Annotated in this window: 45 protein-coding genes, 10 tRNA genes, 3 rRNA genes and 2 pseudogenes; 50 read left to right on the top strand and 10 right to left on the bottom strand. The window is 39.6% G+C overall.

Translation table 11 applies throughout. From position 1 onward, the window contains the following. Positions 1-184: 184 nt before the first annotated feature. The 4 genes from pth to glmU all read right to left on the bottom strand — a co-directional run bounded on the left by pth (position 185) and on the right by glmU (position 4,017). Positions 185-748: an aminoacyl-tRNA hydrolase gene (gene pth / locus AB1498_01315; GenBank protein ID MEW6086927.1), complete on the bottom strand. Its 564-nt coding sequence runs from the start codon at positions 746-748 to the stop codon at positions 185-187. Between the two features lie 135 nt (positions 749-883). Further along, entirely contained in the window at positions 884-1,627 is a 744-nt protein-coding gene (locus AB1498_01310; protein ID MEW6086926.1) for a 50S ribosomal protein L25, read from the bottom strand. Between the two features lie 48 nt (positions 1,628-1,675). Continuing rightward, positions 1,676-2,623: a ribose-phosphate pyrophosphokinase gene (locus AB1498_01305; GenBank protein ID MEW6086925.1), complete on the bottom strand. Its 948-nt coding sequence runs from the start codon at positions 2,621-2,623 to the stop codon at positions 1,676-1,678. Beyond that, a complete protein-coding gene (gene glmU, locus AB1498_01300) occupies positions 2,620-4,017 on the bottom strand; it encodes a bifunctional UDP-N-acetylglucosamine diphosphorylase/glucosamine-1-phosphate N-acetyltransferase GlmU (GenBank protein MEW6086924.1) in 1,398 nt (465 codons plus the stop codon). The genes AB1498_01305 and glmU overlap by 4 nt, the downstream gene beginning before the upstream one ends. Positions 4,018-4,155: 138 nt before the next feature. Between glmU and glmS the strand changes: the two genes are divergently transcribed. From glmS to AB1498_01265, 7 genes are all read left to right on the top strand, one after another. Then, entirely contained in the window at positions 4,156-5,991 is a 1,836-nt protein-coding gene (gene glmS, locus AB1498_01295) for a glutamine--fructose-6-phosphate transaminase (isomerizing) (protein ID MEW6086923.1), read from the top strand. Positions 5,992-6,071: 80 nt separating this feature from the next. After that, positions 6,072-6,989 (top strand): hypothetical protein, encoded by a 918-nt coding sequence (locus tag AB1498_01290; GenBank protein MEW6086922.1) that lies wholly within the window; start codon positions 6,072-6,074, stop codon positions 6,987-6,989. Between the two features lie 22 nt (positions 6,990-7,011). After that, complete coding sequence (gene rfbD / locus AB1498_01285) at positions 7,012-7,941, top strand: dTDP-4-dehydrorhamnose reductase (GenBank protein ID MEW6086921.1); 930 nt, start codon at positions 7,012-7,014, stop codon at positions 7,939-7,941. Further along, a complete protein-coding gene (locus tag AB1498_01280; GenBank protein ID MEW6086920.1) occupies positions 7,938-9,077 on the top strand; it encodes a DegT/DnrJ/EryC1/StrS family aminotransferase in 1,140 nt (379 codons plus the stop codon). The genes rfbD and AB1498_01280 overlap by 4 nt, the downstream gene beginning before the upstream one ends. Before the next feature lie 122 nt (positions 9,078-9,199). Next, a tRNA-Val gene (locus AB1498_01275) sits at positions 9,200-9,276 on the top strand. Between the two features lie 110 nt (positions 9,277-9,386). Continuing rightward, a tRNA-Asp gene (locus AB1498_01270) sits at positions 9,387-9,463 on the top strand. Between the two features lie 187 nt (positions 9,464-9,650). After that, positions 9,651-10,967, top strand: coding sequence for an outer membrane protein transport protein (locus AB1498_01265; protein ID MEW6086919.1), 1,317 nt, complete (start codon positions 9,651-9,653; stop codon positions 10,965-10,967). Here the strand turns inward: AB1498_01265 and AB1498_01260 are convergent. After that, entirely contained in the window at positions 10,953-11,537 is a 585-nt protein-coding gene (locus AB1498_01260) for a Maf family protein (protein ID MEW6086918.1), read from the bottom strand. The two genes, AB1498_01265 and AB1498_01260, sit on opposite strands and share 15 nt — an antisense overlap. Positions 11,538-11,619: 82 nt before the next feature. Between AB1498_01260 and truA the strand changes: the two genes are divergently transcribed. The 32 genes and pseudogenes from truA (at position 11,620) to rrf (ending at position 40,898) form a co-directional block, all read left to right on the top strand. After that, on the top strand, positions 11,620-12,357 hold the full coding sequence (gene truA, locus AB1498_01255) for a tRNA pseudouridine(38-40) synthase TruA (protein ID MEW6086917.1): 738 nt from the start codon (positions 11,620-11,622) through the stop codon (positions 12,355-12,357). A gap of 80 nt (positions 12,358-12,437) precedes the next feature. Next, positions 12,438-14,204: a DNA primase gene (gene dnaG / locus AB1498_01250; protein MEW6086916.1), complete on the top strand. Its 1,767-nt coding sequence runs from the start codon at positions 12,438-12,440 to the stop codon at positions 14,202-14,204. Positions 14,205-14,219: 15 nt separating this feature from the next. Then, positions 14,220-15,959, top strand: coding sequence for an RNA polymerase sigma factor RpoD (gene rpoD, locus AB1498_01245; GenBank protein ID MEW6086915.1), 1,740 nt, complete (start codon positions 14,220-14,222; stop codon positions 15,957-15,959). 165 nt (positions 15,960-16,124) lie between these two features. Continuing rightward, positions 16,125-16,201 (top strand) — tRNA-Ile (locus tag AB1498_01240). A gap of 122 nt (positions 16,202-16,323) precedes the next feature. Next, entirely contained in the window at positions 16,324-16,737 is a 414-nt protein-coding gene (ndk, locus tag AB1498_01235; GenBank protein ID MEW6086914.1) for a nucleoside-diphosphate kinase, read from the top strand. Positions 16,738-16,817: 80 nt separating this feature from the next. After that, a complete protein-coding gene (locus AB1498_01230) occupies positions 16,818-17,684 on the top strand; it encodes a sulfide/dihydroorotate dehydrogenase-like FAD/NAD-binding protein (GenBank protein ID MEW6086913.1) in 867 nt (288 codons plus the stop codon). Between the two features lie 76 nt (positions 17,685-17,760). Further along, entirely contained in the window at positions 17,761-19,146 is a 1,386-nt protein-coding gene (gltA, locus tag AB1498_01225) for an NADPH-dependent glutamate synthase (protein MEW6086912.1), read from the top strand. A 13-nt stretch (positions 19,147-19,159) separates the two neighbouring features. Further along, positions 19,160-19,684, top strand: a complete 525-nt coding sequence (locus AB1498_01220; GenBank protein ID MEW6086911.1) for a DUF177 domain-containing protein — start codon at positions 19,160-19,162, stop codon at positions 19,682-19,684. Positions 19,685-19,726: 42 nt separating this feature from the next. Continuing rightward, positions 19,727-19,906: a 50S ribosomal protein L32 gene (gene rpmF, locus AB1498_01215; protein MEW6086910.1), complete on the top strand. Its 180-nt coding sequence runs from the start codon at positions 19,727-19,729 to the stop codon at positions 19,904-19,906. Between the two features lie 75 nt (positions 19,907-19,981). Next, positions 19,982-20,977, top strand: a pseudogene (plsX, locus tag AB1498_01210) (phosphate acyltransferase PlsX). 1 nt (position 20,978) lies between these two features. Further along, positions 20,979-21,971: a beta-ketoacyl-ACP synthase III gene (locus tag AB1498_01205; protein MEW6086909.1), complete on the top strand. Its 993-nt coding sequence runs from the start codon at positions 20,979-20,981 to the stop codon at positions 21,969-21,971. 76 nt (positions 21,972-22,047) lie between these two features. Further along, complete coding sequence (fabK, locus tag AB1498_01200; protein ID MEW6086908.1) at positions 22,048-22,995, top strand: enoyl-[acyl-carrier-protein] reductase FabK; 948 nt, start codon at positions 22,048-22,050, stop codon at positions 22,993-22,995. Then, positions 22,988-23,923, top strand: a complete 936-nt coding sequence (gene fabD / locus AB1498_01195) for an ACP S-malonyltransferase (protein ID MEW6086907.1) — start codon at positions 22,988-22,990, stop codon at positions 23,921-23,923. Before fabK ends, fabD begins: the two co-directional genes overlap by 8 nt. Then, positions 23,914-24,654, top strand: coding sequence for a 3-oxoacyl-[acyl-carrier-protein] reductase (gene fabG, locus AB1498_01190; GenBank protein MEW6086906.1), 741 nt, complete (start codon positions 23,914-23,916; stop codon positions 24,652-24,654). Before fabD ends, fabG begins: the two co-directional genes overlap by 10 nt. A 240-nt stretch (positions 24,655-24,894) precedes the next feature. After that, positions 24,895-25,128, top strand: a complete 234-nt coding sequence (gene acpP / locus AB1498_01185; GenBank protein MEW6086905.1) for an acyl carrier protein — start codon at positions 24,895-24,897, stop codon at positions 25,126-25,128. A gap of 247 nt (positions 25,129-25,375) precedes the next feature. Next, complete coding sequence (gene fabF / locus AB1498_01180) at positions 25,376-26,620, top strand: beta-ketoacyl-ACP synthase II (protein ID MEW6086904.1); 1,245 nt, start codon at positions 25,376-25,378, stop codon at positions 26,618-26,620. A 128-nt stretch (positions 26,621-26,748) separates the two neighbouring features. Then, the gene (gene rnc, locus AB1498_01175; GenBank protein ID MEW6086903.1) at positions 26,749-27,441 is read left to right on the top strand and encodes a ribonuclease III; all 693 of its coding nucleotides are present in this window, start codon (positions 26,749-26,751) and stop codon (positions 27,439-27,441) included. Positions 27,442-27,521: 80 nt separating this feature from the next. Further along, positions 27,522-27,597 (top strand) — tRNA-Gly (locus AB1498_01170). A 110-nt stretch (positions 27,598-27,707) separates the two neighbouring features. After that, positions 27,708-27,784: transfer RNA gene (locus AB1498_01165), tRNA-Arg, on the top strand. A gap of 110 nt (positions 27,785-27,894) precedes the next feature. Then, positions 27,895-27,971 (top strand) — tRNA-Arg (locus AB1498_01160). A 104-nt stretch (positions 27,972-28,075) separates the two neighbouring features. Next, a tRNA-Lys gene (locus AB1498_01155) sits at positions 28,076-28,151 on the top strand. 147 nt (positions 28,152-28,298) lie between these two features. Continuing rightward, positions 28,299-28,934 carry a signal peptidase I gene (lepB, locus tag AB1498_01150; GenBank protein ID MEW6086902.1) on the top strand — a complete coding sequence of 212 codons (636 nt, stop codon included), beginning with the start codon at positions 28,299-28,301 and terminating at the stop codon, positions 28,932-28,934. 122 nt (positions 28,935-29,056) lie between these two features. Continuing rightward, a tRNA-Leu gene (locus AB1498_01145) sits at positions 29,057-29,144 on the top strand. 117 nt (positions 29,145-29,261) lie between these two features. Next, positions 29,262-30,545, top strand: a complete 1,284-nt coding sequence (tig, locus tag AB1498_01140; protein ID MEW6086901.1) for a trigger factor — start codon at positions 29,262-29,264, stop codon at positions 30,543-30,545. After that, the gene (gene clpP, locus AB1498_01135) at positions 30,542-31,126 is read left to right on the top strand and encodes an ATP-dependent Clp endopeptidase proteolytic subunit ClpP (protein ID MEW6086900.1); all 585 of its coding nucleotides are present in this window, start codon (positions 30,542-30,544) and stop codon (positions 31,124-31,126) included. Before tig ends, clpP begins: the two co-directional genes overlap by 4 nt. Positions 31,127-31,166: 40 nt before the next feature. Continuing rightward, positions 31,167-32,423, top strand: coding sequence for an ATP-dependent Clp protease ATP-binding subunit ClpX (clpX, locus tag AB1498_01130; GenBank protein ID MEW6086899.1), 1,257 nt, complete (start codon positions 31,167-31,169; stop codon positions 32,421-32,423). A 27-nt stretch (positions 32,424-32,450) separates the two neighbouring features. Continuing rightward, on the top strand, positions 32,451-34,769 hold the full coding sequence (gene lon / locus AB1498_01125; GenBank protein MEW6086898.1) for an endopeptidase La: 2,319 nt from the start codon (positions 32,451-32,453) through the stop codon (positions 34,767-34,769). A gap of 280 nt (positions 34,770-35,049) precedes the next feature. Then, a 16S ribosomal RNA gene (locus tag AB1498_01120) occupies positions 35,050-36,612 on the top strand. A 291-nt stretch (positions 36,613-36,903) separates the two neighbouring features. Then, a tRNA-Ile gene (locus AB1498_01115) sits at positions 36,904-36,980 on the top strand. 114 nt (positions 36,981-37,094) lie between these two features. Next, positions 37,095-37,170: transfer RNA gene (locus tag AB1498_01110), tRNA-Ala, on the top strand. A 227-nt stretch (positions 37,171-37,397) separates the two neighbouring features. Beyond that, positions 37,398-40,688, top strand: a 23S ribosomal RNA gene (locus AB1498_01105). Positions 40,689-40,781: 93 nt separating this feature from the next. Next, a 5S ribosomal RNA gene (gene rrf / locus AB1498_01100) occupies positions 40,782-40,898 on the top strand. The 16S, 23S and 5S rRNA genes sit together here with 2 tRNA genes alongside, the layout of an rRNA operon. 139 nt (positions 40,899-41,037) lie before the next feature. Here rrf and AB1498_01095 read toward each other — a convergent pair. Together AB1498_01095 and AB1498_01090 are read right to left on the bottom strand one after the other, a co-directional pair. Then, on the bottom strand, positions 41,038-41,487 hold the full coding sequence (locus tag AB1498_01095) for a hypothetical protein (GenBank protein MEW6086897.1): 450 nt from the start codon (positions 41,485-41,487) through the stop codon (positions 41,038-41,040). 110 nt (positions 41,488-41,597) lie between these two features. Further along, positions 41,598-42,035, bottom strand: a pseudogene (locus AB1498_01090) (galactose-1-phosphate uridylyltransferase). Between the two features lie 120 nt (positions 42,036-42,155). Between AB1498_01090 and AB1498_01085 the strand changes: the two are divergent. From AB1498_01085 to AB1498_01040, 10 genes are all read left to right on the top strand, one after another. Then, entirely contained in the window at positions 42,156-42,464 is a 309-nt protein-coding gene (locus AB1498_01085) for a hypothetical protein (GenBank protein ID MEW6086896.1), read from the top strand. A gap of 220 nt (positions 42,465-42,684) precedes the next feature. Continuing rightward, positions 42,685-42,975, top strand: a complete 291-nt coding sequence (locus tag AB1498_01080; GenBank protein MEW6086895.1) for a DUF1540 domain-containing protein — start codon at positions 42,685-42,687, stop codon at positions 42,973-42,975. A gap of 21 nt (positions 42,976-42,996) precedes the next feature. Further along, positions 42,997-43,770, top strand: coding sequence for a dienelactone hydrolase family protein (locus AB1498_01075; protein MEW6086894.1), 774 nt, complete (start codon positions 42,997-42,999; stop codon positions 43,768-43,770). A gap of 41 nt (positions 43,771-43,811) precedes the next feature. Further along, on the top strand, positions 43,812-44,912 hold the full coding sequence (locus AB1498_01070) for a PQQ-dependent sugar dehydrogenase (protein ID MEW6086893.1): 1,101 nt from the start codon (positions 43,812-43,814) through the stop codon (positions 44,910-44,912). Positions 44,913-44,931: 19 nt separating this feature from the next. After that, positions 44,932-45,468 (top strand): radical SAM protein, encoded by a 537-nt coding sequence (locus AB1498_01065; GenBank protein ID MEW6086892.1) that lies wholly within the window; start codon positions 44,932-44,934, stop codon positions 45,466-45,468. Beyond that, entirely contained in the window at positions 45,440-45,901 is a 462-nt protein-coding gene (locus AB1498_01060; protein ID MEW6086891.1) for a DUF3641 domain-containing protein, read from the top strand. Before AB1498_01065 ends, AB1498_01060 begins: the two co-directional genes overlap by 29 nt. A gap of 12 nt (positions 45,902-45,913) precedes the next feature. Next, entirely contained in the window at positions 45,914-46,612 is a 699-nt protein-coding gene (locus AB1498_01055; protein ID MEW6086890.1) for a TIGR04282 family arsenosugar biosynthesis glycosyltransferase, read from the top strand. A gap of 43 nt (positions 46,613-46,655) precedes the next feature. Beyond that, positions 46,656-48,092, top strand: coding sequence for an FAD-dependent oxidoreductase (locus tag AB1498_01050; protein ID MEW6086889.1), 1,437 nt, complete (start codon positions 46,656-46,658; stop codon positions 48,090-48,092). After that, positions 48,089-48,787 (top strand): TVP38/TMEM64 family protein, encoded by a 699-nt coding sequence (locus tag AB1498_01045; protein MEW6086888.1) that lies wholly within the window; start codon positions 48,089-48,091, stop codon positions 48,785-48,787. The genes AB1498_01050 and AB1498_01045 overlap by 4 nt, the downstream gene beginning before the upstream one ends. A 194-nt stretch (positions 48,788-48,981) precedes the next feature. Continuing rightward, positions 48,982-49,173, top strand: coding sequence for a hypothetical protein (locus AB1498_01040; protein MEW6086887.1), 192 nt, complete (start codon positions 48,982-48,984; stop codon positions 49,171-49,173). A 91-nt stretch (positions 49,174-49,264) separates the two neighbouring features. On the opposite strand, the gene AB1498_01035 is transcribed toward AB1498_01040, so the two are convergent. Continuing rightward, entirely contained in the window at positions 49,265-49,465 is a 201-nt protein-coding gene (locus AB1498_01035) for a hypothetical protein (protein MEW6086886.1), read from the bottom strand. Between the two features lie 4 nt (positions 49,466-49,469). Beyond that, positions 49,470-49,766, bottom strand: a complete 297-nt coding sequence (locus tag AB1498_01030; GenBank protein ID MEW6086885.1) for a BrnT family toxin — start codon at positions 49,764-49,766, stop codon at positions 49,470-49,472. A gap of 247 nt (positions 49,767-50,013) precedes the next feature. Here AB1498_01030 and AB1498_01025 point away from each other — a divergent pair, with 247 nt between their 5' ends. Then, positions 50,014-50,181: a hypothetical protein gene (locus AB1498_01025; protein MEW6086884.1), complete on the top strand. Its 168-nt coding sequence runs from the start codon at positions 50,014-50,016 to the stop codon at positions 50,179-50,181. 54 nt (positions 50,182-50,235) lie between these two features. Here AB1498_01025 and AB1498_01020 read toward each other — a convergent pair whose 3' ends face one another. After that, positions 50,236-50,508, bottom strand: a complete 273-nt coding sequence (locus tag AB1498_01020) for a HigA family addiction module antitoxin (protein ID MEW6086883.1) — start codon at positions 50,506-50,508, stop codon at positions 50,236-50,238. Positions 50,509-50,720 lie beyond the last annotated feature (212 nt).

Below are 50,720 nucleotides of genomic sequence, written 5' to 3'. Positions count from 1 at the left end.
GCTGCGCAATCCCGCCCAAAATTATTTCTTCCCTAAAAGAAAACGTAGTGCCTACGTCTGCCTGAAATCAGCTAATTACTTATCAAATAAAGAAATTTATTTTCGAGGTGTCAAAGTTCTGTGAAAAATATGTCCAGTTTTCAAAGGTCCGGTAAGATTGAAACAAAGGGTCAAGCCCCCTTGTTTATTTGATTCTGCCTATATACTCCATTGCCGCGGCAATGTCTTTTTGAATAAAAACTTCAACAACTTCCGGTATTTTTTCTAATGAATTCCGGATTGTTTTTTCTTCCTGTGAAGAGAAATTCTGAAGGACATATTTTTCCCATGGGATATTATCCGGAGAACCGATCCCGATTCTTAATCTCGGGAAATCCTTTGAACCAAGGCTTTCAATAACGGATGTCATTCCGTTATGCCCGCCGGCGCTGCCTTTCGGGCGGATGCGGAATTTTCCTAAAGGCAAGTTTAAATCATCATAAATAAGCAGTATTTTTGCAAAATCGATAGCTTTTTTTTGGGCAAGATATGAAACAGCCTCTCCGCTTTTATTCATAAAAGTAAGAGGTTTTAATAAAATTACCTTTTCATTTTGAATTTCGTCTTTGCCAATTTCGTAAAAATCCTCGTGTTTCCGAAGTAAAATATCATATTTGGCGGATAATTCATCAATTGCCATAAAACCAAGGTTGTGTCTTGTTTTTTCGTATTTTTTACCCGGATTGCCGAGGCCAACCAGAAGATACATGATAAATTCCTTATGAAATATTATCGCAATTTATAACCTTGGATTGAATATCGCGAAATAAAAAAGGGTCAAGCAGCAAGGGTCAAGAGAGTTATTTTACCCTTGCCCCTCAACCCATGACCCTTATCACTCTGTTTATTTTTTCCCTTTCTCTTCTTTCTTTTCTTCTTTCTTCGCCGGTTCTTTCTTTCCTGCCTCTTTCTTTTCGCCTTCAGCAGCTTCTTCGCCTTCTTTCTTTTCTTTACCTATTACTTCAGGTTCAGCCTTTGCTGCCGCTGCTTCAGCTTCAACTTCAGCAGGTGTCTTTACCTCTTCTTTAGAAGGCGCTAAAACGGTTGCCGCGGTTTTATCTTTAGAGGTTAAAATTGTTATTCCTTCTATCGAGGCTATACTGTTTACTGTTAAAGAATGTCCTATAGTAAGGCTTGATACATCCAGCGTGAATTTTTCGGGTATTTTCATCGGAAGCGCTTTAATTTCTAAATGCCGCAAGACCTGTTCCAGAACGCCGCCGTCTTTGACCCCGGCCGGAATTCCGACCAATTCAATGGGAACGGTAGTTATGAGTTCTTTATCCAGAGATATTTCCTGGAAATCAACATGAATGATATCATCACTGACTATATCATATTGTATATCTTTAAGGAGAGTTGTTTTTTTTGTTTCTCCCTCTTTCTCTTTTATGGCTAAATTAATTATTGCATGCCCGCCGTGTACTTTTTTAGCTATTTTCTTGAATTCTTTTAAATCAAATTCAAGAGGCAGGGATTTCCCGCTTCCATACAGGACGCCGGGGATTATTTCCTGTTTTCTGATCCGGCGGGACGCATTAGTGCCTTTTTGGATTCTTGTTTTTGCTTCAAATTGAAATACTTCCATAAATTTTCCCTTTCTAAGTGTGATTACACTGATAAAAAACAATGAACGTTATACAAAAAGCGAGCTTACAGAATTATTTTTGTAAATCCGGATAATAGCCTCGCCTAATAAATTAGATACAGATAAAACTTTTATTTTTGGGGAATATTTGTTTTCAGGCAACGGGATAGTGTCAGTAATTACTATTTGTTCTATTGGAGATCCGTTTATCCTTTCAATTGCCGGTCCCGATAAAATACCATGTGTGCCCGCGGCGAATATTTTATTCGCTCCCTGTTCTTTTAAAGCCTGGGCAGCTTTGGTCAAAGTCCCCGCAGTATCTATTATATCATCAAGAATTATGATATTTCTATTTCTAATTTCACCTATGATATGGCATACCGCTGCTTCATTTTTGGCTATCCTTCGTTTGTCAATTATGGCCAAAGAGGAATCATGCAGCCTTTTTGCGAAAGCCCTCGCTCTTTCAACACCCCCGGCATCGGGAGATACGACCACAGGTTCTTTTATTAGATTTGTAAAATGGCTAAGAAGGACCGGTGTTGCGAAAAGATTATCCACGGGAATGTCAAAAAAGCCTTGTATCTGTCCCGCATGGAGATCCATGGTCAGTAACCTGTCGATTCCAGCCTCGGTCATTAAATTAGCGACAAGTTTGGCGGTTATCGGGACCCTCGGCTCGGTTTTTCTGTCCTGCCTGGCGTAGGAAAAGTATGGAATTACAGCCGTGATTTTACTGGCAGATGACCTTCTTAATGCATCCACCATGATTAACAGCTCCATCAGGTTGTTATTTACCGGGCTGCAAAGAGATTGAATAATAAACACTTCAGCCCCGCGGACATTTTCAGTGATTTTCACAAGTATTTCGCCGTCGCTGAAAACTGAAGTTTCAGAATTTCCCAGTGGAAGTTTCAGATATTTACAAATATTTTCGGCAAGATTTATATTTGCGGTCCCGCTGAATATTTTTATTTCGTGATTAACAGATGTCATATTTTCTCCTGTTTTTTACTTTTAAATTTTCTTTTTGCACCGTCCGCAATATTAACTTGTTTTATTCTTGATAGAGATAGAGCGTTTGAAGGCACATCTTTGGTAATAGTGGAACCAGCTCCTATTAATGATCCTTTTCCGATTTTTACGGGAGCGATCAACTGGGAATCACTTCCAATAAAAGCGTTATCCCCCACAGTTGTTTGATATTTTTTAATACCGTCATAGTTACAGGTTATTGTTCCCGCTCCAATATTGACATTATTTCCTATTATACTGTCACCCAGGTAAGATAAATGCCCGATCTTTGTTTTTTTGCCTACAGAAGTTTTTTTGACTTCCACGAAACTGCCTATGTGTGAGTCATTATCAATTATGCTTCTGGGCCTGATATGCGTAAATGGCCCAATAGTGGTTTTGTCTTTTATAGTGCTTTCTTTTAGAACTGAAAAAAATATTTCACTTCTATTTCCGATGATACAATTTTTTATTTTCACCTGGGGACCTAAAGAACAGTTTTTTCCTATGATGTTTTTCCCTTCAATTATAGAAAAAGGATAAATTATGGTGTCCGTCCCGATTTTAGTATTTTCAGAAATAAAAGTGGTACCCGGGTCAGTGATGGTTATTCCCGAGAGCATGAGACGGTCAAGTATTTTCTTCCGTTTATAATTTTCCGCCCATGCGAGGTCAATTTTTGTGTTTATACCCCGGATTTCATTCTCATTATTTATAAGGAATGTAGATATATTATGTCCTCTGGAATTTAGAATTTCGATAACATCCGTGAGATAATATTCTTTTTTATTGTTGTCCGCCCGTATATTTTTTAAAGCCCTGAATAGAGCGTTTGTTTCAAAACAATAAATGCCCGTATTAATTTCGTCTATGTTTTTTTCGCCAGGCAAAGCATCAAGCTCTTCAACAATCTTTTTGATTTTTCCGTTTTCTTTAACGATTCTTCCATAACCAAACGGATTTTTTAGCCGGCAGGTAAGCACAGTTACTGACGCTTGGGAATTTTGATGTTGTTTTAAAAGGTTTTTTAGCGTATCCGCTGAAATAAAGGGGGTGTCAGCGCATAAGACCGTTAATGTGCCGTTTTTGTTTTTGAAATAACTGCCTAACTGGCTTATGGCATGCCCGGTACCTAATTGTTTATCTTGAATTACAGGGATTACCCGCTCAGGCAGATTTTCCAAAAATATCTCTTTTTGATGGCCGATAATCGCAAATATATTTTTTACGGCAAGGGTATCTATTGTATCAAAAACATACTGGATCATTGGTTTCCCGCAAATAGGATGCAAAACTTTTGGGTAATTGCTTTTCATCCTTGTTCCTTTGCCGGCCGCTAAAACGGCGGCATAATTATCAGCGTTTTTTCTGTTCATAAGGCATATAACATATCATATAACCTTGGAATTGTCAAGATTACTCTTGAATTTTGTCAAATTGATGCCTAAATTCGCCTTTTTTCTTGACTGGCTGACGTTATTAAAGTAGAATTACTAAAAATAAGGAGTCATTGTATGTGCGGGATAATAGGTTACATAGGCAATAAACAGGTTGTTCCTATATTGCTGGATGGTTTGCAGAGGCTGGAATATCGCGGGTATGATTCCGCGGGTGTGGCAGTTTTTAGCAATGGAAAGATTGAACGCCGCAGAATAGAAGGGAAAATTGCCGGGTTAAAAGAAAAACTCTCGAAAGAAACAATTGACGGTTTTGCCGGCATAGGTCATACCCGGTGGGCTACACACGGAAGGCCTACAGAGGAAAACGCACATCCTCATATTGATTGTAAAAATGAAATGGTTTTGGTGCATAACGGGATAATTGAAAATTATTTTACTCTTAAACAAGAATTGAAAGAACTGGGACATAAATTTGTGTCTGATACCGATACCGAGGTTTTAGCCCATTTAATTGAAGAAAACAGTAAAAGTGAAAATTTATTGGAATCAATAGTTAAATCACTAAAAGAAGTTGAAGGGTCATACGCGTTGGCAATATTTTCGTTCAAAACGCCTGATAAATTATATGCCGCCCGTTTGGGCAGCCCTTTAATTATTGGTGTCGGGGAGGGAGAATATTTTATAGCGTCGGATGTTTTGGCAATACTTAGTTATACAAAAAAGGTAATTTTTCTTGAAGACGGGGAAATCGCGGAAATTTCAAAAAAGGGCCTGCAGATATATAATATTGACTCTTTGGAACGGTCAGACAAAAAGGTCCAGTTAATTTTATGGGATCCGATCACTGCGGAAAAAAGCGGTTACCGGCATTTCATGTTAAAAGAGATTTACGAACAGCCGCGTGTCATTGAAGAAAATATAAAAAGCAGGCTTTCAAAAGATAAAGAAGAGATATACCTGGATCTGCCGAATCTGCCCGGCAAGGATTTGGAAGGTATAAAAAAGATAATAATTATCGCGTGCGGGACTTCATATCATGCAGGGCTGGTCGGCAAGTTTATCCTCGAAAAGATTCTAAGGATCCCGGTTGAAGTGGATATCGGTTCGGAATTTCGTTACAGGGACCCTATAATTGATAAAAATACAATGTTTGTAGCTATCAGCCAGTCGGGAGAAACTGCTGATACAATTGCCGCCGTAAAAGAGGCGCAAAAAAGCGGTGCTAAAATAATTTCGATATGCAATGTCTTAGACAGCAGTATTACAAGGCTATCGCATGGAGTAGTTTATACGCACGCCGGCCCCGAAGTGGGGGTCGCTTCAACTAAAGCATTTACCGCGCAGCTGACTGCTTTATATCTTTTGGCCTTATACCTTGGAAAATTACGAAGCAGTATTTCAAAAATAGAATTAATAGAGGTGATTGATGAATTATTAAAGCTTCCTAAGAAGGTTGAAGTAATATTAAATAATGATAAAGATATTATTAAATGCAGCAAAACATATTTCAAATACAAAAACTTTTTGTATCTTGGAAGGGGGGTAAATTATCCTATTGCGCTTGAAGGCGCTTTAAAATTAAAGGAAATCTCTTACCTCCACGCTGAAGGGTATCCCGCGGGAGAGATGAAACACGGTCCGATTGCTTTAATTGACGAAAACATGCCTGTAGTGGCCGTGGTCCCGCATGGCCAGGTTTATGATAAAATGATCAGTAATTTAAGAGAAGTTCAGGCAAGGCAGGGTATTATTGCTGCGGTTGGCTATAAAGATGATAAGATAGTGAAAGAAATGTCAGATTGTTTTTTTACTATTCCTGAAACAATAGAAATATTAACTCCTGTTCTTTCAATTATCCCTTTGCAGCTTTTGGCGTATCATATAGCCTTGCGTTTAGGAGTTGATATCGACCAGCCAAGAAATTTGGCAAAGAGTGTAACGGTGGAATGATGGGGAAAAATTCAAGATTCAAGATTGAAAATTCAAAATTTTTGTTATGTTTATTATTTGTTTTCTTATCCGGAAGGATAGTGTCAGCGGCATTTTACGACAATGCCTTTGCCTATTGTAGGATTAATCTCGAAAAAAGCGCCAATCAGGATATACTGGGTCTTGTAAATGAAATTTTGGAAAAGAACTCAAAGAATTCTTTAAAAAATGAAGCTGTTTTGAAAGCTGTTTCTTTAATTTCTATCAGGGATATTAAAGGATATGCATTCCCTGAAAATAAAAACGGGCAAATGGATTACCTGGTGGTTATTGATTTGGCAGATAAATTTTCCATGGAGGTCGCGGGGAAAACAATTGAGATTGAGGTGAAGGATAAAGACAGCCTTGCAAGGGCGAGAATGGCAGCTTTAGAGAAATTATTGAAAGAATCTCTGGGCGGAAATGACAGGCTGAAATCAATAGAAATTCTTCAAAATAAAATATTTTTTAACGGGGAGAAAGAAAACAGGGGAAAGCTGTCTTCCTTTGTTATTATGCCCGGTAAAATAATATTAGCCAGTAATAAAATTTTAATCAGGAGGTTTTTAAAAGAAAAACTGAAAAGCGGGGAAAAAATCGAAAGGTTTGGTGAAATTGCCAAAAATATTTCATTACAAAAGGGGGGTGTGGTATTTTTTGACAATAAGAACAGCGATTTTACTAAATTTGTTCAAAAAATAGCCGCAAAAAAGGACGTTCAGGTCCCTGATTTTTGGACACAGATAGCGAAGGCGGGTTTTTCTTTTGAACAGGTAAGTCCTGAAAAAATAAAAGCTAATTTAGCGGTTTATGTCCCAAAAAAATCAAGCGAAGCCCTTGAGAAAGAGATACGATCTTTAGAATCATATGGGGACCTAAAAATAAAAAAAGAGAATAATCCAGGTAACGATTATTTGTATATATTGGCTGATTTTATATTAAATAAAGATTCTATAGATAAATTTATCGATATTAATTGATTTTCGGGGTTTTTATTAAATTATGGAAATATTTAAGAGAAAAAACATATTAAAAATAGCTGTAATTGGTGCAAATGGGATGTTGGGCTCCGATTTATGCGATATACTTCTCAAAAAAAAAGAATTTGAAGTAATTCCTTTTTACGGCCCGGTCACAGGTAACCGGTTTTCTGAAATTGAGTTTAAAGAAGAGGAAAAGATAGATATTACATCAATGTCCGATACGGAATTGAAAATTTTTGAGGTTAAACCTGATGTTATCATCCATACAGCGGCTTATACAGATGTCGATGGATGTGAATTAAATAAAGAAAAGGCTTATTTGATAAACGGTACGGGGACACAAAATGTTGCGCAGGCCGCAAAAAAAAGCGGAGCATTTTTGATTTATATAAGTACCGATTATGTTTTTGATGGTGAGAATAAAAATGCTTATCTGGAAAATGATGCGCCTAATCCGATGAGTATTTATGGAAAATCAAAATTGGATGGTGAGAAGTTTGTGCAGGGTATTTTGGATAAGTGGGCCATTGTCCGTATATCATGGTTATTTGGTATTAACGGCAGGAATTTTGTTAAAACTATTTTAAAGCAAATAGAATCCGGCAAAAATTTAAAGGTTGTTAATGACCAGGTTGGATCGCCTACTTACACCAGGGATTTATCAAAGGGTATAAATGAGTTTTTGGAAAAAGGCTGTAAAACAGGCATATATCATTTAACTAATCAGGGATTTTGCAGCTGGTTTGAATTTGCTGAAAAAATTGTTGAATTATCAGGCAATATTAATAAGATTATAGTTGAACCAATAGATTCTTCACAACTGGCACGTCCGGCTAAAAGGCCGCGTAATTCTGTTTTGGAAAATTATGCCTGGAAGACAAAAGGTTATGCTCTTCTCCAAAATTGGGAAGAAGCATTGAAAGATTATTTAGGAGAGGAGAAAAAATGAACGTTCCGTTAGTAGATATGAGAAGGCAGTACAACTTAATAAAGGAAGAAATTGATGCAGCTGTCAAAAGAGTTATGGAGAGCGGCAGGTATATTATGGGAGAAGAAGTAGAGTCGTTTGAGGATGAATTGGCCCGTTATTGCGGCACTAAATATGCAATAGGTGTTTCGTCGGGTACTGATGCCCTGTATTTGGCCCTGAGGGTATTCGATATCGGACATGGAGATGAAGTTATCAGTGTTCCTTTCACGTTTATGGCAACAACTGAAGCGATTTGTCTGGCCGGCGCCAGGCCCGTATTTGTTGATATTGATCCAAGGACATTTAATATGGATACAAGTAAAATAGAGAAAGCAATAACCAGAAAAACCAGGGCAATCATGCCTGTCCATTTATACGGGTATCCGGCAGATATGGACCCTATAATTAAACTCGCAAAAAAGTATAAATTGGTTGTTATTGAAGATGCCGCGCAGGCTATCGGCGCGGAATATAAAGGAAAACAAGCCGGTACTATTGGTGATATCGGCACTTTGAGTTTTTTCCCTTCAAAAAATCTGGGGGCCTGCGGAGACGCCGGGGCGGTATTAACTAATAGAAAAGATTTGGTGCGCAAACTTAAGATGCTTCGGGAACACGGTTCTCTGAAAAAGTATTTTCATGATTTTATAGGGACAAACAGCCGTCTGGATGCTTTACAGGCAGCTGTATTGAAGGTTAAAATAAAGCATCTTGACAGATGGACGGAGAAAAGAAGAGAATTTGCAAAGATTTATAATAATATGCTTAAACCCACTGAAAATATGGTCCTCCCTGTCGAATTTCCCGGGAATAAACACGTCTATAATCAGTATACACTATGTATAAAAAAGAGAGAAAATTTAAAAAATTACCTGGAAAATAATGAAATCCAGAGTGTTTCTTATTATCCTCTTCCCATGCATTTACAAAAGGCCTTTAAGTTTCTGAACTATAAAAAAGGTGATTTTTTAGAAAGTGAAAGAGCTGCCAGGACGGTCTTATCGATTCCAATCTGGCCTGAATTAGGTAATGAAAAAATAATTTATGTTGCAGAAAAGATAAATGAATATTACAGAAAAAGCAGGAAGATTGCCTTGACAAGACAAAAAAAATGAGTATAATTATGAAATCTTAAATTCGGCAAATTTTTAATTTCAAAATCTCTTTTTGCTTGGCCCGTCCGCCTGAGGCGGAGGGTTACAGGTTCAAATAGTGAAGTAAATTGTTTGAAATATAAGGGCGATTAGCTCAGTTGGTTAGAGCACCTGCCTTACACGCAGGGGGCCACAGGTTCGAGTCCTGTATTGCCCACCAGTTTTTTGCGCTAAGCGCAAAAAACGGAGAATTGAAAATCGAAAATAAAAAATTGAATGAGGAGAAATTTTGTTCTATTTTCGAATTTCGAATCTCGATTTTCTATTTGCGGGGTCGTAGTTCAGTTGGTTAGAACGCTGGCCTGTCAAGTCAGAGGTCACCGGTTCAAGTCCGGCCGGCCCCGCCATCAAATTTTCGATACATTTGTATCGAAAATTTGCAGTAGTTAGTAATTAGTAGTTTGTAATTTGGGTGCGGAATATTTTAAAATTTAAAATAGAAAATTTGATCCCAAATTACAAACTACACACACAAATTGCATTTTTTAATCAGATATAAAGAGTTTTTTGCAGCAAATAGGAGGATAAATAAAAATGAGTAAAAAAAATATTTTCTTGTTTTTATGTTTTTTTATCTTGTTTGCATACCCGATATCCGCGGATGAATATCATAATCAGCAGGTTTTGGTGGGGGAAAAAGCCGCGGGACTTGGCGGAACATTTGTCGGCATAGGAGATGGTGCAGAGGCCTGTTATTATAACCCGGCAGGCTTGACTCAGTTAAAAATATCCTATCTTTCAGTTTCTTCACAAATATTTGAGTATAAAGCAATTAAAGGAAAATTTCTTGCTGATTCCAAAGAAAAACTTACCTCTTTGTCTTTTGTCCCTTCCTTCTGGGGGATGGCAAAAGACGCAGGAGAATACAAATTTGGTTTTTCTATTGTTGTACCCGAATATGATGCGTATAAAATGCATGAACAATATAGTGATTTGCAGATGGGAAGTATTATTTTTAATAATATCAGGGTTGATCAGGTAAGTAACGATCAGACTTATTTGATAGGGCCAAGTATCGCAAAAATATTAAACCCGAGATTTTCCCTGGGATTTACAGTGTATTTTCGTTATTTGGATATTGCAAATCGTGATACTTATTATTATAAGGCAAGTGATTCAGTATCGGAATTGAGAGCGGAAAATAATTCTGAAAACAGCGGAAAAGGTTTAGGAGGAATGGGAGTAGTTGGATTTTTATATAAACCAGCAGATAAAATTAACATTGGGTTGACCTTCAAAACAGGCAGTCAAATATCAAACACAATAGACATAATTGAAAGAAATTATACTTATACCGCCTCATTAGGCAGTACGAGCGGCAAATTCAATAATTATTATCTTGAAAAACAGGTAAGTTACACATCTATTGTTCCGCCAAGTTTTATACTTGGATTAAAATGGGAGGCAGATAAAAAATTATGTTTTGCGACAGATATCACTTATATGTTTCCCGTGGGTTATGATAAAGAAATTTATCAATTGAATTTATCGTTAAAGGATTACGAAAAGAAAATATCGAGGGTTGAAATTAATGAAGTAATAAACCTCAATTTTGGGTCTGAATATATGCTTGATAACAATGTGCCTTTTAGATTCGGTTTTTTTACAGACAGGTCCACCGCGCCAAAAGTTAAAGATAACGGCACATCCCAGCCAATGCATATTGATAATTATGGTATATCAGTTAGTTCAGGTATTCTTTCCCAGAATTCAAGCATGATATTTGGAATAAAATATGGCTGGGGAAGCGGACGAATGACAAATTTGGATTTTTCATCAGGGAACATTGTTGTGGATAAAGTAAAAAGCGTAAATTATGCCTTTAATTTATCAGGCTCATACAATTTTTAGTTTTTCTAACATATTTTTAAGTTTTGTTCTTGGAAGGCCTATAATATTATCTTCCGGACCTGAAAATTTGGAAATTAAATATTTTCCTCTTCCTTGTAAAGCATAGGCTCCTGCTTTATCCATGGGTTCGGATGTTTTGATATATTCATTAATTATTTGAGGGGAGAGCGTTTTAAACCAAACTGTGCTTTTTGCGAAGCCAGAAATAAATTTAGATGATTTTGTATCAATAACGGCCAGACCAGTAATAACAAGATGTTTTTTTCCGGATAAAAGTGAGAGTATCCGGAAGGCATCTTTTTTGTTTTTTGGCTTACCTATAATTTTATCCCCTAGAACAATAACAGTATCTGCCCCGATAATGATGTTATTTTTATTTTTTTGAGAAATATATTTTGTTTTTTTCAACGCGAGATTTTCAGCAATTCTGGAAGGTGAAAGTTTTGGAAAAGATATATTCTCCTTAATATTGGCGGGAATAGCTTTAAATTTAATCCCGAGGCTTTTTAACAATTTTTTCCGCCTGACAGAAGCGGAAGCCAAAATTATACCTTTGTTGTCTTTGAGCATGCTCATAATCTAAAACAAGGGGTCTTGCCCCCTTGTTACAGAGTGTTATTTTACTTGTTAATTTTATTTAGTCAATATAAAAATGCGTAATATCAAAATGACCCTGGAATATTGCGGTATTAATTACCGCGGTTGGGCAAAACAACCGGGATTTTTAACAATAGAAGGTGTTTTATCGGATAGATTGGAAGAAATACTTAAAGAAAAGCCCGGTTTAATAGCAGCTGGACGGACAGACGCGGGAGTTCATGCAAAAGCACAGGTGGTTAATTTTTTTACAAAAAGATCGATTCCAAACGAAGGGCTAAAAAAGGCTTTAAATGCTTTATTACCGGGTGACATCCGGGTGTTAAAAGTAAAAGATGCACCTTTTGAGTTTCACAGCCGGTTTTCAGCAAAAAAAAAGGACTACCAGTATGTTATTTCTAAAAAATATTCGGTTTTTGAAAAAGGATTAGTTTTTTATTGTCCTTATAATCTGGATATAAATATTATGCGGGAAGCAGCGCGCCTTTTTACCGGGAGCCGCAATTTTAAAAAATTTTCATTAACTGACAAGAGAAGGGAAAAAATAAATACAGTCAGAAATTTATATAAATTGGGTATTATTGCCAAACAGGATAAGATTATTTTAAATTTTTCAGGAGAGAGTTTTTTAAGAGGAATGATTAGGCAAATTGGCGGGATATTGCTTGAGGTGGGAAGAGGGAGATTTAACCCTGATATTATAAAAAAGGCGCTAAAATCAAATATTCCAATGAAAGAAAAATGGACTTTACTCCCTGCGGATGGACTGTATCTTGTAAAAGTCTATTATTGATATATACGGAATTCGATTGACGTGTTTAAAAATTTGGCATATATAACAATTTTATCATGTCATTTATGGAGTTTTTTATTATGCCTTTTGTGTCAGAAGAGATAATTGATAAAATCAGGGAACGGAATGATATTGCCGATGTCATTTCAGAATATGTCTCATTGAAGCACAGCGGTGCTAATTTTAAGGCACTATGTCCTTTTCATGCAGAAAAGACCCCGTCATTCATTGTAAATACACAGAAGCAGATATTCCATTGTTTTGGATGCGGTATGGGAGGGAACGTTTTTAGCTTTTTGATGAAAATAGAAAACATTGAATTTCCGGATGCTTTAAAACTACTTGCAGAACGGTCAGGAATTGAAATTTCTTATAAAGAAGGACAAGATACCGCGGAAAAGGAAAGAAAAAGGTTGTTGAAATTAATGAATGAGGCAAGTGAATATTATCATAAAAATCTGCTTCATTCAGAAGAGGCGGCTGATGCGAGGCGATATTTAAAAGGCAGGGAAATAAATGGGAGGATCGCTTCCAGATACAAACTGGGATATTCTTCCTTAAAAATAAAAGACGATTTTTTGAGCAGGGGATTTTCGCCCGGTGAAATGTTGTCGGCAGGCCTTTTGGTAAAAGGTGAAAGCGGTGATTATCCCAAGTTTAGAAACAGGATTATTTTTCCGATATTTGATACCAAAAACAGGGTCGTAGGTTTTGGCGGGCGCGTTCTGGATGCCAGCCTTCCTAAGTATCTGAATTCACCAGATACTAGAATATATCATAAAGGTGAAATTTTATACGGACTAAATTTTGCAAAGGAAAATATCCGCAGTGAAGGTAGTGTGTTTATAGTCGAAGGATATTTTGATCTTATCCGGATGCAGATTGCAGGGATGGAAAATACTGTTGCAACGCTTGGAACGGCTTTGACCGCCGGCCAAATTCGCCAGTTAAGCCGGTTGTGCGAGCGGATATATTTTGTATATGACCCGGATACAGCCGGACAGTCAGCGGCATTGAGAGGAATGGAATTAGTAAAAAAAGAGGGTATTGATGTAAAAGTTCTTTGCCTGCCGGACAACAAGGACCCTGACATTTTTCTTCTTTCAAAGAAGAAGGATGCCTTTTTAAAACTGCGGGATTCAGCGTTTGATTTTTTCGATTTTTATTTTAATCAATCTTTGAAGAAAAATGATATCAGGACAATTTCCGGTAAGACCAGGGTCATAGAGGCATTGGCAGATATTATTTATAACTCATCAAATCCAATTGAAAAAGATAATTATATTAAAAAAATTGCCGATAAGCTCTACCTTAAAGAGGATATTGTCCTTTTAACCTTGCGGGAATTAAGGGAAGGAAAACGGGGAAATAACACTTTATCAAAAAAAATACATATTGAAAATAAGAATAAAAATATTGAGAAGAGATTAATACAGCTTTTAATAAAAAAACCAAATCTTATTTCGATGACAAAAGAAGAGTTGTCCGGTGAAAATTTTAAAGATATAATATGCGGGCGTCTTTATAAAACACTTGTGAATTCTTATTCTGACGGTAAAGATATTGATATAAACCATATTTTGAATCAATACCAGGGCGAGAAAGAGATACAAAGTGTTTTTTCCGAATTGGTCTGTGAAGAAGTTGATTATCATGAAGATGAGAAAAAGTTTCTTATGGATTATATAAAAAAAATTAAAATTAACACGGTGCAGGACAAACTTAAAATGCTGTCGTCCGAAATAAAATTTTATCAGGAAAAAAATGATGATAGCTGTGTAAAAGATTTATTGAAAAAATACCAGGAATTAAAGAATACAATTCGTCAGAAATTGATTACTTCGTAAAAGGAGGGAAGAAAAGTGAAAAAAGACCTAATGGAATTGGAAGTTACAAAAGAATTGATAAATTTAGGCAAAGAAAGAGGTTATATTACATATAATGAATTAAATGATTTTTTACCGGAAGAAGTAATTCATCCTGACCAGATTGATGAATTTCTTATTAAACTCAAAAAAATGAATATAAATGTGGTTTCCGGTGTCGGGATTGAACATGCGGAAGAAAAAATGCCGCATGAAGAGGTCCTGATTGATTTGTCCATCCCTAAAGGTGTGAAGATAGATGACCCTGTGAGGATGTATCTACGCGCTATGGGGAGGGTCCCGCTTTTGACAAGAGAGGGAGAAGTTAAACTGGCAAAAGCAATTGAATCTGGAGAAAAACATGTAGAGAATCTTGTTATCGGGACTAATTTTATGCTTGATGAAGCGGTTAATTTATATAAAAAATTATCTGAAAAACAAATTAAAATAGAAGATGTGATAAATATCGGGGTCCGGGAAACCCTGACCCCGAATGAGGAAAAAGAGGAATTAAAACGTGTAAAAAAACTTTTACTGGAAATAATAAAGGAAAGAAAAATATTTTTATCTTTAAATAATAAATTAAAAAAGAGCAAGTTAAAGGTAAAGAAAAAAAAGTCAATTCAGACCGATAAGGATAAATCTTATCAAAAATTGATAGAGCTTGTTAAAAAAATTAACTTCAGCCACCGGGAATTTAAAAAGATTGTTTCAAGAATAAAAGGCCAGGTTGCAAGAATCAGAAAAGCAGAAGATGAGATCCATAAAGTAGAACAGTCAACAGGATTAAATGTTTTGGAACTGTTTGATGTTAAAAAACGCGGTTTCAAAAAATTAAGTAGTAGTATAAAAGCCAGGATGAATTCGAATTTAACATTAGATGAAGTTGAGAAGAGAGTCAGAGATATCCATGCTAATTCAAAAAAGATAAAACTAATTGAAGAAGAAACAGGTTATCCAAAAGAACTTCTCAAAGAATTAGTTTTAAAAATAAAGGAAGGCGAGAAAGAAGCTTATAACGCAAAGATGAAACTTGTTGAATCAAATCTAAGATTAGTTATAAGCATTGCAAAGAAATATACTAACCGCGGCCTGCAATTTCTCGATCTTATACAGGAAGGCAATATTGGGTTAATGAGGGCAGTGGATAAATTTGAATATCAGCGGGGTTACAAATTCAGCACTTATGCAACGTGGTGGATCAGGCAGGCGATTACGAGGGCGATTGCCGACCAGGCAAGGACCATTCGCATCCCGGTCCATATGATTGAGGCGATCAATAAACTCGTCCGTGTATCAAGGCAGTTAGTCCAGGAATACGGGCGTGAACCAAGGCCCGAGGAGATAGCGGAGATAATGAAACTCCCGCTGGATCGTGTCAGGAAAATTTTGCGTATAGCGCAGGAACCAATTTCTCTTGAGACACCGATTGGAGAAGAAGATGACAGCCACCTTGGGGATTTTATAGAAGATAAATCAGCCGTTTCACCAGCGCGAGCGGCAACATTTTTAATGCTCCAGGAACAAATGAAAGGTGTATTATCCACCTTAACGGAAAAAGAGGAAAGAGTCCTCAGGCTGCGTTTTGGTATTGGAGACGGATACCCGAGAACTTTGGAAGAAGTAGGAGCAGCTTTCAATGTAACCCGCGAACGGGTAAGACAGATAGAAACAAAGGCATTGCGTAAACTGCGCCATCCAAGCAGGAGTAAAAAACTCCGGGCATTTTTAGAATAATTGTTGCTTTCAATAAAAAAAATTAGTATAATAAAGATTTTGAGATCAGAAAAGGCCGTGTATTTTGTGATAAATTAGTTTTTTGGTATAACAAACAGTTTATATTTATGCTGATTGACAATTGAAAATTGATAATTGTCAATTGTTAATTGTTAATTGTGAAAAGGGCCCATAGCTCAGTTGGTTAGAGCAGCTGACTCATAATCAGCGGGTCGTAGGTTCAAGTCCTACTGGGCCCACCAGTCCCGATGTTACATCGGGACAGAGAATCGAAAATCGACAGTTGAGAAGTGATTAATACAGATTTTCGATTCGGTCAATTTTCGATTATCGAATTTCAAAATTAAAGAAAGGAACCCGTCTTATGGAACGCACGTTAATTATCGTTAAACCGGATGCTGTCGGGAAAAAATTTACGGGAGAAATTATCAAAAGATTCGAAAATAATGGCTTTGAAATAAGCGGCGCGAGATTTATTAAAATGGACAGAAAAAAAGCCGAAGGTTTTTATTATGTCCATGAAGAGAAACCCTTTTTTAAAAGCCTTGTGGAGTTTATGATTTCCGGTCCGGTTTTAGTGTTGTCGGTGAAAAAGGACAATGCGGTAAAAGACGCGCGGAAATTAATAGGGGCTACGAATCCGGTAAACGCGGAAGCCGGGACCATTAGAAAAGATTTTGCCGAGAGTATTGAACGTAACGCTATTCATGGTTCTGATTCACCGGAAACGGCTGAGTTTGAAGTGGGATATTTTTTTAAAGAAGAAGAATTGTTTTAATACGGCGCATTAATTTAATAATTCAATAGTGGCCCACAGGTTGTTGTGGGTTTTTTAATGTATTTTTAAAAGGTGAAAGAATGTATAAAATTTTAGAAAAAAAGAATTTGGGACCAAAACAGCACTTACTTGTTATAGAAGCCGAAGCAGTAAGCAAAAAGGCCAAAGCAGGGCAGTTTTTTATTCTCCGTATTGATAAATACGGGGAAAGGATTCCTTTAACCATAGCTGATTTTGACACGAAAAAAGGCACCATAACCTCAATTTTTCAGGAGGTAGGAAAAACCACGGAAAAATTGGCAGGCTTAAAAGAAGGGGATTTTGTCCTTGATTTCGCAGGCCCGCTGGGTGTCCCTGTTCATGTTGAGAAATATGGTACAGTTGTTTGTGTGGGCGGCGGGATAGGCACGGCCCCTGTTTATCCGCAGGCAAGGGCATTGAAAGAGGCGGGAAACAAGGTTATTTCTATTATCGGGTCAAGGAGCAGTAACCTTCTTTTCTGGCGGGATAAAATGAAAGCGGTAAGTGATGAACTGCACATTGTTACAGATGACGGGACTGAAGGGGTGCATGGATTTGTCACAGATGTTTTGAGCAATTTGTTAAAAGAGAATGTCCATATTGATAAAGTAATCGCAATAGGCCCGCTGCCTATGATGAAAGCTGTCTGCAAGGTGACAAAACCGTGTAATATTCCAACGACAGTGAGTTTAAACGCGATAATGGTGGATGGAACAGGAATGTGCGGATGTTGCCGTGTTACAGTCGGCGGCAAGGTGAAATTTGCGTGTGTTGATGGCCCTGATTTTGACGGGCTGGCGGTTGATTTTGATGAACTTTCTTTAAGGCAGAGGAGGTTTTTAAAAGAAGAAAGAGAATCTCTTTTATTATACAGGGACATGTTAAATAAAGAAGCTACATGCGGAGAATGTGTAAAAGACAAATGAAAAATGAAAATTGCAAACTGGAAAATTTAAATTTACATTTTTCGTTTTGTGATTTGTAATGGAGCGGAGCGACAGGATGCCGGAAATAAAAACAAAAAGAACAAAAGTTGCGGAACAGGAACCCAAAGTCAGGGCAAAAAATTTTGATGAGGTGTCCTTGGGATATTCTGAAATGGAAGCAAAGGAAGAAGCATCGAGATGCCTTCAATGTAAAAAACCCACATGCATGACGGGATGTCCCGTAGAGGTTGATATCCCTGCGTTTATCAGGTTTATCCAGGATGGAGATTTTGGATCCGCTATCAGCAAGATAAAAGAAAAGAATAATTTACCTGCTATTTGCGGCAGGGTCTGTCCGCAGGAATCACAATGTGAAAAATATTGTGTGCTGGGCAAAAAACATGAACCTGTGGCTATCGGCAGGCTGGAACGGTTTGCCGCTGACCATGAAATATCAAACGGGCAGGCCAATGATATTAAAATATCGAAATCCAGAAGAATAAAAGTGGCTGTAATTGGTTCGGGGCCCGCCGGGTTAACAGCGGCCGCGGACCTTATACGAATGGGTTATACCGTGCATGTGTTTGAATCATTGCATGATACCGGAGGGGTTTTAAGATACGGGATACCCGAGTTTCGGCTTCCGAAAAGGATTTTGGATATAGAAGTTGAAAATATTAAGAAAATGGGTGTGGAATTCAGGTTGAATATGGTTGTCGGGAAAATTTTAACCATTGATGAATTGTTTAAAGATAATTATAAATCGGTTTTTCTTGGGACAGGCGCCGGATTGCCCCATTTCCTTCATGTGCCGGGAGAGAATCTTAATGGTGTTTACTCGGCGAATGAATTTTTAACAAGGGTGAATTTGATGAAGGCTTATCGTTTCCCGGAATATGATACCCCGGTTTCCATAGGGGAAAATGTTTCTGTGATCGGCGCGGGAAATGTAGCTATGGATTCGGCGAGAGTGGCATTGAGGCTTGGAGCAAAAAAAGTTTCTATCGTTTACCGCAGAGGTGAAAAAGAGATGCCGGCAAGGCACGAGGAAATTGAACATGCCAGGGAAGAAGGTGTTGAATTTGAAATTTTAACTTACCCGACTAAAATTTTGGGAAACATCAGCGGGTGGGTTGAGGGAATGGAATGTATCAGGATGGAATTAGGGGAACCCGACACGTCGGGAAGAAGGAGCCCCATCCCTGTAAAGGGTTCGGAATTTATAATGAAGATGGACACAGTTGTTTCGGCTATAGGGCAAAGCCCCAATCCTTTGCTTTTCCAGGCTACACCGTCACTGAAAATTACCGGCAAAGGGACCGTTGTCGCTGATGAAAAAGGGGCCACCGCTATCCAGGGTGTATTCGCCGGCGGTGATGTCGTGACAGGCGCGGCAACGGTTATCAAGGCAATGGGTGCGGGAAAAGTTGCTGCCCGGGCCATTGATGAATTTTTAAGATAGGGGATGGTATCAAGTGAAAATAAAAATTAGCGATATTCCTGATGAGGGGCTGGATATCGAGTTTAAAGAAAACCCGTCAGAATTAAATTTAGAACATGTACAATTGCAAAAACTGGAAGAAGTTAAAGTAAATGTCCGTTTTAAAAAAGAAGATTTTGGTTTTTTGGCTTTTGGGGAAATTAATGTGAAGTGGGACCTGATTTGCAACCGGTGTTTAACTTTTTTCCCTCAGAAAGCAAAAATTGAATTTAATAGGGAGTACCGGTTGAAAGATGAAGAAATAGCAGGAGATGAAATTGAAGAAGAGGAATTAAGCACGGTTTTTATAAAAAATGAAGAGATCAACCTGGAAAAAGATATCAGGGAAGATTTACTTCTGGCAATTCCGATACAAACGTTATGCAAAACAGAATGTAAAGGCATTTGCTCTCATTGCGGCGAAAATTTAAATATAAAAAAATGTAATTGTATTAAGGGGGAAATTGACAGCAGGTGGGAAGCGCTGGCAGAGATAAAGAAAAAGTTTAAAAAAATATAAATTATAAAGTTGTAAAAATTTTTTTTAAGGAGGAAAACCAAAATGGCTTTACCAACAAGAAGACATTCATCTTCCCGCCGTGATTTGCGGCGGACAAATAAGAAATTAACCGCGGTTAATTTATCAACATGCCCGCAGTGCCATGAGAAAAAATTACCGCACAGGGTTTGCCCTGCATGCGGGTATTACGCGGGACAGGAAGAGATGAAAATAGAATTGTAAAATTGCAGGGGCAGACCTCCTTGTCTGCACAATTAAGAAGGGCGAACACATGGGTTCGCCCCTACCGGAGTCATCATGAAGATAGCATTAGATGCCATGGGCGGGGATAATGCTCCGCATATAGAAGTGGAAGGAGCTGTCAAAGCGGCATCGCAGCTTGGAGTGGAGATTGTTCTTGTCGGGGATGAAAATCTGATTAAAAATGAGCTAAGCAAGTACAGCAATAGCCATAGATTGCCTTTAGCAATAGTAAATGCGAAGGAAGTGATTGCTATGGATGAATTGCCCGCGATGGCGGTCAGGAAGAAAAGGGATTCGTCTATAGTTGTGGCTGTTAAATTGGTTAAAGAAGGAAAAGCGGATGCCGTGGTAAGCGCGGGAAGCACTGGCGCGGTTATGACTGCCTGTTTATTTGAACTGGGCAGGCTGAAAGGCATAAGCAGGCCCGCGATAGCGACAGTTATGCCTACATTGTCAGGGCATTCAATACTTTTAGATGTCGGCGCAAACGTGGATTGCCGGGCGAGAAATTTATTGGAATTTGGCATAATGGGGGATGTTTACGCGCGTTATATACTTAAGAAAGATAATCCCAGGGTCGGGCTTCTAAGCGTGGGGGAAGAAGATTCAAAAGGAAACGAATTAATCAAGGAAGCCTATGCTTTTTTTGAAAAAGGGCCTTTTAATTTCATCGGAAATGTTGAAGGAAGGGAAATTGTTAACGGCAAAGCGGATGTCGTAGTCTGTGACGGGTTCATAGGGAATGTGGTCCTGAAATTCGGCGAAAGCGCGGCTGAAATGATTTTGACCCTTTTGAAACAGGAGTTTACAAAAGGCTTTTTATCTAAACTCGGAGTGCTTTTTCTCCGCCCCGCATTAAACAATTTTAAAAAACGGATGGACTATTCCGAATATGGAGGCGCGCCTCTTTTAGGAATAGACGGGGATTGTATAATCTGCCATGGCAGCTCAAATTCAAAAGCAATAATGAATGCCCTGCGTGTTGCAAGGGATTTTTCTGAGCAAAGAGTTAACGATCATATAAAAGAAAATCTTTCTTTGGCTATAGAAGATACAGGAAAAAATAATGGGAGTAAAGATAATAGGGACAGGGTCATATCTGCCGTCTCAGATATTAAACAATTTAGACCTGGAGAAAATAGTTGATACCAGCGATGAATGGATTAAGGCCAGGACGGGAATTTGTGAACGAAGAATCGCTCACCAGAAAGAAGCGTCTTCTGATTTGGCTGTAAAAGCCGGGCGTTTGGCTTTGGAATCCGCTAATATCAGTCCCGATGAGATTGACCTGATTGTTGTGGCTACGGCCACTCCTGATATGCCTTTTCCTTCAACCGCGTGTTTTATCCAGAAAGGATTGAAGGCTTTTTCGAGTGCCTGTTTTGATGTCAGTGCGGCTTGTTCAGGATTTTTATACGCCTTGACAATCGGGGAACAGTTTATTAAATCCGGTTTTTATAAAACTGTTTTAGTTGTGGGGGCGGAGACTTTTTCACGTATCATCGATTGGACAGACAGGAATACATGTGTCCTTTTTGGAGACGGCGCAGGGGCGTGCATTCTGAAGAACGGAAAAGATAACCAGGGAATAATGGCTTTCGATCTCGGGACCGACAGCAGGGCTAGTGAGCTTTTAATGGTACCTGGCGGGGGGTCGAGAAATCCGATAAACGCGCATTTGTTGGAAAACAGGCTCCAGTTTATAAAGATGAAAGGCAATGATGTTTTCAAACATGCTGTGAAACATCTTGTTAGTTCGGCCAGAAATGTGTTAAAAAAGTCTCACATGGTAGCGCAAGATATAGATTTAGTTATTCCGCACCAGGCAAATATAAGGATTATCGAGGCCATCTCAGGAAGACTTGATATACCGATAACGAAGTTTTTTATTAATCTTGATAAATACGGCAATACTTCTGCCGCTTCTATTCCGATAGCTTTGGATGAGGCTGTCAAAAGCGGGCGGGTTAAAAAAGATGATAATGTTTTACTCGCGGCTTTTGGAGGCGGGCTGGTTTGGGGGAGCTGTATTCTGAAATGGTAAGTGACTTATAAAGTTGAAAGTTATCCGCCTAAGGCGGATGAATTTTAAAACATTATAAACAAAATGGGAGTTTTTTATGTTAAAAACAAAGCTATGCGATTTATTGTGCATTGAATATCCTATAATTCAAGGGGGGATGGCATGGGTCTCCGATGCGGCACTTGCGTCGGCGGTTTCGAATGCCGGGGGGTTGGGAATAATAGCATCCGGCTCTATGCCGCCCGATATGTTGAGGGAAGAGATTAAAAAAATAAAAACATTGACCAATAAACCTTATGGAGTAAATATTATTTTAATGCGCAAGGATGCGGAAGAAATTTTAAATGTAATTGTAGAGGAAAAAGTTCCTGTGCTTACGACAGGGGCGGGTAATCCCGGTAAATATTTAGATTGGCTGAAAGGTGCGGGAATTAAGGTTTTACCCGTAATTTCATCTGTCCTTTTGGCAAAACGCGTAGCACGCCAGGGAGTTGACGGGGTAATTGCCGAGGGGACGGAATCAGGCGGGCATATCGGAGAGACGACCACTTTGGTTTTAGTCCCGCAAGTAGTTGACGCGGTTGATGTTCCCGTAATCGCGGCGGGAGGTATTGCGGACGGCAGGGGGTTGACAGCCGCGTTATGTCTCGGGGCGTGCGGGGTCCAGATAGGGACAAGATTTATTGCAACCAATGAATGCACCGTTCATGACAATTTTAAACAGGCGATTTTAAAAGCAAACGACCGTGATACTATTGCCACTGGGAGGAATACAGGTCATCCTGTCCGGGTTTTAAAAAATAAACTTACACGTATTTATGAACACCTGGAGAGCCAGGGTGCGACGAAGGAAGAGTTAGAGGCGTTAGGAATCGGCAAATTGCATGCCGCCGCGAGATTGGGAGATGTGGAAGAAGGCTCGGTAATGGCCGGGCAAATATCCGGAATGATAAAGGATATTTTACCCGTGGAGGAGGTCATACATAAAATATTGAGGGAAGCTGATGAAATAATTAATAATTTAAAAGGGGTAACTGTTGATTAAATTGGCTTATATTTTTCCCGGGCAGGGAATACAAAAAATTGGAATGGGTAAGGAGTTATACGACTCCGACTCAAAATTGAGAGACATTTTTGATAAATCCAATGAAATTCTGGATTTTGATTTAACCAGTATTATGTTTTTTGGAGATATTGAAGAATTATCGCGTACAAAAAACACCCAACCGGCAGTTTTTATGGTTAGCATGGCTTATCTTATGTTATTGAAAGAGCACGGCATTTACGCAGACATCCTGGCAGGGCACAGTTTGGGTGAATATTCAGCCTGTGTGGCCGCAGGAATTTTTTCATGGGAAGAAGGGCTGCGTTTAGTTAAAAAAAGGGCTGAACTTATGGAAAATGCCTTTCCTCCCGGATATGGGAAAATGGCCGCAGTTTTAGGCGGAGATAAAAATCTTATCAGGGAAGTTTGTGCCGGCGTTAAAAATACGGGGGTTGTTGAAGTGGTTAATTATAACGCGCCGGGGCAGGTTGTTATTTCCGGTGAATCAAAGGCGGTTGAATCTGCCGGCGAAGAGCTGAAAAAGAAAGGGATAAAAAAGATAATATTTCTCAATACAAAAGGGCCTTTTCATTCCTCGCTGATGAATGAAACAGCCGGGGAGTTTTTTCATTATATGGAAAATATTGAATTTTCAATTCCAAAAATTCCGATAATAAGCAATGTTACAGGTAAACCGCTGACTGATCCACGCGAGATAAAAAAAATGCTTTCATTACAAATGAAATCACCGGTTTTATGGGATGATTCAATAAATTATATTTTAAGTGCCGGAATAACTAATTTTGTTGAGGTTGGGTTTGGAAATGTCCTTGCAGGATTATTAAAGAGAATAAATCCAGGTGCAAAAATAATTTGTATGGATGAAAAATGGAAAGAAATAAAAAAAGGAGAGAGTTTATGGGGCTAAAAGACAGGGTTTCCATTGTTACAGGAGGGGGGCAGGGAATAGGCAAGGCTATTTCTTTAGGACTTGCAAAAAACGGGGCAAAAGTTGTTGTAGTTGATATCAGCCAGGAAAATGCCGATAATATGCTTAAGGAAATTGAAGGATTGGGCGGAAGTGCGTCGGCTTATAAAATGGATGTGAGTAATTTTACGGAAGTTTCTGACGTTACCAATAAAATCCTTGACAAGTATGGTAAAATAGATATACTTGTCAACAATGCGGGTATTACCCGTGACGGCCTTCTTTTGAAGATGAAGGAAGAGGATTGGGACAGGGTTTTAAACATAAACCTTAAGGGTGTTTTTAATTGTACGAAAGCCGTTATTCGTCCAATGCTTAAAGAACGGTGGGGCAGGATTGTTAATATAGCTTCAATCGTAGGGCTTATTGGTAACGCCGGCCAGGCTAATTATTCTGCAAGCAAGGCTGGTATAATTGGTTTCACAAAGACCGTAGCGAGGGAAGTAGCCAGCCGCAATATTACTGTAAACGCGATTGCGCCGGGATTTATCGCTACAGAAATGACCAAGGTCTTGCCTGATAACGTGAAAGAAAATTTAATGAAACAGATTCCGCTTGGCAGGCTGGGCCAGGTTGAAGATGTGGCCCAGGCCATCCTTTTTTTAGTTTCAGAAAAAGCCGGATATATAACCGGAGAGGTTATACGGGTGGATGGCGGAATGGCAATGTAAATGAGACCACAACTTAGCAAGCTATTGCACAGCTAAGTTGTATGGTCGAATTTACCCCGCATCTTTTTATTATTTAAAAAGTGTGGAAAAACGAACATAGATTAAAAAGTTTTTTAGTATAAAAATAATTTAAATGAGTAAAAGGTGCGGGGTTCGATTTGCAGACGGGCTTCGCAACTATGATTTATCCGCCTGAGGCGGATAAATCATCTGCTCATTGAAAAGGGAGGTGAATTTTTAATGGCAATTGACGAAAAAGTTAAGAAAATTGTTGCTGAACAATTAGGAGTAGATATAGCAGAAGTAAAACCAGAATCTTCTTTTGTAGGGGATTTAGGTGCGGATTCTCTGGATACGGTTGAATTAGTAATGGCGTTAGAAGATGAATTCGGTATTGAGATACCCGATGAAGAGGCTGAAAAAATAATTAATGTTGGAGATGCAATTAAATATATTAACGCCCACAAGTCATAGGGCAAATATATTCAAATTAACATAAAGAAGGGTATAAGAATAGCTTAATACTTATACCCTATTTATTTAAGGGGTCGGGGAATTTCCTGCCTACCGCAGGCAGGCGACCCCTCATCCTGAGGAACGAAGTGACGAAGGATCCTAAAAAATGGACAAGGGAACCTTCGCTTTGCTCAGGATGAGCAGCCGGAAAAATATCCCGGCTGCTCATTTATTTTTGTATGTTACCGAAAAAAGGAGTTTTTGAGTGAAGAAAAGAGTTGTAATAACAGGAATTGGCGTCGTTTCATCTTTGGGAAATAATAGAAATGAATTTTGGCAAAATTTATTTTCTGGTAAAAGCGGGATTGGCCCTTTAACAAGATTTGACGCATCCGGTTATCCGACCAGAATCGCGGGTGAAGTTAAAGATTTTGATCCATCAAAATTTTTAACAAAAAAAGATATCAGGCATATGGATGAATTTTGCCAGTATGGTATTTATGCCTCTTGTTCGGCGGTGGAAGATGCGGGACTTGATTTGTCAAAGGAAGATGTTAATAGAATTGGGGTGGTCATTGGTTCAGGGATCGGCGGTTTGAGGGCGATGGAAGAAGAGCATAAAGTATTATTGAATTCAGGAGTCAGAAGAGTAAGCCCTTTTCTTATACCAATGATGATTGTTAATATGGTTACAGGCCAGACTGCTATAATTCTTGGAGTTAAAGGCCCAAGCACCACTCTGGCTACGGCTTGCGCAACGGGAACACATGCAATTGGTGACGCCTATAAAATCATTCAGCGCGGTGAAGCTGATGTAATGATTGCAGGAGGAAGCGAGTCTCCGTTAACTCCCCTGGGTGTAGCGGGATTTTGTGCGGCAAGAAGTTTATCGGTCCGTAATGATGATCCACAAAGGGCAAGCAGGCCTTTTGATAATGAGCGCGATGGTTTTGTCATGAGTGAAGGTGCCGGTGTTATTGTTCTGGAAACATTAGAACATGCTGTCAGCAGGAAAGCCAAAATATACGGGGAAATGGCAGGTTATGGGATGAGCCTTGATGCATATCATATAACTTCGCCTGACTTAACGGGTGACGGTGCGGCAAGGGCCATGAACAATGCGTTGCTGGATGCGAATTTAAAACCAACTGATGTTGATTATATCAATGCCCATGGGACGTCGACAAAATTGAACGATAAATGTGAAACTTTGGCAATTAAAAAGGTCTTTGGAGATTATGCTCACAAACTTAGTATAAGTTCCACAAAATCAATGACAGGGCATCTTTTAGGGGCAGCCGGGGGGATTGAAGGTGTAATATGCGCTTTAATATTAGATAAAAAGGTTGTCCTTCCGACAATAAATTATGAGTTTCCCGATCCCGAATGTGATTTGGATTATGTCCCCAATAAACCACGGGAAAAAGAGGTAAATGTGGTTTTGTCAAATTCCTTTGGTTTTGGGGGGCAAAACGGAGTCATTATAATGAAGAGGTTTACAATGCAGTGAAAAAAGTTTGAAGAAGGAAAGGCAGGGGGTGAACCCCGCCCTTCCTGAGATTATTTTTAGCGGGTAAAAAGAGAGATAAATTTTTAGAAAATTATGTTCAGTTAATGAAAGTTGAGGTGAAGGGCGGGGTGAATTTAGGAAAAGAGCGAGTAAAAGATCTGCAGGGTTTGGCTAAAAAATTAAAAATTAAAATAAACAATTTACATATTTTTAATCAAGCATTGATACATAGTTCTTATGCCCATGAACAGAAAGATAATACAGGATATAATGAGAAGCTGGAATTTTTGGGAGATGCAGTTTTGAATTTAGTTACGAGTGAATATCTTTATCAGAAATTTCCCCAGGCAAACGAGGGGAATCTTTCTAAGCTTCGGGCAAGAATTGTCAGCGAACCCGTGTTATCTAAAAACGCCAGGCAGTTGAATATCGGCCGTTATTTGCTTCTGGGGCGCGGGGAGGAATCTACTGGCGGCAGAGACAGAGATTCTATTTTGGCAAATACATTTGAAGCTATCATTGGCGCTGTGTATCTAGATTCAGGATTAGAAGAGGCGTACAAATTTATAATCGCACATATGGAGGCAGAAATGTTTTCCAGCAATATTGCCGACTATAAAAGCCAGCTACAGGAATATACACAGGTTAAACTTAAAAAAATCCCTATTTACAGGATTGTTGATGAAATCGGTCCTGAGCATGAAAAGATTTTTGATGTAGAGTTATTGATTGATAATATTGTTTGCGGAAGGGGCCGGGGAAAGAGTAAAAAACAAGCTGAACAATTGGCCGCCCAAATGGCTTTAGAGAAATTTAAATAGTAGGTTTTGACATACTTGCTTTGTTTTAATATTTATGATAATATCTTTTAACACATTTTTAATATAGTGTTTAAATTTAAGCGGGAATAGCTCAGTTGGTAGAGCGCTACCTTGCCAAGGTAGATGTCGCGGGTTCAAATCCCGTTTCCCGCTCCAAATTTTTGCGCTTCGCACAAAAATAGAGCAATCGAAAATCGAGATTTGAAAATAGAGAAAAATAGAATTTCCGCTTGCAGTCTATTTTCGATTCTCGATTTTCTATTTGAGTGCCTGTAGCTCAGTTGGATAGAGCGACGGCCTCCGAAGCCGTAGGCCGGTGGTTCGACTCCACTCAGGCACACCAGTCCCGATAAGTATCGGGACAGAGCAATCGAAAATAGAAAATCGAGATTAGATTGAGGAATTTCTTTGGATTTGTCTATTTTCTATTTTCGATTCTCGATTTTCTAACAGGCGCCTATAGCTCAATTGGATAGAGCAACGGATTTCTAATCCGTGGGCTGGAGGTTCGATTCCTCCTAGGCGCACCAGTCCCGATAAGTATCGGGACAGAGCAATCGAGAATCGAAAATTGAAATTAGATTAATAAAATCTCGATTGCGATCAAATCTCGATTTTCTATTTTCATATACATGGGCCGTTAGCTCAATTGGTAGAGCATCTGACTCTTAATCAGGGGGTTGCTGGTTCGATTCCTGCACGGCCCACCAGATTTTTGCCCGCCCCAGGCGGACAAAAATCAGAGCAATCGAGAATCGAAAATAGAAATTAGATTAAAAAATCTCGATTGTGATCTATTTTCGATTCTCGATTTTCGTACAAATTACAATTTAATTGAAATCAGGAGGTCTTATAATATGAAATTTGATAAACAAAAAATAAAGGAAAAAGCAAAAGAATACGGGCAGTCGCTTTTAATCGCGTTGATTTTAGCGCTTCTTATAAAAACTACCTTAGTGGAGGCAACCTATATTTATGGGGGGTCCATGGAAGAAACATTGATACAAAGTGACCGTGTTTTTGTTAATAAATTTATCTACGGGGTAAAGATACCAGCAACAATTATTGATGTTGAGATATTTTTGGATAAACGTATTCCGACTATTTATCATTTTCCCAAAGTAAGAAACCCCCGGAGAGGAGACGTTGTTGTTTTGACTCCTCCAATATCAAGCGGAAAAAAAGATTTTATAAAAAGAGTGATTGCCTTGGAAGGTGAAACTATTGAAATTAAGGACAAAAAGGTTTTTATTAACGGCAGGATATTAAGTGAACCATACAAGTTTTGTGCGGAGTCAGAAATTCAACCCGGAGATTTTTCGGCAAGAGATAATTTTGGGCCGTATACGGTTCCGGAGGGTAACCTTTTTGTTATGGGTGATAACCGCGATAAGAGTTATGACAGCAGAATGTTTGGTCCGGTCCCAATTGAAAATATAAGGGGAAAAGCTGTTTTTGTTTATTGGCCGCTGACCAGGTGGAACACACTTTAAAATAATTCAAAATTTAAAATGAAAAAGTTAAAATTGAGGGATGCTTCGCATTTTAATAAGATCACAAAGTGATACATGAATTTTACATTTTGACTTTTGACTTTTGAATTTTTATTGTTATCGCCGAGGTGGCGGAACTGGCAGACGCGCTAGACTTAGGATCTAGTCCGCCTAAGGCGGATGCGGGTTCAACTCCCGCCCTCGGCACCAGATTTTTGTCCGCCTGAGCGGACAAAAATCAGAGCAATTGAGAATCGAGATTTGAGATTCGAGATTGCGGTCAAATTTCGATTATCTATTTTCAATATTTATATAAGGAGATGCACTTTGCAAATAACAGATTTATCAGAAAGCAAAAAGCAAATTAAAATTAATATTGATAAAGACCATGTGTTGAGAGAGCGAAATTCTATAATTAATCATATCAGACAAGAAGCCCGTATAGATGGTTTTAGGAGAGGAAAAATACCTTTGGAAATATTAAAACAAAGGTTTAAAGATGTAATTGACGGCAGGCTGACCCAAAATTTAATTTATGAAACGTCAGAAAAAATTTTAAAAGAACAAAATTGGAATTTTGTCGGCAGTCCGGAAGTTAAAGACGTAATTTTTAATGAAGACGGGTCTTTGGATTATGAAATTACAGTTGAAATTATACCTGTATTGGATATTAAGAATTATTCAAACCTAAAACTGCAAAAAAATGCCAGTAAAATTTCTGAAGGAGAAATTGATGAAGTTTTGAAAAATTTACAAAAAAGACATGCAGAATTTGTTCCAGTCTCCGGCAGGGGAATTAAAGATGGAGATATTGCTGTAATAGATTTTACGGCTTTTCATAAAAACAATCCTATTAAAGGAGGATCTTCAAAAGGATTTACTTTGCGTATAGGCAGTAAAGAGTTTTTCCCTGAGGTTGAAAATAAACTTATTGGAAGTAATATAGGAGACGAGAAAGAAATTTTGGCAATGTTTCCGGATGATTATGCCGATAAGAAGTTAAAAGGCCAGGAGGTCCTTTTTAAAATAAAGGTAAATGATATCAGAGAGGAAAAATTGCCGGAAATTAATGATGTCCTTGCGGAAAAGTGCGGTAATTTGAAAAATTTGGAAGAGTTAAAAATTAATATTCAAAGAGAGTTAACAGAGACTAAAGAAAAAATATCTAATATTAATTTAAAAAAAGAGGCGAGAAAACAATTGGCGTTAAACAATCAATTTGATCCGCCGGAGTTTTTAATTGAAAAGAAAATAGATGATATTCTCCGGGAAACCGAAGCAAATTTGCGTTACAAGGGAATTGAACTGAAAAACACAGATAATATACAAAACTTAAGAAACACGTATAGGGAAAATGCTAAAACTCAAGTTAAAGCCTCTTTAGTTTTAAGAGAAATAGCGGCCAGGGAAAATATTGCCGTATCGCCTTTGGAAATAGATGAAGAAATAAGAAAAATAGCGCAGGCATTAAGAAAGAATGTGAATGAGATAAAAGATATGTTTAAGGAAAAAAATTTGCTGCCGGTAATTGAAGAAGATATCAAAGAAGAAAAAGCATTAGATTTTGTTATTTCAAAAGCTGAAATTAAGGAAGAGGAGGTTAACAAATGAGTCTAATTCCTATGGTTGTTGAACAATCAAGCAGGGGAGAACGGGCGTATGATATATATTCAAGGCTCTTAAAAGACAGGATAATTTTTATAGGTATGCCGATTGAAGACGATATTTCTAATTTAATAATTGCCCAACTGCTTTTTTTGGAAGCAGAAGACCCGGATAAGGATATACATCTATATATAAATTGTCCTGGTGGAGTAGTTACTGCGGGATTGGCTATTTACGATACAATGCAGTATATTAAGCCTGATGTTTCTACAATATGCATGGGACAAGCGGCAAGTATGGGTGCTCTTCTTTTAGCCGCTGGTAAAAATGGCAAGCGGTTTGCTCTCCCTAATGCGAGGATTATGATTCATCAGCCGTTAGGCGGTGTCCAGGGACAGGCCACAGATATTGATATCCAGGCTAAAGAAATTTTACGGATGAGAGAAAAATTAAATGAAATACTTGTTGAACATACCGGCCAGTCTCTGGATAAAATACGAAAGGATACAGACCGTGATTTTTTTATGTCAGCGGAACAAGCTGCGGAATATCATATAATTGATTCGGTAATAAAAAAGAAAGTTTAACCTGTTTAAACCGTTCAAGCGGTTTTCTTATTGGAGAGATATGCAAAACATTACGGAAAAAACATCTCTTGTTTGTTCTTTCTGCGGGAAAAGCCAGACAGAAATAAAAAAATTAGTAGCTGGCCCGTCTGTATATATTTGTGATGAATGTATTAAGCTTTGCAGTGAAATTATAGCTGACGACTGGGATGAGACAGAAAGTAAAGAAAAAGAAAAATCTATCCCTAAACCTGCTGAAATAAAAGCCATCCTGGACCAATATGTAATCGGCCAGGAACGCGCAAAAAAAATTATGTCAGTAGCAGTTCATAATCATTATAAACGTATCGGGGTTAATACAGCAAAAGGCGGAGTTGAGCTCCAAAAAAGTAATATTTTATTAATAGGCCCGACAGGTTCTGGAAAAACCCTTTTAGCCCAGACATTAGCCAGGCTGTTGAATGTTCCATTTGCGATTGTAGATGCCACTACTTTAACTGAAGCCGGCTATGTAGGTGAAGATGTTGAGAATATAATTCTGAAACTTTTACAAAATGCCAATTATGATGTAACCAGGGCGGAAAAAGGTATTGTTTATATTGATGAGATTGATAAAATTGCAAAGAAAACAGGTGAAAATGTCTCCATAACCAGGGACGTTTCGGGAGAAGGGGTCCAGCAGGCGCTTCTGAAAATATTGGAGGGTGTGGTGGCGAATATTCCTCCCCAGGGCGGCAGAAAACATCCTCACCAGGAATTTGTCCAGGTGGATACCAAAGATGTGCTTTTTATATGCGGCGGTGCGTTTATTGGTTTAGATAAAATTATTGAAACCCGTATTGGAAAAAAGAACATAGGATTTGGAGCCGAAATAAAACGCAAGTCGGTAAAAAAGATGAATAACTTTTTATCAGAAATTCAACCGGAAGACCTTTTAAAATACGGGTTTATCCCTGAATTTATCGGGCGGTTGCCGGTTATGGCTGCACTGGAAGAATTGGACAAATCTATATTGATAAAAATTTTAGTTGAACCCAAAAATGCCCTTGTAAAACAATATCAGAAATTTTTTGAAATGGAAGGGGTTAAATTAAAATTTACAGAGGAAGCATTGCGGACAATTGCAGATGAAGCGATAAAAAGAAACACAGGGGCAAGAGGACTCAGGGCTATAATAGAAGATTTAATGCTGAATATTATGTATGAATTGCCCTCCCGTAATGATATAAAGGAATGTATTATTACTGAAGAAGTTGTCCGGGAAAAAAGAGACCCGGTAATTGTTCTTGAAAATAAAAAAGGATTTGGCACAGCTTGAGTTTTGAACTTTTAACATAGGAGTAAAATGAAACAATTGGAGCAGATTAAGGGTATTCCAGTTTTGCCTTTACGCGATATAGTTGTTTTCCCTTATATGGTTGTACCTTTATTTGTAGGCAGGGACAAGTCTATAAGAGCATTGGAATATGCCATGAATTCCGACAAGAAGATTGTTTTGTGTGCCCAGAAAAATTCCAAGATAGACCAGCCGGAAAAAGAGGACATTTACAGTATAGGGGTAGTCTCAGAGATATTGCAGTTTTTAAAAATGCCGGATGGTTCCGTAAAGGTTTTGATAGAAGGTTTAAGCAGGATAAGGATTTTAGAATATTTGAATAATAATAATTTTTTCCAGGTAAATGGGGAGGAAATAAAAACCGGTATAGAAAAAACTACTGATGTTGAAGCCTTGATGAGAAGCTGTATCGACCAATTTGAGGAATATGTAAAACTTAATCGTAAGTTACCGTCGGAAATAGTAAATTCAGTATCAAATATTGAAGAACCGGATAAACTGGTTGATGTTATTTCCGCTCATATTATTTTAAAGATTGAAGATAAACAGAAAATTTTGGAAATGGATAATGTCAAGAATGCGCTGCAGGCAATATCAACATTTTTGGAAAGTGAAATTGAAATCCTCAATATCGAAAAGAAAATTCGCGGGCAGATAAAGAACCGGATGGAAAAAACACAACGGGAATATTATCTTACCGAACAGCTAAAAGCAATCCAGAAAGAACTGGGGCAGGAAGATGAAAGATTGATTGAAATTGAGGAGTTCCATGAAAAGATTGCATCTGCAAATATGCCAAAAGATGTTAATGAAAAGGCATTAAAGGAATTAAAACGTCTTGAAAAAATGCCTCCCATGGCTGCCGAAAGCACAGTTATCCGTAATTACCTGGATTGGCTTATTTCTCTCCCATGGGCGCATGAAACCAAAGATAAACTTGATATTAACGAAGCGGAAAAAATATTAAATGAAGACCATTATGGGTTGGAAAAACCCAAAGAAAGAATTTTGGAATTTTTAGCTGTGCGAAAACTTGTGGAAAAGATGAAAGGCCCTATTTTGTGTTTTGTGGGGCCTCCGGGTGTGGGAAAGACTTCATTAGCCAGGTCAATCGCACGTTCCATGGGAAGAGAGTTTGTTCGTATATCCTTGGGCGGTGTGAGAGACGAAGCGGAAATACGGGGGCATAGAAGAACATATATCGGAGCCATGCCGGGCAGGATTATTCAATGTATCAAGCGGGCAAAGTCAAAAAACCCGGTTTTTCTTTTGGATGAAATCGATAAAATGAGTATGGATTTCCGGGGAGACCCCTCCGCTGCGATGCTTGAAGTGCTGGACCCGGAAATTAACAGCGCTTTTAATGACCATTACCTTGAAGTGGATTTTGATTTAAGTAAAGTTATGTTTGTTACAACGGCAAATGTTATCCCTGCTATTCCTATCCCTCTTCGCGACAGGATGGAAATTATAGAAATTCCGGGATATACAGAAGAGGAAAAAATAAAAATCGCAGAGAAATTTTTATTTCCAAAACAATTAGTTATGCACGGTTTAAAAGAAGAGAATTTAATTTTGGAAAATAATGTGATTAAGTTAATAATAAGGCATTATACCCGGGAGGCCGGTGTCCGGAACCTGGAGCGGGAACTCGCGACTATATGCCGGAAAGTTGCGAAAGATGTAGTCAGCGGAAACGGGAAAAAACAGGTTAAAGTTAATGAGAAAAACCTTGATGGGTTTCTTGGGCCGTTTAAATTTCTTCATATGGAAAAAGAAAAAAAAGACGAAGTTGGCGTATCTACAGGCCTGGCATGGACTGAGGTCGGAGGTGAGATCCTGGCCACAGAGACGGCTATAATGAAAGGAAAAGGGAAGCTGACTCTGACGGGGAAACTGGGTGATGTTATGCAGGAGTCAGCGCAAACCGCGTTAAGTTATATCCGGTCGTGTGCAAAAAAACTAAATATAAATGATGAAGTCTTTCAGAAATATGATATACATGTACATGTCCCGGAAGGCGCTATACCGAAAGACGGCCCGTCAGCAGGCATAACAATGGCTGTCTCAATTGCCTCTGCTTTGTCAGAAAAACCGGTTAGAAAAGATGTTGCCATGACAGGAGAAATAACTTTGAGAGGCAAGGTGCTTCCTATTGGCGGTTTGAAAGAAAAAATTTTAGCCGCGCATAGAGTGGGAATAAAGGAGGTTATTATTCCAAAACAAAACAGCAAGGACATTATAGATATACCCAAAAACGTTTTAGAAGATTTGAAAGTTAATTTAGTTGAAAGCATGGAAGAGGTCTTTGCAATAGTTTTTAAATGACTTTTAATTGCGAAAAAAATAATAATTTTTTTTCTTGACATTCTTTTTTTTTGAATGTATAATATTTTCACTTTGGTAAAAGAGAACAATTTTTTCTGTAGATGATGTCGAAAAGGAGAAGAAATTGCCCTAGCTCGAAAGCTTAGTTAAAAATAAGTTGAGTTTAGGAAAAATAGCAATAATGGCATCTTTCGATGCTATTTTTATTTTTAGATATAGTTTTTGTTCTTTGAAAACTGAATAGAGTTGTGAGCCTTATTAAGTCAATTTCAAATTTCATTTTATGGAGAGTTTGATCCTGGCTCAGGACTAACGCTGGCGGCGTGCATAACACATGCAAGTTGAACGAGAAAGTGGGGGCAACTCCATGAGTAAAGTAGCAAACGGGTGAGTAATATATGAATAACCTGCCTTCAAGATTGGGACAACCCCGCGAAAGCGGGGCTAATACCGGATAAGCCCACATTTTCGATTTTCGGAAAAGCGGGAAAAGATGGTCAATGCTTGCAAACTATCACTTGAAGAGGGGTTCATATCCTATTAGCTAGTTGGCAGGGTAATGGCCTACCAAGGCAAAGATGGGTAGCCGGTCTGAGAGGATGTTCGGCCACACTGGAACTGAGAAACGGTCCAGACTCCTACGGGAGGCAGCAGTGGGGAATTTTCCGCAATGGGCGCAAGCCTGACGGAGCAACGCCGCGTGAGGGATGAAGGCCTTCGGGTTGTAAACCTTTGTCGTGCAAGAAGAATCTCTTCCGGGTAAATAATCCGGAAGAATGACTGTATTGCAGGAGGAAGCTCCGGCTAACTACGTGCCAGCAGCCGCGGTAAGACGTAGGGAGCTAGCGTTGTCCGGAATTATTGGGCGTAAAGGGCGCGCAGGTGGTCAGGTAAGTCACTTGTTTAATCCGCAAGCTTAACTTGCGATCGGCAGGTGAAACTATCTAACTAGAGTATAGGAGAGGAAAGTGGAATTCCCAGTGTAGCGGTGAAATGCGTAGATATTGGGAAGAACACCGGTGGCGAAGGCGACTTTCTGGACTATTACTGACACTGAGGCGCGAAAGCCAGGGGAGCAAACGGGATTAGATACCCCGGTAGTCCTGGCCGTAAACGGTGAACACTAGGTGTATCCCGAGTTATCGGGATGTGCCGAAGCTAACGCATTAAGTGTTCCGCCTGGGGAGTACGCTCGCAAGAGTGAAACTCAAAGGAATTGACGGGGGCCCGCACAAGCGGTGGAGCATGTGGTTTAATTCGATGCTACGCGAAGAACCTTACCTGGGTTTGACATTGTAGTGAAATTTTATAGAAATATAGAACCTCCAGCAATGGACACTATAACAGGTGCTGCATGGCTGTCGTCAGCTCGTGTCGTGAGATGTTGGGTTAAGTCCCGCAACGAGCGCAACCCTTATCTTTAATTGCCATCAGGTAATGCTGGGCACTTTAAAGAGACTGCCGACGATAAGTCGGAGGAAGGTGGGGATGACGTCAAGTCCTCATGGCCTTTATACCCAGGGCCACACACGTGCTACAATGGCCGGTACAAAGGGTAGCCAAATCGCAAGATGTAGCCAATCCCAAAAAACCGGTCTCAGTTCGGATTGGAGGCTGTAACTCGCCTCCATGAAGTTGGAATCGCTAGTAATCGCTAATCAGCAGGTAGCGGTGAATACGTTCCCGGGCCTTGTACACACCGCCCGTCACACCACGAAAGCTTGTTGTACCCAAAAACGTTATTCTAACCGCAAGGGAGGAGACGTCTAAGGTATGGCCAGTGATTGGGGTGAAGTCGTAACAAGGTAGCCGTATCGGAAGGTGCGGCTGGATCACCTCCTTTCTAAGGAGAACTAAGTTCTGGGAAACCAGAATAGACCTATTAAGGACTGGTAAGGCTTGCCTCTATTCAGTTTTGAGAGAATAAAACAGTGGTTAGTTGTTAGTGGTTGGATTATTTATTAACATCTAACCACCGAAGATTGAGCTATAGGTAATTTTATTTGTAATTTGTGTGGGTAATTTGTATTTAGGAAGCGAATTTTCTTTGTCGATCAAAATGTTAATCTTATTTCCAAACTACTAACTAACTGATTACTCATTACTGCAAATTTAAGCGAAATAAAAATTTGCTGGGCCTGTAGCTCAGTTGGTTAGAGCGCACCCCTGATAAGGGTGAGGTGGTTGGTTCGATTCCAACCAGGCCCACCAGATTTTTTCGCTAAGCGAAAAAATCAGAGCAATCGATAATCGAAATTCGAAAATATAATAAATTTTTTCGATTGCGGTCATTTTTCTATTTTCAAATTTGCTAGATTACAGGGGGGGGAATTAGCTCAACTGGGAGAGCGTCTGGTTTGCAACCAGGAGGCCACCGGTTCGATCCCGGTATTCTCCACCAGAATTTTGCGCGAAGCGCAAAATTCAGAGCAATCGAAAATCGAGATTCGAGAATTGAGGAGAAAAGAAAATTTCGATTGCGGTCAATTTTCGATTCTCGATTTTCGAATAGACAATAGTAAATGATAACTTTAATAGTTGTCATTTGCCATTGGTTATATACCAATGTTGTTCTTTGACAATTGAATAGTTAGGAAATTTTACAATTAGAATCGAGAATTAAAGTATGGTCAAGCTACAGAAGGCAAATGGTGGATGCCTTGGCGCCAGAAGTCGATGAAGGACGTGGTAAGCTGCGAAAAGTTCCGGGTAATGGCAAACACATGTTAATCCGGAAATGTCCGAATCGGGAAACCGTCCTGGAGTAATATTCAGGAATTTCTATCTGAATTCATAGGGTAGAAAAGACAACCGGGGGAAGTGAAACATCTCAGTACCTCGAGGAAAAGAATATGAAATGATTCCCCAAGTAGTGGCGAGCGAAAGGGGAAGAGCCTAAACCAAAAATAGTTATAGCCCAGGAGCGTTCTATTTTTGGGGTAGTGGGGATTTTGTGGAGCCGTTCTTGGATGGCTCGAAGAGTTACAAAATTATCTTCTATCTGAATGGTTTGGAAAGACCAACCACAGAGGGTAATAGTCCTGTAAGTTAAAGAAGATAGTCTCTTTGGCAAAATCTCCCAAGTAACACGGGTCACGTGGAATCCTGTGTGAATCCGTCCCGACCATGGGATAAGGCTAAATACTCTCTGGCGACCGATAGTGAACTAGTACCGTGAGGGAAAGGTGAAAAGCACTCCGGGAGGAGAGTGAAATAGAACCTGAAACCATTTGTTTACAAGCAGTGGAAGTCTGTCGCAAGATGGACAACCGCGTGCCTTTTGCATAATGAACCTGCGAGTTACTAAATTTAGCAAGATTAATCCGCTGAGGCGGAGGAGTCGTAGCGAAAGCGAGTCTGAATAGGGCGTTAGTTAAGTTTAGTAGACCCGAAACCGATTGAGCTACCCATGGCCAGGATGAAGTTTCGTTAACACGAGATGGAGGTCCGAACCTTTTAGCGTTGAAAAGCTACTGGATGAGTTGTGGGTAGGGGTGAAAGGCTAATCAAAATCGGTGATAGCTGGTTCTCCTCGAAATAGCTTTAGGGCTAGCCTGGCAAAATAGATAATGGTGGTAGAGCACTGAATGGACTAGGGACCCTACCAGGTTACCAAACCCAATCAAACTCCGAATGCCATTATTCCGAATTGCTGGAGTCAGACCGTGGGGGATAAACTCCATAATCAAAAGGGGAACAACCCAGACCATCAGCTAAGGTCCCAAAATACAAGCTAAGTGGGAAAGGATGTGGAATTGCTTAAACAGCCAGGATGTTAGCTTAGAGGCAGCTACCATTTAAAGAGTGCGTAATAGCTCACTGGTCGAGTGATTCTGCGCCGAAAATCCAACGGGGCTCAAGCTTGTTACCGAAGCTGTGGATACAGTCCGTCCTTTGTATCTATTTCAAACTAAATCAAACTGAGTTGGATTTATAAAAAATTCGAAGAATTTTTTATCAAATCTCAGTAAACGAGAGCTTGCTGAAAAGCAAGTAAGAAGTTGTTGAGAAGAAAATTCGAAGAATTTTTTATCAAATCTCAGTAAACGAGAGCTTGCTGAAAAGCAAGTAAGAAGTTGTTGAGAAGAAAATTCGAAGAATTTTTTATCAAATCTCAGTAAGTGAGAAGTATTAAATAGAAATGGATAGAGAGGACGGGCTGTGTGGTAGAGGAGCGTTCCATCGTAGAGTGAAGTCCCGATGTAAATTGGGATGGACGAAATGGAAGTGAGAATGCAGGTATGAGTAGCGATAATGCCGATGAGAAATCGGCACGCCGAAAACCTAAGGTTTCCTGAGGAAGGTTAATCCGCTCAGGGTTAGTCGGTCCCTAAGCCGAGGTTGAAAAACGTAGGTGATGGGAAGTCTGTTAAAATTCAGACACCACCGAAGAAACGTTATGAGCAATGGGGTGACACAGTAGGATAAATCATCTCCGTATTGGATTACGGAGTCTAAGCCCGTAGGAGGGTTATCCAGGAAAATCCGGATAGCCAATTACAACTCCAAGAGGTGATGGGGGGTTCAAGGGGCAACCCGCGAACGAACTGATTGACTCCACACTGGCAAGAAATAACCTCTAGCCAGTTTCTTAGGTGACCGTACCGTAAACCGACACAGGTAGGTGAGAAGAATATTCTAAGGCGCTCGAGAGAATCCTCGTTAAGGAACTCAGCATAATAGCCCCGTAACTTCGGGAAAAGGGGTGCCTTTTTCGGTTATTCCGTTTACCGGAAAAAGCTGAAAGAGGTCACAGTAAAGAGGCTCAAACGACTGTTTAGTAAAAACACAGGGCTCTGCAAAGTTTTAAGACGAAGTATAGGGTCTGACGCCTGCCCGGTGCTGGAAGGTTACGAGGAGGGGTTAGCTCGCCGCAAGGCGGACGAAGCTCTGAATTTAAGCCCCAGTAAACGGCGGCCGTAACTATAACGGTCCTAAGGTAGCGAAATTCCTTGTCGGGTAAGTTCCGACCTGCACGAATGGCGTAACGAGTTGAGCGCTGTCTCAACGAGGATCTCGGTGAAATTGTAATACCAGTGAAGATACTGGTTACCCGCGAATGGACGAAAAGACCCCGTGAACCTTTACTGTATCCTGATATTGAATTTTGACAAGGTATGTAGAGGATAGGTGGGAGACTTTGAAGCATGGGCGCAAGCCTGTGTGGAGTCGACCTTGGAATACCACCCTTATCTTAGCGAAATTCTAACCTATCCGCCTTATCGGCGGAAGGGACAGTGGCAGGTGGGCAGTTTGACTGGGGCGGTCGCCTCCCAAAATGTAACGGAGGCGTCCAAAGGTTCCCTCAGCACGGTTAGAAATCGTGTGTCGAGTGCAAAGGCATAAGGGAGCTTAACTGTGAGGTAGACATACCGAGCAGGTGCGAAAGCAGGGCTTAGTGATCCGGTGGTACCGTATGGAAGGGCCATCGCTCAACGGATAAAAGGTACTCTGGGGATAACAGGCTTATCTTGCCCAAGAGTTCATATCGACGGCAAGGTTTGGCACCTCGATGTCGGCTCATCGCATCCTGGGGCTGGAGAAGGTCCCAAGGGTTTGGCTGTTCGCCAATTAAAGCGGTACGCGAGCTGGGTTTAGAACGTCGTGAGACAGTTCGGTCTCTATCCTTCGTGGGCGCAGGATATTTGAAGAGGGCCTACTCCTAGTACGAGAGGGCCGGAGTAGACGGACCAATGGTGTTTCAGTTGTCGCGCCAGCGGCATTGCTGAGTAGCTATGTCCGGAAGAGATAAACGCTGAAAGCATATAAGCGTGAAGCTCGCCTCAAGATAAGATATCCCTTCCGATAGAAATGTCGGAACTAAAGATTCCTTGAAGACTACAAGGTTGATAGGTCAGAGGTGTAAGTCCTGTAAGGGATTAAGCTGACTGATACTAATAAATCGTGCGGCTTGACCATATTTTAGTTTTTGATTTGTTTAAAATTTTAAAATTATTCATTGTTAAAATTAGTAGGGGCTTAAAATTTTAAGCCCCTACAGTAAAAATATTCTCCAGTGGCCATACCGGAAGGGAAACACCCGTTCCCATTCAGAACACGGAAGTTAAGCCTTCGAGGGCCGATGATACTATACGGGAGACTGTATGGGAAAGTAGGACACTGCTGGGGATTAAAATTTAAGGAGCTGGTTTAAACACCGCTCCTTTTTTGTTTTTTTCATTAAGTTTTCAGCGTACCGATTGATACCCGGGCTGCAAACTTTCTGGACAAGATTTTTTAAAGCAGTTGTTTGCATAATTCCGCCTTTCTATATCTTGAAATTTCTTATAAAATCCGCCGTTTCCTCTGGTAAAGCTGTGTTCACAGTAATCCTTGACCCGAGTTCAAATCCCGCGACCTGAGTGAGACGCGGGATGATTTCAATATACCACAGGTAGTACGACTTATGTTCGTCATCCACAGGGGCGGTATGTATAATCAGGTTATAATCAGGATTATTGAGGCTTTTATAAAGTTTCAGAAGAATTTCTTTCAAAATTGCCGCGAGATAATTAATCTCCTGGTCTGAAATATTCCCAAATGACGGATTGTGGATTTTAGGCATGATCCATGTTTCAAAGGGAAAAAACGAAGCAAATGGATGGAGAGCGATAAAATTATTGTTACCCGCGATAATCCGCGTGCCGTCCTCAATTTCCGCTTTTTGAATGTCGATGTGAAGGCTCCTTCCCGTGTTATCAAAATACTGCGTGGCCACTTCAAATTTTCTCCGTATATAAGGGGGGACAATCGGCGACGCCACAATTTGCGAGTGAGGATGCTCAAGCGATGTTCCCGCGTTTTCCCCGTGATTTTTAAAATTATTATTATCTTGATGTTTGGATCTTTTTTCAGCTCATGATAGCGGTCCCTGAACGCCTTGATGAGTTCCCTGACATGAATGTCAGTCATAAACGGAATAAACTCGTTATGTGACTGTGTTTCTATAATGACTTCATGCCGGCCGTAACCGTGGCTTTTCCGGAAAAGTTTCCATTCTTCTCTTTGGGTACTGCCGTCAGGGGTTAAAGCGGGGAATTTATTCGCGACAACCCTGATGGTCCATTTGCCGTTGTGATTTCCATAAGCCGCTTCTGTTTTCGGTAATTTATCTTCATTGCCGGGGCAAAACGGGCAGGATTTATTGTAAACCGGCGTATTTATTTTATTAAGGTCGGCTTTTTTTAATTCGTCGGGACGTTTGGACCTGTTTTTCGCGATAATTACCCAGTCAAGGGTGGTTGGGTTCTGCCTTAATTCTGACATTAATCACCTTAAAATTTTTATGACATTAATATAGATTAATTTCAAAAAAAAATAAATGGATTTTAACCGCTTATTTTTGACTTTTTTCCTCCGGGAAAAAAGTCAAGGTTCGATCCGGGTTTGTATGAGACCGCTTACGCGGCGACTGTTCCCCGTCTGAAATATCCGGACAAAGAATCCCTCGTGATACAGATGTTCAGATTATTGTTCCCGGAAAATGAAAAACTGATACCTTCTGATTCGAAACTTATTCTGGCAACAATAAAGGGAGAGATTGACCTTCTCGAAGGATATATTGCCGCCGGTCTCTGCGGATTTGACCCTTTATTGGAAAAGGTATCGGAAATTTCCGGCATAAAAGGTAACGGGACAAAACCCATTCCGCATATATTTCCCGAGTGCATGATTTGTCTCCCTTCCTTAAATTAAAATTAAAAAATTTTGTACAGGTTCAATAATATATTTTTTTGAAATAAAACAATTGTCTTAATCCGCTTTTTTTTAATTTTTTACCGCTATTAAAACTCAAGTGGAAAATAGTCAATGAAAAGTAGAAATATCCTATTTATTATTTTTTAAAAATGTATATCATGAAAATAGTTGTTGTTTTTTAAACAAAAAAACAATTGTATAAAACGGAGGTGATATTATGAATTTCGAAATGAGCAAAGTAATGGATTGTAACGCCGCAGGCTGTTGTTTTAACGCGAAAGACAAATGCCGCGCATTTGGTATCACGATAGGGGGCGGGGATTGTCCCGAGTGCGACACGTCGATGATGTCCGGAAAAAAAGGCGGGTGCAAGGATATCAGCGCGGGTGTGGGCGCGTGCAAGGTTGAAGATTGCAAGTTCAACGACTGCCTGGAGTGCGGGGCTGAACAAATACATGTCAAGATGCACAGCGGTCACGCCGAGTGTGACACCTATGAACCAAGGTAATCTTCCAAATAGAGGAGACTTATGAAAAATATGCTTATTATCGGGATTGTTTTATTATTGACGATCAAAATTTCCGCTGAACTCCGTACAGAAGTGGTTGAATATAAGCATGGTGACGCAATACTCGAGGGATACCTGGTTTACGAAAGTAATATAGAAGGAAAACGGCCGGGGGTCATTGTCGTGCATGAATGGTGGGGCCATAATCAATATGTCCGTAAACGCGCTGAGCAGTTGGCAGGTCTTGGGTATCTCGCTTTTGCGATTGATATGTACGGGAAAGGGAAAACGGCAAAAAATGCCAAAGAAGCGGGAGAGTTGGCCGGGAGATTCAGAGGCGACAGGGAGTTAATGAGAGCAAGGGCAAACGCGGGTCTTGATGTGCTGAAAAAGCATGATCTTGCTGATGCTAAGAGAATCGCGGCAATAGGTTATTGTTTTGGCGGAACAACGGTCCTTGAATTAGCCCGCGGCGGGGCGGGTTTATCGGGAGTGGTCAGCTTCCACGGCAGTCTTGATGCGCCAAATTATGATAAAAAAGACATAAAGGCAAAGGTGCTTGTCCTTCATGGAGGCGATGATTCAAGCGTAAAACCGGAACATATGTCCGGATTTCAGGATGAGATGCGCAAATCAAATGTTGATTGGCAGGTTTATATTTACGGGGGCGCCGTTCATAGTTTTACAAATCCCGACTCGGGAAATGACCCGTCAAAAGGAGTCGCCTATAATGAAAAGGCCGATATGAGGTCATGGGAAGCCATGAAATTATTTTTCGCTGAAATATTCAGGTGATATAAAACAGCTTCTTGTAAAATTTTAAAAATGGACAGATAATGAAATACAAAAACTTATATACGGTATTTTTTTTTGCATTATTGTTATTTGGCCAATATGCCTGTATCCACGCGGAGATTCCAATCGATAAGATAAAACTTCCGCCTGGATTTAAGATAGGTGTTTATGCCGCTGATATAGACGGGGCACGTTCAATGGTTTTAAGCCCGTCCGGGATTTTATTCGTTGGGACCAGGGACATTGGCAATGTGTATGCCGTTATTGATAAAGACAGGGATAATAAGGCCGATGAAATTATAACAATCGCGCGGGATTTGAACTCGCCCAATGGTGTCGCGTTTAAAGACCACGCGCTTTTTGTCGCGGAAATAAACAGGGTGCTTCGGTACGATGACATGGAAAACCGCCTGAAAAACCCGCCGAAACCTTATGTTGTGAATGCCGGTTTTCCGGAAGATACCCATCACGGGCAGAAATTTATTCGTTTTGGACCGGACGGCATGCTTTATGTCCCGGTTGGCGCACCGTGCAACGTTTGTGAAAAAAGCGATAAACGGTATGCTTCAATTATGCGCATGATGCCGGATGGGAGCGGGTTGGAGATATTCGCGTCCGGGGTCAGGAATACTGTCGGGTTTGACTGGCACCCGGAAACACGGGAACTCTGGTTTACGGACAACGGGCGTGACATGCTTGGCGATGATGTCCCGCCCGACGAATTGAATAAGGCTCCCGTGAAAGACCTTCATTTTGGTTTCCCCTATGTTCACGGTAAAGCAATTTTGGACCCTGAATTCGGGAAGGGGCATAAATCTTCGGAATTTGTCCCGCCTGTTGTTGAGCTTGAGCCCCATGTCGCGTCACTCGGGATGCGGTTTTATACCGGCGGTATGTTCCCCGCGAAATATAAAAACCAGGTATTTATCGCGGAACACGGCTCATGGAACCGCAGTATTCCTGTCGGCCACCGTGTTACGCTGGTCAGGTTTGAAGCGGATAAACCGGCGGAATACGAGGTTTTTGCTGATGGATGGATGCGGTGGGGCCGGCCGGTCGATGTCCTGGTGATGCCTGACGGCGCGCTTCTTGTTTCCGATGATAAGGCTGACGCTATTTACAGGATAAGTTATAAGCATTGAAGAAAAAAGGAGAAACTATATGAACTATGATTTCAAGGAGACAATCAAAAACATCAATTCGGAATACGCGAAATTTGTAAACCTGAAAACGCTGCAGGTAAACATGGGTGACATGTGCAACCAGCAGTGCGAGCATTGCCATATCTGCGCCAATCCTAACGGTTCCAGGATAATGAACAAAAATGTCATGGGGAAAATCGTTCTTTTCCTGAAAAGGCACCCGGGGATTTTTCTTGATATTACCGGCGGGTGTCCCGAGCTCAATCCTGATTTCAGGCTTTTTGTTGAATACGCGGACAGGGTCTGCCCGGGGATAATGGTCAGGACGAACCTCACGGTATTTTTTGAAGAGGGAATGGACTGGCTTCCTGAATGGTATAGTGAGAAAAAAGTCACCATCATGGCTTCCCTGCCGTGTTACACTGAAGAAAACGTGAATAAACAGCGCGGGAACGGCGTATTCGAAAAAAGTATAATGGCGCTGAAAAAACTGAACTCGCTTGGATATGGAAAAGATTTAAGCCTTAATATTATGTATAATCCCGGCGGCGATTAACCTGGCCGCTCCCCAGAAAAAACTGGAAAAGGATTTTAAAAAAGAACTTTTCAATAGATATGGCGTGATTTTTAACAAGTTGTTGACTTTGGCAAACGCTCCGCTCGGCCGCTTCAGGAATTACCTTAAATCAAAAAGCAAAATGGAGCAATACATCAGCCTCCTCGCGAATAATTTTAACCCGGGGATCGCGGCGCGCATCATGTGCCGCTCCCTGATCAATATTGATTGGCAGGGAAACCTGTATAATTGTGATTTTAACCAGGCCGCCGGCCTACCCATAAAAGATGACAGCGGGAAAATCATGGGGATAGAAAATATAGATGATTATATTCATAAAAAAAGGGAAATTATCACCGCCGAGCATTGTTATTGTTGTACGGCAGGGGAGGGATCAAGCTGCACAGGCGCGCTGGCCCTTCAAATGGCTTAAAAAGGCAATGAAATGAATGATAAATGTATCTTATTATTTGTTAAATATCCGGAAAAAGGCAGGATTAAAAAAAGGCTTGACTCTGGAATAAAGAACATAGATGTTGTCGAGCTTTATAAAAATTTTGTTTTTGACACATTATTGACTTTAAATAAAATAAAAACAAAATTCTACGTGTGTTTTTACCCGGCGGATTCAGAAATAAAATTTATTGAATGGCTTGGAGAAAAATATTTTTATATGTCCCAGGATGGCCTGGATCTCGGTGACAGGATGAAAAATTGTTTTATTAAAGCGTTTTCCAGAAATTTTAAACGTGTTATTGTTATTGGCAGCGACGCTCCCGACCTGCCGTGTGAATACATAAAATACGCGTTCGCGAGCCTTGAAAGCCATGATGCCGTGATAGGCCCGGCGGCGGACGGCGGGTATTATCTTTTGGGTTTCAATTTTGATAAATTTGCGCCTGAAATATTTAAAGGTATCGAGTGGAGCACTGATAAGGTATTCAAAGATACACTGGCCGTCCTTGATAAATCAAAAAGAAAAACATACATTTTACCTGAGTGGAATGACATTGATGTGCGTGAGGATATAATAAATTTTATTAAAAGAAATAAAGATTCTAAAAATGGATATTTACGCACATTTTCTTATCTGTCAAAACATAAACTTCTAACCTCCTTTGATTCCCCCTTGTCAGGGGGATAATATTTTTCTCCCCTGATAAGGGGAGGAAGGGAGGGGTTCAAAAATGGGGAAATTTGATTACGATTTAATAGTAATCGGCGGAGGCGCCGGCGGTTTTGTTTCCGCTAAATTGGCAAACGGCCTCGGGGTCAAAACCGCGATAGTAGAAAAAAATAAAATCGGCGGGCAGTGCACCCTGCACGGGTGTATCCCGAGTAAAGCGTTTATAAAGGCAAGCAGAGTATTAAATAATCTTAAGAGAATGGGGGATTTCGGGCTAAGGCTTAAGTCGCCGTTATCCATCGAGACAAACAGCGTAATGTCTCATGTCCGTTCGATTGTGAATAAAGTTTATAACAGCCATCTGCCCGAAAGTTTTGAACAAATAGGCATAAATATTTTTTCAGGCGGTCCTTCATTTATTGACAACCATCATATTAAAGTTAATGAAAAGATATTATCAGCGGAGCATTTCATGATTTCAACGGGTTCAAGGGCTTTCATCCCCCAGATCGACGGAATTAATGAAATCCCGTATTTGATTAATGATACGTTTTTCGGACTTGAACTTTTACCGTCGTCTATTATTATACTTGGCGGGGGTCCTGTAGGCATTGAGCTGGCCCAGGCGTTAAAGAGGTTTGGAACATCTGTGACTGTTGTGGAAATGGCGGAAAGGATACTTTCGCGCGAAGACAGGGAATTGGCTGAACGGCTTGCCGGTGTGTTAATGAAAGAGGGATTGAGTATATTGACGGGCACGATGGCCGCAAAACTGTCTTTGAAGGAAGGGAAGATAAGTCTTACGGTGCGAAATAAAGAAAAACACAGTTATGACATTTCCGCGGACGCCTTCCTGATTGCCGCCGGCAGGTCCCCCAATGTCGAAGGTCTGGACCTCGAAAAAGCGGGCGTGCAATATGATAAAAGCGGGATAAAGACGGATAATAGACTAAGGACTTCCGCGTCAAATATATACGCCTGCGGGGATGTCGTGGGGCCTTACCAGTTCAGTCATATCGCGGAATACCAGGCAGTAATTGCCGTGACCAATATGCTCCTGCCGGTAAAAAAATCCGTAAATTATAAAAATGTGATATGGTGCACCTATACGGACCCGGAGTTCGCGCACGCGGGCCTGACAGAAGAAGAGGCCAGGGCCGAATATGGAGATAAAACAAAAATTTACCGCGTGGAATACGGCAAAATTGACCGGGGGAAAACGGATTTGGCTGGGGAGGGTATGGCGAAATTCATTTGCGACGGGAGAATGAACCTGGTGGGCGCGCATATCCTCGGCGAGAGGTCGGGGGAAATAATCCATGAAGCTCAAGCAGCAAAATCGATGGGGATCCCTTTTCATAAAATTCAATCGGTCATTCACGCTTATCCTTCCTATTCGGATGTTTTGAAACAATCCGCGAAATTATGCTACATAGACAGGCTCAGGAACAATTATTTTCTTAAAATTCTTAATAGTATTCTGGTTGGAAATAAATGAAGATAAATACGCTAAAGGCGATAATTCTATTCACGATAGTACTGGTGATAATAATCCTAAAATATACGGGGATAACGGAATATTTTACGTTTGAAGACCTGAAAAATAATAAGGAACACCTGCGGAATTTTGTAAAACAAAATTATTTTGAGTCTGTGTTATTGTATTTTTGCGTGTATATCCTTGTTGTGTCATTGTCAATCCCCGGGGCGGCCGTTCTCTCCCTCGCGGGCGGGTATTTATTCGGAACGATACCCGGCGCCGTTTATGTGAACTTCGGCGCGACGATAGGCTCTGGAATTGTGTTTCTCCTGTGCAGGTATCTTTTAGGGGAATGGATACAGGAAAGATATAAAGATAAATTAGCCAGATTTAATGATGAGATAAACAAAAACGGCCAGAACTATTTATTGACATTGAGATTAATCCCTGTTTTTCCGTTTTTTCTGATAAATATCCTGGCCTCATTAACCACGGTTCCATTTACAACATTTATCTGGACAACATCAGCCGGTATTTTGCCGGCCTCGCTGGTTTATACATTCGCCGGCAGCCAGCTGAATAATATCTCTTCCCTCAGGGACATCCTGTCCCCAAAAATCCTTTTGAGCTTTCTGCTTCTTGCATTTATCGCCTTTATACCTGTTATATGGAACAAAATTAAATACAGGGGCAATCGAAAAAATGTGTATTAGAATATTAAACAGAAGCTGGTTAACATGTAATTCCGCATGTTATCCAACTTAATAATTATGGAAATTCAAGTGATTATGTTAAATAATTTATTGGCCGTGTTAAATATATTTGATATTATCCAGAAACGGCAATTTTTTACATAATCACATTAACAAGTTGCAGTAAAATTAAAGAATATCGAGAATCAAAAAAGATGGAAGAGCAAGAAAAACAAGAAAAAACCCAAAAAAAACAAGAACAAGATAATAAAAAAACACAAAAATTGTTAAACGAAATATCTTACCGCAAAGAAGCAACCCTTCTTGCTCTAAAGTACAAAACTGATGAAGAAAAAATTTTTAATTTTCTTGCCGAATTTGAAAGTTTCGAGATAAAAGATATTTAAGCATCTATAGAGGGTAAATCCTTAATAAAAAGTCAGTTAAATTTATTGGCTGAAAAATATAATATCCCAATTGAAATATTAGCTACTATACTTATGATATGGATTCTACTAATTCTATTTCTTTTCGTAACCACTGATTAACTACAGTTTGGGTATCGATATTTTTCTTTTTAGCAAACTTTTTAACAAATTTAGCAACGTCAGATTCTAAATAAACAGGAATATTTAATTCGGTATTAGGCTGGTAGAATTTGCCTCTTTCTCCTTTGGAAAAATCATATTCTTTTTTCATATTATCACCTCTTATTATATTGTTTAACTTCGTTTTTAGTTGCTTTTCGGGCAGAAAATACTCGAATATTGCAATGTTCTTTATCTATCTGGTTGAATGTATGATTAGTGACTAAAACAATTTCGTTATTATCTTTACCAATTGTTACCCAACGGTCTTCTTTTTCATAACTGTGTTCATCATCAAAAATAGAGATAGCAAATGGGTCTATAAATATTTCTGCACTGTGTTCAAAACTTACTTTGTGTTTTCTAATATTTGTGTTAGCCTTATTTTTATCCCATTCAAAGTTATACTTCAAACAAGTCTCCTCCTCGCTGTTATAATATACCGTATTTACATGGAAAATGCAAATAATTTGATTTAAGAATTTATATCTTTTCTTTTTGTTTGTCGATGAAATTTTAGGATGGGGGATAGCGGCAAACTTGCTCGGCACATTCAGCACCAACGATAAAATAAGAAAGATGGTCTCCTCCTTGAGGCAAGGCCTCATTTGTGTTAGTTTATAAGTTCCACCAAAAAACAACACAAAAAAGGAGACCACTATGAATGATACTATTTATGACCACTACATTGCAATAGACTGGGCGACAAAAAATATGGCTGTTGCCAGAGTGACAAAGAAATCAAATGATATTATAACAATAGATGTTCCTTCTGATATTGGAAATTTACAGGATTATTTAAAAAGTTTAAAAGGAAGCAAGATATAGCCTGAATTGCTTTTGTAAAATCTTGATTATCCATAATTGAACGGCCAAATTTTATTAAGCTGCTTTTTTTAGATGCTTCTCGGCCAAATATAAATCTCTGGTAATTTGCAAATTCATCCAAAATTCAGAGGATGTATTCAATACTCTACTTAATAGGATTGCGGTTTCTGCTGTCATGTCTCTTTTCCCATTTATTAAAGTATTTACCCTTTGAATAGGGACTCCCATTTTTTCTGAAAGTGCTGTCTGTTTTAATCCTAATGGTTTTAGGAATTCATGCAATAATACTTCTCCAGGATGTACTGGTATTCGATTTTTTGGAATCATATATTCACTCCTTTTATTTTTGATAATCAATTATTTGAACTGAACTGGCATTGCCATCTGCCCATATAAAAATAATTCTATATTGATTACTTGAGTTTGGCAAATTTAAGCTGCCAATTTTAAAATATTTGGCAAAACCATAAGTGAATCATGAGAAAAAGAATCTCTAAAATGAAAAACTTTTTGCCTGAAAGTTTTATGTTTTTCATTAT

Source organism: bacterium (genome assembly GCA_040754625.1).
Lineage (GTDB): Bacteria > JACRDZ01 > JAQUKH01 > JAQUKH01 > JAQUKH01 > JAQUKH01.
Note: the sequence above shows the minus strand (reverse complement) of the source record. Positions and strands in the feature narration are given on the sequence as shown.

Bases quoted from the DNA above. Each gene is read 5' to 3' on its own strand.
- pth (MEW6086927.1), bottom strand. From the start codon at position 748: ATGTATCTTCTGGTTGGCCTCGGCAATCCGGGTAAAAAATACGAAAAA.
- AB1498_01310 (MEW6086926.1), bottom strand. From the start codon at position 1,627: ATGGAAGTATTTCAATTTGAAGCAAAAACAAGAATCCAAAAAGGCACT.
- AB1498_01305 (MEW6086925.1), bottom strand. From the start codon at position 2,623: ATGACATCTGTTAATCACGAAATAAAAATATTCAGCGGGACCGCAAAT.
- glmU (MEW6086924.1), bottom strand. From the start codon at position 4,017: ATGAACAGAAAAAACGCTGATAATTATGCCGCCGTTTTAGCGGCCGGC.
- glmS (MEW6086923.1), top strand. From the start codon at position 4,156: ATGTGCGGGATAATAGGTTACATAGGCAATAAACAGGTTGTTCCTATA.
- rfbD (MEW6086921.1), top strand. From the start codon at position 7,012: ATGGAAATATTTAAGAGAAAAAACATATTAAAAATAGCTGTAATTGGT.
- AB1498_01280 (MEW6086920.1), top strand. From the start codon at position 7,938: ATGAACGTTCCGTTAGTAGATATGAGAAGGCAGTACAACTTAATAAAG.
- AB1498_01265 (MEW6086919.1), top strand. From the start codon at position 9,651: ATGAGTAAAAAAAATATTTTCTTGTTTTTATGTTTTTTTATCTTGTTT.
- AB1498_01260 (MEW6086918.1), bottom strand. From the start codon at position 11,537: ATGCTCAAAGACAACAAAGGTATAATTTTGGCTTCCGCTTCTGTCAGG.
- truA (MEW6086917.1), top strand. From the start codon at position 11,620: ATGCGTAATATCAAAATGACCCTGGAATATTGCGGTATTAATTACCGC.
- dnaG (MEW6086916.1), top strand. From the start codon at position 12,438: ATGCCTTTTGTGTCAGAAGAGATAATTGATAAAATCAGGGAACGGAAT.
- ndk (MEW6086914.1), top strand. From the start codon at position 16,324: ATGGAACGCACGTTAATTATCGTTAAACCGGATGCTGTCGGGAAAAAA.
- AB1498_01230 (MEW6086913.1), top strand. From the start codon at position 16,818: ATGTATAAAATTTTAGAAAAAAAGAATTTGGGACCAAAACAGCACTTA.
- gltA (MEW6086912.1), top strand. From the start codon at position 17,761: ATGCCGGAAATAAAAACAAAAAGAACAAAAGTTGCGGAACAGGAACCC.
- rpmF (MEW6086910.1), top strand. From the start codon at position 19,727: ATGGCTTTACCAACAAGAAGACATTCATCTTCCCGCCGTGATTTGCGG.
- fabK (MEW6086908.1), top strand. From the start codon at position 22,048: ATGTTAAAAACAAAGCTATGCGATTTATTGTGCATTGAATATCCTATA.
- fabG (MEW6086906.1), top strand. From the start codon at position 23,914: ATGGGGCTAAAAGACAGGGTTTCCATTGTTACAGGAGGGGGGCAGGGA.
- acpP (MEW6086905.1), top strand. From the start codon at position 24,895: ATGGCAATTGACGAAAAAGTTAAGAAAATTGTTGCTGAACAATTAGGA.
- lepB (MEW6086902.1), top strand. From the start codon at position 28,299: ATGAAATTTGATAAACAAAAAATAAAGGAAAAAGCAAAAGAATACGGG.
- clpP (MEW6086900.1), top strand. From the start codon at position 30,542: ATGAGTCTAATTCCTATGGTTGTTGAACAATCAAGCAGGGGAGAACGG.
- clpX (MEW6086899.1), top strand. From the start codon at position 31,167: ATGCAAAACATTACGGAAAAAACATCTCTTGTTTGTTCTTTCTGCGGG.
- lon (MEW6086898.1), top strand. From the start codon at position 32,451: ATGAAACAATTGGAGCAGATTAAGGGTATTCCAGTTTTGCCTTTACGC.
- AB1498_01080 (MEW6086895.1), top strand. From the start codon at position 42,685: ATGAATTTCGAAATGAGCAAAGTAATGGATTGTAACGCCGCAGGCTGT.
- AB1498_01075 (MEW6086894.1), top strand. From the start codon at position 42,997: ATGAAAAATATGCTTATTATCGGGATTGTTTTATTATTGACGATCAAA.
- AB1498_01070 (MEW6086893.1), top strand. From the start codon at position 43,812: ATGAAATACAAAAACTTATATACGGTATTTTTTTTTGCATTATTGTTA.
- AB1498_01065 (MEW6086892.1), top strand. From the start codon at position 44,932: ATGAACTATGATTTCAAGGAGACAATCAAAAACATCAATTCGGAATAC.
- AB1498_01055 (MEW6086890.1), top strand. From the start codon at position 45,914: ATGAATGATAAATGTATCTTATTATTTGTTAAATATCCGGAAAAAGGC.
- AB1498_01050 (MEW6086889.1), top strand. From the start codon at position 46,656: ATGGGGAAATTTGATTACGATTTAATAGTAATCGGCGGAGGCGCCGGC.
- AB1498_01045 (MEW6086888.1), top strand. From the start codon at position 48,089: ATGAAGATAAATACGCTAAAGGCGATAATTCTATTCACGATAGTACTG.
- AB1498_01040 (MEW6086887.1), top strand. From the start codon at position 48,982: ATGGAAGAGCAAGAAAAACAAGAAAAAACCCAAAAAAAACAAGAACAA.
- AB1498_01035 (MEW6086886.1), bottom strand. From the start codon at position 49,465: ATGAAAAAAGAATATGATTTTTCCAAAGGAGAAAGAGGCAAATTCTAC.
- AB1498_01025 (MEW6086884.1), top strand. From the start codon at position 50,014: ATGAATGATACTATTTATGACCACTACATTGCAATAGACTGGGCGACA.
- AB1498_01020 (MEW6086883.1), bottom strand. From the start codon at position 50,508: ATGATTCCAAAAAATCGAATACCAGTACATCCTGGAGAAGTATTATTG.